Source organism: Pannonibacter sp. Q-1 (assembly GCF_054073275.1).
The window spans coordinates 453,177-508,715 of record NZ_JBSXNB010000001.1; the positions used below are offsets into that span (position 1 = coordinate 453,177).

General features: G+C 63.2%; 54 protein-coding genes (2 of these 54 running past the window's edge). 34 read left to right on the plus strand and 20 right to left on the minus strand.

What is annotated here, in order from left to right; translation table 11 throughout:
• From purD to ACVNHC_RS02085, 5 genes are all read left to right on the plus strand, one after another.
• Positions 1–438: the 3' end of a phosphoribosylamine--glycine ligase gene (gene purD, locus ACVNHC_RS02065; RefSeq protein WP_457166309.1), read on the plus strand. The gene continues 825 nt to the left of window position 1, outside the view; 438 of the gene's 1,263 nt are visible here — the last part of the coding sequence; its start codon lies off the left edge, out of view; it ends in the stop codon at positions 436–438.
• A gap of 139 nt (positions 439–577) precedes the next feature.
• Positions 578–1,483 carry an alpha/beta fold hydrolase gene (locus tag ACVNHC_RS02070; RefSeq protein ID WP_457166310.1) on the plus strand — a complete coding sequence of 302 codons (906 nt, stop codon included), beginning with the start codon at positions 578–580 and terminating at the stop codon, positions 1,481–1,483.
• 105 nt (positions 1,484–1,588) lie between these two features.
• Positions 1,589–2,422, plus strand: coding sequence for a patatin-like phospholipase family protein (locus ACVNHC_RS02075; protein WP_050472244.1), 834 nt, complete (start codon positions 1,589–1,591; stop codon positions 2,420–2,422).
• Between the two features lie 141 nt (positions 2,423–2,563).
• Positions 2,564–2,917 (plus strand): hypothetical protein, encoded by a 354-nt coding sequence (locus ACVNHC_RS02080; RefSeq protein WP_050471993.1) that lies wholly within the window; start codon positions 2,564–2,566, stop codon positions 2,915–2,917.
• Positions 2,918–3,091: 174 nt separating this feature from the next.
• Positions 3,092–4,036 (plus strand): MBL fold metallo-hydrolase, encoded by a 945-nt coding sequence (locus tag ACVNHC_RS02085; RefSeq protein WP_208982602.1) that lies wholly within the window; start codon positions 3,092–3,094, stop codon positions 4,034–4,036.
• Between the two features lie 4 nt (positions 4,037–4,040).
• Here the strand turns inward: ACVNHC_RS02085 and ACVNHC_RS02090 are convergent, their stop codons facing one another.
• Entirely contained in the window at positions 4,041–4,508 is a 468-nt protein-coding gene (locus ACVNHC_RS02090; RefSeq protein WP_457166311.1) for a nucleoside deaminase, read from the minus strand.
• A 180-nt stretch (positions 4,509–4,688) separates the two neighbouring features.
• Here ACVNHC_RS02090 and ACVNHC_RS02095 point away from each other — a divergent pair, with 180 nt between their 5' ends.
• The 3 genes from ACVNHC_RS02095 (at position 4,689) to ACVNHC_RS02105 (ending at position 9,216) form a co-directional block, all read left to right on the plus strand.
• Positions 4,689–6,743 (plus strand): pseudouridine synthase, encoded by a 2,055-nt coding sequence (locus ACVNHC_RS02095; RefSeq protein ID WP_457166312.1) that lies wholly within the window; start codon positions 4,689–4,691, stop codon positions 6,741–6,743.
• Between the two features lie 11 nt (positions 6,744–6,754).
• Positions 6,755–7,315 carry a 16S rRNA (guanine(966)-N(2))-methyltransferase RsmD gene (rsmD, locus tag ACVNHC_RS02100; RefSeq protein WP_122519406.1) on the plus strand — a complete coding sequence of 187 codons (561 nt, stop codon included), beginning with the start codon at positions 6,755–6,757 and terminating at the stop codon, positions 7,313–7,315.
• Between the two features lie 758 nt (positions 7,316–8,073).
• Complete coding sequence (locus ACVNHC_RS02105; protein ID WP_457166313.1) at positions 8,074–9,216, plus strand: porin; 1,143 nt, start codon at positions 8,074–8,076, stop codon at positions 9,214–9,216.
• 133 nt (positions 9,217–9,349) lie between these two features.
• Here the strand turns inward: ACVNHC_RS02105 and mutL are convergent, their stop codons facing one another.
• Positions 9,350–11,257 carry a DNA mismatch repair endonuclease MutL gene (gene mutL, locus ACVNHC_RS02110; RefSeq protein ID WP_457166314.1) on the minus strand — a complete coding sequence of 636 codons (1,908 nt, stop codon included), beginning with the start codon at positions 11,255–11,257 and terminating at the stop codon, positions 9,350–9,352.
• Positions 11,258–11,413: 156 nt separating this feature from the next.
• On the opposite strand from mutL, the gene ACVNHC_RS02115 reads away from it, so the two are divergent.
• Positions 11,414–12,286: a TIGR01459 family HAD-type hydrolase gene (locus ACVNHC_RS02115; protein WP_122519404.1), complete on the plus strand. Its 873-nt coding sequence runs from the start codon at positions 11,414–11,416 to the stop codon at positions 12,284–12,286.
• A 67-nt stretch (positions 12,287–12,353) separates the two neighbouring features.
• Here the strand turns inward: ACVNHC_RS02115 and ACVNHC_RS02120 are convergent, their stop codons facing one another.
• Positions 12,354–13,034, minus strand: coding sequence for a protein phosphatase CheZ (locus ACVNHC_RS02120; protein ID WP_186393168.1), 681 nt, complete (start codon positions 13,032–13,034; stop codon positions 12,354–12,356).
• Between the two features lie 190 nt (positions 13,035–13,224).
• On the minus strand, positions 13,225–13,608 hold the full coding sequence (locus tag ACVNHC_RS02125; protein WP_019963146.1) for a response regulator: 384 nt from the start codon (positions 13,606–13,608) through the stop codon (positions 13,225–13,227).
• A 252-nt stretch (positions 13,609–13,860) separates the two neighbouring features.
• Here ACVNHC_RS02125 and ACVNHC_RS02130 point away from each other — a divergent pair, with 252 nt between their 5' ends.
• From ACVNHC_RS02130 to ACVNHC_RS02175, 10 genes are all read left to right on the plus strand, one after another.
• Entirely contained in the window at positions 13,861–14,319 is a 459-nt protein-coding gene (locus ACVNHC_RS02130) for a MaoC family dehydratase (protein WP_019963147.1), read from the plus strand.
• A gap of 163 nt (positions 14,320–14,482) precedes the next feature.
• Positions 14,483–15,475 carry a bifunctional riboflavin kinase/FAD synthetase gene (locus ACVNHC_RS02135; RefSeq protein WP_457166315.1) on the plus strand — a complete coding sequence of 331 codons (993 nt, stop codon included), beginning with the start codon at positions 14,483–14,485 and terminating at the stop codon, positions 15,473–15,475.
• On the plus strand, positions 15,472–16,410 hold the full coding sequence (locus ACVNHC_RS02140; protein WP_186393166.1) for a DMT family transporter: 939 nt from the start codon (positions 15,472–15,474) through the stop codon (positions 16,408–16,410). Before ACVNHC_RS02135 ends, ACVNHC_RS02140 begins: the two co-directional genes overlap by 4 nt.
• Before the next feature lie 160 nt (positions 16,411–16,570).
• A complete protein-coding gene (locus ACVNHC_RS02145) occupies positions 16,571–16,834 on the plus strand; it encodes a hypothetical protein (RefSeq protein ID WP_058897844.1) in 264 nt (87 codons plus the stop codon).
• Between the two features lie 3 nt (positions 16,835–16,837).
• Positions 16,838–17,170 carry a hypothetical protein gene (locus ACVNHC_RS02150; RefSeq protein ID WP_457166316.1) on the plus strand — a complete coding sequence of 111 codons (333 nt, stop codon included), beginning with the start codon at positions 16,838–16,840 and terminating at the stop codon, positions 17,168–17,170.
• Between the two features lie 320 nt (positions 17,171–17,490).
• Complete coding sequence (ileS, locus tag ACVNHC_RS02155) at positions 17,491–20,508, plus strand: isoleucine--tRNA ligase (protein WP_457166317.1); 3,018 nt, start codon at positions 17,491–17,493, stop codon at positions 20,506–20,508.
• A gap of 98 nt (positions 20,509–20,606) precedes the next feature.
• Entirely contained in the window at positions 20,607–21,101 is a 495-nt protein-coding gene (gene lspA, locus ACVNHC_RS02160) for a signal peptidase II (RefSeq protein ID WP_082205841.1), read from the plus strand.
• A 77-nt stretch (positions 21,102–21,178) separates the two neighbouring features.
• Positions 21,179–21,913, plus strand: a complete 735-nt coding sequence (locus ACVNHC_RS02165; RefSeq protein ID WP_457166318.1) for a hypothetical protein — start codon at positions 21,179–21,181, stop codon at positions 21,911–21,913.
• 180 nt (positions 21,914–22,093) lie between these two features.
• A complete protein-coding gene (locus tag ACVNHC_RS02170; RefSeq protein ID WP_174235450.1) occupies positions 22,094–23,506 on the plus strand; it encodes a M16 family metallopeptidase in 1,413 nt (470 codons plus the stop codon).
• A gap of 29 nt (positions 23,507–23,535) precedes the next feature.
• Positions 23,536–24,873 (plus strand): M16 family metallopeptidase, encoded by a 1,338-nt coding sequence (locus ACVNHC_RS02175; protein WP_457166319.1) that lies wholly within the window; start codon positions 23,536–23,538, stop codon positions 24,871–24,873.
• Positions 24,874–25,297: 424 nt separating this feature from the next.
• Here ACVNHC_RS02175 and ACVNHC_RS02180 read toward each other — a convergent pair whose 3' ends face one another.
• Entirely contained in the window at positions 25,298–25,588 is a 291-nt protein-coding gene (locus ACVNHC_RS02180; protein ID WP_019963157.1) for a GIY-YIG nuclease family protein, read from the minus strand.
• Between the two features lie 164 nt (positions 25,589–25,752).
• Here ACVNHC_RS02180 and ACVNHC_RS02185 point away from each other — a divergent pair, with 164 nt between their 5' ends.
• Positions 25,753–25,995: a type II toxin-antitoxin system Phd/YefM family antitoxin gene (locus ACVNHC_RS02185; RefSeq protein ID WP_123193634.1), complete on the plus strand. Its 243-nt coding sequence runs from the start codon at positions 25,753–25,755 to the stop codon at positions 25,993–25,995.
• Complete coding sequence (locus ACVNHC_RS02190; protein WP_058897850.1) at positions 25,988–26,419, plus strand: hypothetical protein; 432 nt, start codon at positions 25,988–25,990, stop codon at positions 26,417–26,419. Before ACVNHC_RS02185 ends, ACVNHC_RS02190 begins: the two co-directional genes overlap by 8 nt.
• Before the next feature lie 68 nt (positions 26,420–26,487).
• Here ACVNHC_RS02190 and ACVNHC_RS02195 read toward each other — a convergent pair whose 3' ends face one another.
• On the minus strand, positions 26,488–27,699 hold the full coding sequence (locus ACVNHC_RS02195) for an aminotransferase-like domain-containing protein (RefSeq protein ID WP_457166320.1): 1,212 nt from the start codon (positions 27,697–27,699) through the stop codon (positions 26,488–26,490).
• A 230-nt stretch (positions 27,700–27,929) separates the two neighbouring features.
• Here ACVNHC_RS02195 and moaB point away from each other — a divergent pair, with 230 nt between their 5' ends.
• A complete protein-coding gene (moaB, locus tag ACVNHC_RS02200) occupies positions 27,930–28,487 on the plus strand; it encodes a molybdenum cofactor biosynthesis protein B (protein ID WP_457166321.1) in 558 nt (185 codons plus the stop codon).
• A 7-nt stretch (positions 28,488–28,494) separates the two neighbouring features.
• Here the strand turns inward: moaB and ACVNHC_RS02205 are convergent, their stop codons facing one another.
• Positions 28,495–29,970 carry a flavin-containing monooxygenase gene (locus ACVNHC_RS02205; protein ID WP_457166322.1) on the minus strand — a complete coding sequence of 492 codons (1,476 nt, stop codon included), beginning with the start codon at positions 29,968–29,970 and terminating at the stop codon, positions 28,495–28,497.
• An 83-nt stretch (positions 29,971–30,053) separates the two neighbouring features.
• A complete protein-coding gene (locus ACVNHC_RS02210; protein ID WP_082205842.1) occupies positions 30,054–30,554 on the minus strand; it encodes a cupin domain-containing protein in 501 nt (166 codons plus the stop codon).
• Positions 30,555–30,789: 235 nt separating this feature from the next.
• Between ACVNHC_RS02210 and ACVNHC_RS02215 the strand changes: the two genes are divergently transcribed.
• Positions 30,790–31,860 (plus strand): AraC family transcriptional regulator, encoded by a 1,071-nt coding sequence (locus ACVNHC_RS02215; RefSeq protein ID WP_050472009.1) that lies wholly within the window; start codon positions 30,790–30,792, stop codon positions 31,858–31,860.
• Positions 31,861–31,905: 45 nt separating this feature from the next.
• On the opposite strand, the gene ACVNHC_RS02220 is transcribed toward ACVNHC_RS02215, so the two are convergent.
• Together ACVNHC_RS02220 and ACVNHC_RS02225 are read right to left on the minus strand one after the other, a co-directional pair.
• A complete protein-coding gene (locus tag ACVNHC_RS02220; protein WP_457166323.1) occupies positions 31,906–32,679 on the minus strand; it encodes a DUF4344 domain-containing metallopeptidase in 774 nt (257 codons plus the stop codon).
• A gap of 121 nt (positions 32,680–32,800) precedes the next feature.
• Positions 32,801–33,487, minus strand: coding sequence for a glycosyltransferase (locus ACVNHC_RS02225; RefSeq protein ID WP_050472012.1), 687 nt, complete (start codon positions 33,485–33,487; stop codon positions 32,801–32,803).
• 106 nt (positions 33,488–33,593) lie between these two features.
• Between ACVNHC_RS02225 and ACVNHC_RS02230 the strand changes: the two genes are divergently transcribed.
• Both ACVNHC_RS02230 and ACVNHC_RS02235 read left to right on the plus strand, forming a co-directional pair.
• Positions 33,594–34,718, plus strand: coding sequence for a PA0069 family radical SAM protein (locus tag ACVNHC_RS02230; RefSeq protein ID WP_186415261.1), 1,125 nt, complete (start codon positions 33,594–33,596; stop codon positions 34,716–34,718).
• 60 nt (positions 34,719–34,778) lie between these two features.
• Positions 34,779–35,429 (plus strand): ribonuclease HII, encoded by a 651-nt coding sequence (locus ACVNHC_RS02235; protein ID WP_457166324.1) that lies wholly within the window; start codon positions 34,779–34,781, stop codon positions 35,427–35,429.
• Positions 35,430–35,498: 69 nt separating this feature from the next.
• On the opposite strand, the gene ACVNHC_RS02240 is transcribed toward ACVNHC_RS02235, so the two are convergent.
• The 8 genes from ACVNHC_RS02240 to ACVNHC_RS02275 all read right to left on the minus strand — a co-directional run bounded on the left by ACVNHC_RS02240 (position 35,499) and on the right by ACVNHC_RS02275 (position 43,811).
• Positions 35,499–35,978, minus strand: a complete 480-nt coding sequence (locus tag ACVNHC_RS02240; protein WP_457166325.1) for a F0F1 ATP synthase subunit B family protein — start codon at positions 35,976–35,978, stop codon at positions 35,499–35,501.
• 11 nt (positions 35,979–35,989) lie between these two features.
• On the minus strand, positions 35,990–36,547 hold the full coding sequence (locus ACVNHC_RS02245) for a F0F1 ATP synthase subunit B (RefSeq protein ID WP_019963170.1): 558 nt from the start codon (positions 36,545–36,547) through the stop codon (positions 35,990–35,992).
• A gap of 79 nt (positions 36,548–36,626) precedes the next feature.
• Entirely contained in the window at positions 36,627–36,854 is a 228-nt protein-coding gene (locus tag ACVNHC_RS02250; protein ID WP_019963171.1) for a F0F1 ATP synthase subunit C, read from the minus strand.
• Positions 36,855–36,923: 69 nt separating this feature from the next.
• Positions 36,924–37,673, minus strand: a complete 750-nt coding sequence (locus ACVNHC_RS02255; RefSeq protein ID WP_050472015.1) for a F0F1 ATP synthase subunit A — start codon at positions 37,671–37,673, stop codon at positions 36,924–36,926.
• Between the two features lie 76 nt (positions 37,674–37,749).
• Positions 37,750–38,178, minus strand: coding sequence for an AtpZ/AtpI family protein (locus ACVNHC_RS02260; protein WP_122519391.1), 429 nt, complete (start codon positions 38,176–38,178; stop codon positions 37,750–37,752).
• A 206-nt stretch (positions 38,179–38,384) separates the two neighbouring features.
• Complete coding sequence (gene smc, locus ACVNHC_RS02265) at positions 38,385–41,849, minus strand: chromosome segregation protein SMC (RefSeq protein ID WP_457166326.1); 3,465 nt, start codon at positions 41,847–41,849, stop codon at positions 38,385–38,387.
• A gap of 619 nt (positions 41,850–42,468) precedes the next feature.
• Entirely contained in the window at positions 42,469–43,110 is a 642-nt protein-coding gene (locus ACVNHC_RS02270) for a DsbA family protein (RefSeq protein ID WP_058897860.1), read from the minus strand.
• 176 nt (positions 43,111–43,286) lie between these two features.
• Complete coding sequence (locus ACVNHC_RS02275) at positions 43,287–43,811, minus strand: DUF721 domain-containing protein (RefSeq protein WP_457166327.1); 525 nt, start codon at positions 43,809–43,811, stop codon at positions 43,287–43,289.
• 192 nt (positions 43,812–44,003) lie between these two features.
• On the opposite strand from ACVNHC_RS02275, the gene mutY reads away from it, so the two are divergent.
• The 3 genes from mutY (at position 44,004) to bfr (ending at position 46,377) form a co-directional block, all read left to right on the plus strand.
• Positions 44,004–45,101 (plus strand): A/G-specific adenine glycosylase, encoded by a 1,098-nt coding sequence (gene mutY / locus ACVNHC_RS02280; RefSeq protein WP_457166328.1) that lies wholly within the window; start codon positions 44,004–44,006, stop codon positions 45,099–45,101.
• 119 nt (positions 45,102–45,220) lie between these two features.
• Positions 45,221–45,766: a 2OG-Fe(II) oxygenase gene (locus ACVNHC_RS02285; protein ID WP_457166329.1), complete on the plus strand. Its 546-nt coding sequence runs from the start codon at positions 45,221–45,223 to the stop codon at positions 45,764–45,766.
• A gap of 122 nt (positions 45,767–45,888) precedes the next feature.
• Positions 45,889–46,377, plus strand: coding sequence for a bacterioferritin (gene bfr, locus ACVNHC_RS02290; protein WP_019963179.1), 489 nt, complete (start codon positions 45,889–45,891; stop codon positions 46,375–46,377).
• A 416-nt stretch (positions 46,378–46,793) separates the two neighbouring features.
• On the opposite strand, the gene ACVNHC_RS02295 is transcribed toward bfr, so the two are convergent.
• Entirely contained in the window at positions 46,794–48,371 is a 1,578-nt protein-coding gene (locus ACVNHC_RS02295) for an EAL domain-containing protein (protein WP_457166330.1), read from the minus strand.
• A 280-nt stretch (positions 48,372–48,651) separates the two neighbouring features.
• Between ACVNHC_RS02295 and ACVNHC_RS02300 the strand changes: the two genes are divergently transcribed.
• The 4 genes from ACVNHC_RS02300 to groL all read left to right on the plus strand — a co-directional run bounded on the left by ACVNHC_RS02300 (position 48,652) and on the right by groL (position 53,207).
• Positions 48,652–49,299, plus strand: coding sequence for a hypothetical protein (locus ACVNHC_RS02300; protein ID WP_457166331.1), 648 nt, complete (start codon positions 48,652–48,654; stop codon positions 49,297–49,299).
• Between the two features lie 242 nt (positions 49,300–49,541).
• Positions 49,542–50,972: a sigma-54-dependent transcriptional regulator gene (locus tag ACVNHC_RS02305; protein ID WP_457166332.1), complete on the plus strand. Its 1,431-nt coding sequence runs from the start codon at positions 49,542–49,544 to the stop codon at positions 50,970–50,972.
• Positions 50,973–51,222: 250 nt separating this feature from the next.
• Positions 51,223–51,510 (plus strand): co-chaperone GroES, encoded by a 288-nt coding sequence (gene groES / locus ACVNHC_RS02310; RefSeq protein ID WP_019963183.1) that lies wholly within the window; start codon positions 51,223–51,225, stop codon positions 51,508–51,510.
• Between the two features lie 56 nt (positions 51,511–51,566).
• The gene (gene groL / locus ACVNHC_RS02315) at positions 51,567–53,207 is read left to right on the plus strand and encodes a chaperonin GroEL (protein ID WP_050472022.1); all 1,641 of its coding nucleotides are present in this window, start codon (positions 51,567–51,569) and stop codon (positions 53,205–53,207) included.
• 200 nt (positions 53,208–53,407) lie between these two features.
• Here the strand turns inward: groL and ACVNHC_RS02320 are convergent, their stop codons facing one another.
• On the minus strand, positions 53,408–54,310 hold the full coding sequence (locus tag ACVNHC_RS02320; protein WP_457166333.1) for a cobaltochelatase CobT-related protein: 903 nt from the start codon (positions 54,308–54,310) through the stop codon (positions 53,408–53,410).
• A 165-nt stretch (positions 54,311–54,475) separates the two neighbouring features.
• On the opposite strand from ACVNHC_RS02320, the gene ACVNHC_RS02325 reads away from it, so the two are divergent.
• Complete coding sequence (locus ACVNHC_RS02325; protein ID WP_457166334.1) at positions 54,476–55,039, plus strand: hypothetical protein; 564 nt, start codon at positions 54,476–54,478, stop codon at positions 55,037–55,039.
• Between the two features lie 69 nt (positions 55,040–55,108).
• Positions 55,109–55,539, plus strand: the 5' portion of a protein-coding gene (locus ACVNHC_RS02330) for a hypothetical protein (protein WP_050472024.1). It continues 118 nt past the right edge of the window; the window shows 431 of its 549 coding nt (coding positions 1–431); it begins with the start codon at positions 55,109–55,111; the stop codon falls past the right edge of the window.

The window sequence follows — 55,539 nt, forward strand, 5'->3', positions numbered from 1 at the left end:
AACGGCCCGAAGCTGATCGAATACAACACCCGCTTCGGCGACCCTGAATGCCAGGTCATCACCTTGCGCCTCAAGGAGGATCTGCTGCCGCTGCTGATCGCCACCGCAGACGGCACGCTGGACCAGCACACAGCCACCTGGAGCGATGACGTGGCCCTCACCGTCGTCATGGCCGCCAAGGGCTATCCGGGCGCTTACGAGAAGAACACGGAGATCCGCGGTCTTGAAGCTGCGGGCAAGGTCGAAGGCGTCAAAGTCTTCCACGCCGGCACCAAGGCCGACGGCGGGCGCATTCTGGCAACGGGCGGGCGCGTGCTCAACGTCACCGCCACCGGCAGGACCGTCGCCGAAGCCCGCGAGCGGGCGTACAAGGCCGTGGACCTGATCGACTGGCCCGAAGGCTTCTGCCGCCGCGACATCGCCTGGCGCGCGCTCTGAGGACAGATGGCTCAGCACCGGACTGCAGAAGCCCGGCACGGCATCCGCCGTGCCGGGCTTCTTGTTTTCGTGAATAGGCATCTCCCTTGCGCCTGCCCCGCCCTCCGGCCATCCTGTCTTCAGCACAGGAAGGAGCCGGATGATGACAGCACCCGAGGCAGATCTTTTTCCCGGATTTGACGCCAGAATGATTGAGGCTGGCGATGTCCGCCTGTTCTGCCGTATCGGCGGATCAGGGCCAGCCCTGCTGCTGCTTCACGGGTTTCCGCAAAGCCATGTGATGTGGCACCGCATCGCGCCGGAGCTTGCACGGCACTTCACACTGGTGATCCCGGACCTGCGCGGCTATGGCGCCAGCGACGCGCCCGAGGTGGATGCAAGCCTTTATTCCAAGCGGCAGATGGCACAGGACGTGGCTCAATTGATGCGCGGCCTTGGCCATGACCGCTTCATGGTCTGCGGCCATGACCGGGGCGCCCGTGTCACCTACCGGCTGGCGCTGGATCATCCGGAAGCCGTCAGCCGCGCGGCCGTGCTGGATATTCTGCCCACCCATGACTACTGGGCCCGCATGGACCGGCAGTTCGCACTCAAGGTCTATCACTGGGCCTTCCTCGCCCAGCCTGCGCCCCTGCCCGAGACGCTGATCGGCGGCAGCCCGGACTATTACATCGACCACACCATGGCGAGTTGGACGGCGGAGCGAAGCCTTGCGGCCTTCAGCCCTGCCGCCGTGAAGGCCTACCGGGACGCCTTCCGCCAGCCAGCCCGCATCCACGCCATGTGTCAGGACTACCGGGCAGGCGCCACAACGGATCTGGAGCATGACGGCGCCGACATCGCCGCAGGACGCCAGATCGCCTGCCCGCTGCTCGCCCTGTGGGGCACGTCAGGCATTGCGCCGGGCGCAGGCACGCCGCTCGATGTGTGGCGCCGCTGGGCACCTCAGGCGGAAGGTCAGGGCGTGACCGGCGGGCATTTTCTCGCCGAGGAGAACCCGGATGGAACGCTGGCGGCCCTTCTGCCGTTTCTGCAGGGAGGATAAGCGGCGGGCGGTCCTGTCATCTTCCTGCCGGATAAATCACGCAAGACAGGCACAACCCTGATACAGGAATATCTCCCCGCGCAGATGCAGGAAGCGAGTTTCAAGATGACCTACCCCCGGATCGGCCTTGCCCTTGGCGGCGGCGGAGCGCGCGGCATGTCCCATATTCCGGTGTTTCAGGCCTTTGACGATCTGGGCCTGAAGCCCTGCCATATCACCGGTTCATCCATCGGCGCCCTGCTGGGGGCGGGCTATGCGGCGGGCTTGTCCGGCCAGGAGCTTTATGACTATGCGCTTGAAACCTTCCGCCACCGCAATGCGTTGATTGCGCGCCTGTGGCAGCTGCGGCCCAAGCGCTTTACCGACATGTTCGCCGGCGGCATCGCCCAGTTTGACCCGCTGAAGGTGGTCAATCTGTTTGCCGCAGATCTGATCCCCGATCATTTCGCGGACCTGAAGATCCCGCTCACGGTGCTGGCCACCGACTTTTACGGCTGCTGCGAGATTGACATTACCACGGGCCCGCTGCGCCCCGCCATCGCCGCCTCCATCGCCATTCCGGCCGTGTTCCGGGCGGTCGAGATGGGCGGCAGGGTGCTGGTGGATGGCGGCATCGCCAATCCCCTGCCCTTCGACATTCTCCCGGCCGATTGCGGGCTGACAGTTGCGGTGGACGTGGTGGGCGTGCCCGTGCCGCGGCGCACCCACAAGAATGCACCGGCCACACTGGACTCCCTGTTCGGATCCTCACAGATCCTCATGCGTACAATTACTGCAGAAAAGCTCAAGCAAAAACGGCCGGATATACTTGTGCGGCCAGCCGTCGACGACATCCGCGTTCTCGACTTCATGAAGACCCGGACGGTGCTTGAATCCGCAGCTCCGCTGCGTGAGCTTGTGAAGAAACAGCTCTCCGAACTGCTCGAAAAAGCGGCGTAACCCGCCAGAATTCGCGGATCCCGTGTATTCGCAGAGTGTTTTGATATCTTTTCCTGCCATTATTTGACGCGGAATGCCAAATTAACCATTGTTTAATACGCAAGATTGAGAATTTCTCCTGTATCCAGAAGGAGAAACCGCATGACCCGCGTTGCACCCCGGTCCTTGGATGAGGACACCTGCCCGGTCTCGGAAGAGACCTTCCAGCACCTGATGCACCTGAATGCAGCCTCGGCCGCAAGCGCCGCGGGAGACCTGCCGGAAGAGCAGAAAGCCCGGCTTGCCGTGTTCTGCTACCGCAAGGCGCATCTGCGGCCCATCGGGCTGATGATCGCAGCAGGCTGCAGCCTGCGCGCGCTGCTCGACGAGGCCGGTCATGCCGGTGAAATTCTTTACCGCCAGTCCCGCGAGATGCAGGCCAGCCTGCCCTGCGACAAGTTCCAGCCTCAGCGCGGCACAAGGCCGCCGGTAACTCTCTGTGTAATCAAGGGGTAAGGTCTTTCCTCCCGCCTGCCCCCGCCTCGCGCCGCTCCGTCTTCCCCCCAGCCAGACATCCGGAGCGGCGCTTTTTCTTTGCTTTCCCGCCCGGCTCTGACGCAATTGTGAGCTTGTCTGCGAGAGAAACTGGCCTAGGCTTTCCTGTGTCAACGCATCAGGACGGGGTGCGCCATGGTCCGGAAAACCTCCACAAGCCGCAGCAGGTCAGCCCGTTTTGAAGGGCTCCGCGGCAAGAACGAAGCCACCTGGCGCAAGCCGATTGCCCATGTCTGGTCTGCCGCGCTGCTTCTGGCGGGCCTGAGCCTTGCCACTCCGGCTGCCGCAAGCTGCCAGTTGATCGCTTCCGGCCCGCAGGCGCCTCAGACCAGCGGCTGGGTGCTGCCCTCCGGCATCAAGGTCGCCAGCGCGTCGCCGGATCTCGTCCTGCAGTTGGCGCAGGCGCCCTCTCTGGCGCTGGACGAGGTGGGTCTGCGCTACATCGGACACGCGACTTTCGAAATCACCAGCCCCAAGGGCGTGCGCATCGCAACGGATTACAACGACTACGAAAAGCCGGCTGTGCCGCCGCGCGTTGCGACCATGAACAACGCCCATTCCACCCACTTCACCCTCAACCCGGATCCGTCCATCGAGCATGTGCTGACGGGCTGGAACCCGGAGGGTGGCCCCATCCATCACGACATCCGCGTCGAAGACGTGCGCATCCGCAACCTGCCGACCAACGCCCGCGGCTGGGATGGGGAAACACGCGCCTTCGGCAATTCCATCTTCATCTTCGAACTGGCGGACCTATGTATCGCCCATCTCGGCCACCTGCATCACCAGCTGACGCCGGATGATCTGGCCACGCTCGGCCGGATCGACGTGGTGCTGGCGCCGGTGGACAATGCCGCCACCCTGCGCCTCGACAGCCTGATGGCGGTGCTGGACGGCATCAAGCCCAGCGTCGTGGTGCCGATGCATTTCCACTTCGCCGGTGCGCTGGAGCGCTTTCTCGTCCGTGCGGCAAGCGAGGGCTGGGCCGTGACGCCCTATCCCACCTCTGCCGCCGTCCTCTCCCGCAAGGTGCTGCCTGGCGAGCGCACGGTCATGGTGATGATGCCGGGGGGCGGGTAACCCCCTAGTCCTCCCGCCTGCTGCGGAAGAAGTCCTTCAGCAGCTGCGAGGCCTCGGCTTCGGCAAAGCCCGAATAGACCTCAGGTGCGTGATGGCAGGTGGGGCTGGCGTAGAAGCGCACGCCATGATCCACGGCGCCGCCTTTTTCATCCCCCGCCCCATAGTAGAGCCGGCGGATGCGGGCGAAGGAAATGGCGCCTGCACACATCGGGCAAGGCTCCAGCGTGACATAGAGATCGCACTCGGGCAGGCGCTGGGAGGCGAGCGCCTCACAGGCCATGCGGATGACCAGCACCTCGGCATGGGCCGTGGGATCATTGAGTTCCAGCGTGCGGTTGCCCGCCCTTGCCAGAACCTCCCCCTGGCGCACCAGCACGGCCCCCACCGGCACCTCACCGCGTGAAGCGGCCAGACGCGCCTCTTCCAGTGCCATGTCCATGAAGGACGGCACGGGGGCCTTCTGCTCTGCCATCCTGGGCGGTTTCATGTCCGGTAGCGCCGCTATCTCACTGTCTCTCCGCTGCTTTTAGACCAAACTGTGCGGAACGTCAGCCTGTCTCGCGGCGGCAATATTTGCCATGAGCTGCGAATTTTGTGCGGCAGCCGCATTTGCTTGATTCCTAAACCGCGCAAGCTCTGCTATGAGGCGGCCATGACCGGCAATAAAACTCCTTCCCGGCCCCGCGGCAATCGCCCCGGCGGCCCGTCGCGCCGTAACGATGGCGCAGGCTCTTCCTCTTCCGGACGCGGCGACAACCGCGCGCCCGGCAAAGGCTTTTCTGGCCCCCGCTCTTCCGGCCCCCGCTTCGGTGGCAAGAGTGGCCCCCAAGGCGACCGTCAGGGTGACCGCCAAGGTAACCGTCAAGATAACCGTCAGGGCCGCGAAGGCGGCTTCGGCGAGCGCGGCTATGGCCAGCGCGGCGACCGCAATGACGGCGCCCCGCGCGGTGAACGTCCGCAGCGTGAGGGCTGGGCTCCCCGTGGTGGCGACCGTCCGCAGCAGCGTGATGGCTGGGCTCCCCGTGGCGGCGACCGTCCGCAGCAGCGTGAGGGCTGGGCCCCGCGTGGCGGCGACCGTCCGCAGCAGCGTGAGGGCTGGGCCCCGCGTGGCGGCGACCGCCCCTATCGTGACGACCGCCCGATGCGCAACGACCGGCCCAAGCGCGCAGACAGCAAGCCTGCGCCCAAGCGCCAGGCGGCGCCCAAGCCGCAGGCCGTGCGCGTTGCGCCCGAAGTGTCGTCCCATGACGGCGAGCGTATCGCCAAGGTGATGGCCCGCGCCGGGCTGTGCTCGCGCCGCGATGCGGAAGTGTGGATCACGAACGGCCGCGTCAGCGTCAACGGCACCGTGCTGACCACTCCGGCCATCACCGTGACGGAAGACGATATCATTCTGGTGGATGGCGAGCCGCTGCCACAGAAGGAGCGCACCCGCCTGTGGCTCTATCACAAGCCGCGTGGCCTGGTGACGACCAACTTCGACCCGGAAGGCCGTCCGACCGTCTTCGAGAAACTGCCCGAGGACCTGCCGCGCGTGGTGTCCGTCGGCCGCCTCGACATCAACACCGAAGGCCTGCTGCTGCTGACCAATGACGGCGGCCTTGCCCGTGTGCTGGAACTGCCCGCCACCGGCTGGCTGCGCCGCTACCGCGTGCGTGCCTTTGGCGAGATCACGCAGGACCAGCTGAACGCGCTGGCCGATGGCGTTGCCATTGACGGCGTGCTTTACGGCGGCATCGAAGCTGTGCTCGACAAGACGCAGGGCGACAACGTCTGGCTGACGCTGGGCCTGCGCGAGGGCAAGAACCGCGAAGTCAAGCGCGTGCTGGAGCATCTGGGCCTGTCGGTCAACCGGCTGATCCGCCTGTCCTTCGGTCCGTTCCAGCTTCTCGACCTGCCCGAGGGCGAGGCCCGCGAAATCAAGGGCCGCGTGCTGCGCGACCAGCTGGGCGACAAGCTGGCGGAAGCCGCAGGGGCTGACTTCGAGGCTCCGGTGCTGACCCAGGCCGCTCCGAAGGAAGAGCCGAAAAAGAAGAAGCCGCAGCAGCAGGGTCAGAAGACCCGCGGCGAGTGGATGACCGCCCGTGACGGTGCACAAGCCGTGAACCGCCCCAAGGGCCCGCGCAAGCCGCGCCCTGAAGGCGGCGAGCGCAGCTTTGGTGCCAGAGACGGCGGACGTGATGGCAACCGGGAGGGCGGCAAGCGTGAAGGTGGCGAGAGCCAGCGTCCGCAGAAGATCTCCCCGCGCAGCCGCTTCCGCCTGACGCGTGAGCCTTCCGTCCGCAAGGCTGAAGACGAGCGTCCGCAGCGCACCGCCCGCCCCCGCCGCATCTGGGGGGCAGAGGGCCTCGTTGAGGACAAGCAGCAGGAACAGCGCACCGGCCGTGACCGCAAGCCCGCCTTCCGTGACCCGGATGACCGGCCGATCCGTCCCCGCGAGCGTTCCGAGCGCCCTGACCGTCCGGAGCGGCGCGAGCGCCCCGAAGGCGGCAGCCGTTTCGAACGCCCTGCAGGCGGTAGCCGCTTCGAGCGCAATGACCGGCCTGAGCGCGGCCCGCGTGAGGATCGCGGTCCCCGTCCGGACCGCGGCAACCGGCCTGACCGTGGAAACCGTCCCGTTCGCAGCGGCCCTGCACGCAGCGGCCCCGGCGGGCCGAAGCGCGGCGGTGGCGGCGGCGGTGGCTTCAAGCCCCGTTCGCGCGGCTGAGAGGACCGGTGATGCGCATCGTTGCCGGACGGTTCAAGGGCGCAAGCCTTGCCACGCCGAAGTCGGACGCCACGCGCCCGACTTCCGACCGGCTGCGCGAAACCATCTTCAACATCCTGCTGCATGGCGTTGGCGCGGATCTTGAGGGCGCACGGGTGCTGGATCTGTTTGCCGGCACAGGCGCCCTCGGCTTCGAAGCCATCAGCCGCGGCGCAAAACACGCCACCTTCGTTGAGGAAGGCGCGGATGCGCGCGGCGTGATCCGCCGCAACATGGAAGCCTTCGGCCTCAACGGCGCCGCCAAGATCCTGCGCCGGGATGCCACGAAACTGGGGGCTGCCGGAACAATCGAGCCGTTTGACCTGCTCTTCGCCGACCCGCCTTATGACAAGGGCCTCGGCGAACTGGCCCTGGCCTCTGCCCGCGAGGGCGGCTGGCTGGCCGGTGGCGCCATCTGCGTTCTGGAAGAGCGGGCTGGCAACACGGTTACGCTTCCCGCTGGCTTCGAGCTTCTCGATCAGCGCACAAGCGGCGACAGTCAGGTGCTCTTCGCGCGCTGCATGCCGTCATAGGGGCGCCTTCCCGCCGTCAGGGCCGTCTGGCGGCACAGGAAGTTTCTGCCGCGGCCGGGTGCGCCGCAGGATCCGGCCCAGCCGCACCGGGGCCCTGTCTTCCAATGTGTGAAACAGGCCATTCAGCCGCAGAAAGCGCCGCCGCAGCCGCCGCAAAAGGCGCACAGCCCAGGGGCTGGCGGCAAGGATCATCACCAGGCCGAGGACCAGCAAGGGCAATCCGGTTGGCAAGGGCAAGGGTAGAGTGAGCCCTCCTGCAAGCAGGAGCGGAAGCGCGGCCAGCCAGACAATGCTTTTCATTTGAACCTGAAGTCTCCCAGCCGGGTGGCGTCAGCCGCCTGCGGACAATGCCGCACCGCCTGCCGTGCCGCACGGCCTCCTTGCGGCGCTTCCATGCCACGCATGCAAGACAGGCAGATGACGGAAAATTCCTCCCGCCGGAATCCACCACGGCCAGCCGCGCCCATCTCTTCATCATACGGCTAAAACAGAGGCACGCAGCACCTTACTTGGCTGCCAGCGCTTTCGGCTTGCTGCATCTTTTATAGCCGAAACAACCCCGGAAAAGCTGTTTCGTGTCTTTTTTGCATCTACGCGGCCAAATAAGTAAACGGCCTGTTTTGCCCGATTTTCTTTTTCAGGAGCCGGCGTATCATCTTCCTATTGAATGTCGACTCACGCGTCCCAGCGGCCCCGGCACGGACAGCTGGCTCATTGGGAAGGATCTCTGAATGCGCAGTGTACGCCTGATTTCTGCAATGACACTCTTGGCAGCCTCGTCTGCAGGCACTCTTGCTGCCGATCTTCCGGCCGCTCCCGAGCCGGTTGATTACGTCCGTGTCTGTGATGCCTATGGAACCGGTTTCTTCTACATCCCGGGCACCGAGACCTGCCTGCGCGTGGAAGGCCGTGTCCGCGCCGAATACCGTTTCGACAATTTCGGTAACCGCGACAACTCCTGGGACGACCGCGCGGACTTCGGCACCTACACCCGCGCCCGCGGCACCATCCGCCTGGATGCGCGTACGAACAGCGAATACGGGCTCGTCCGCGCCTACATCGACACCTACTTCGAGAACAATTCGAACGACGGGACCGGTACCGGCACCACGCTGGAACATGCCTTTGTGCAGTTCGGCAACTTCACCTTCGGCCGCACCGCGTCCATGTATGACTTCTGGACCGGCTATTCCTACGGCAACTTCCAGACCCAGTATACGGATGTGCGCAACTGGGTTGCCGCCTATACGGCCGACCTCGGCAACGGTCTGACCACCACGGTTTCGATCGAAGACGGCACCACCCGCCGCTGGAACCTTGAGGGCGGTTCCGCCACCTATGCCGGCCACCGCCTGCCGGATCTGGTTGCCAACCTGCGCATCGATCAGGCCTGGGGTTCCGCCCAGATCATGGGCGCCCTGCATGAAACCCGCTTTGAAGACACCGACGCGAAGACCAAGGTTGGTTATGCCATTGGCGCGGGTGTGCAGATCAATGTGCCCTTCCTGGGGGCAGGCGATGCCGTCGCTCTGCAGGCCATGTATGGCAATGGCGCATCCGGCTACGTTCTCGACAGCTGGGATGACGCCATCACCGATGCGACGCTGGATGGCACCAAGACCAAGACCACCAAGGCCTGGGGCATTGGTGCGGGCTACCTGCATAACTTCAATGAGCAGTGGGACGCCAACATTGAAGGCGGTTACTACTCGGCCGATGCGGCTGGCTCTGCCAACGACTTCAAGCAGTGGGGCGCCAACTTCAACGTCAACTGGAAGCCGATTTCCGACTTTTCCATCGGCACCGAGTTCGCCTACCGCAGCTTCGACTACAACCGCAACTCGGCCCGCCGTGACCGCGACGAGTTCTACACCACGATCCGCGTCGAGCGCGTGTTCTGATGATGAAACGGGGTGGCATGGTGCGCCTGCGCCATGCCCCGTCCTGACACAGTCTCTCCCAGGACGAGACCAGAGGGCCGCCACCGTGCGGCCCTCTTCTTTTTGGAGCAGGTCCTGCCCCCGAACCGGATCGCTACTTCCGGCCGAACAGCTTTTCGATATCGGAGAGTTTCAGCTCGATCCATGTCGGCCGGCCGTGGTTGCACTGGCCGGAAAGCGGCGTTGCCTCCATCTCGCGCAGCAGCGCATCCATCTCTTCCGGACGCATGCGGCGGCCGGCGCGGATGGAGCCGTGGCAGGCCATCGTCGCGGCCACGTGGTCGAGCTTTTCCTTGAGGCCTGAGGCGGTTTCCCACTCGGTCAATTCGTCGGCCAGATCCTGCACCAGCGCCCGGATGTTGAGCGATTTCAGCATGGCAGGTGTTTCCCGCACGGCAATGGCACCGGGGCCGAAGGGCTCCAGCACCAGCCCGGCAGCCTCCAGTTCATCCGCATGTTCGGCCAGCCGGTGCACGTCCTCCTCCGGCAGCTCGACGATTTCCGGGATCAGCAGCATCTGCCGTGGCACGTCACGGGCGGCCAGCATTTCCTTCAGCCGCTCATAGACCAGCCGCTCATGCGCGGCATGCTGGTCAACGATGACAACCCCGTCCATGGTCTGGGAGATGATGTAGGTCTCGTGCACCTGCGCGCGCGCTGCTCCCAGTGGGCGGCTCATGTTTTCCTGGCCTGCCGGCTCGCTATGCGCCCGCGCATCCGCCGAGGGCAGTACGATATCCGCCAGGGCGGCCTGAGCAGCTTCGGCAAAGCCCTGTGCTCCGGCCGGAGCCGCATCGTCCTCCGAGGGCCGGTAGGCGGAACTGCGCCAGTCCCAGCCCCCCTGCGGCTGGGCAGGCCTTGAGGCGGGACGCCAGCCCCCTCCACCATAACTGCCCTGATAGGCGGCGGAGCGCTGCGGGCCGCTTCCTGGCGCCTCACCCATACCCGGCGCCATGCCGGTCCGCAGAGCCTCCATGGCAGCCGCGGCATTGGAGGTGGACGACCGGTGGCCTGCCATCACCAGAAACTGCTTGATCGACCCGACGAGCAGTCCGCGCACCAGCTGCCCGTCACGGAAGCGCACATCGGCCTTGGCCGGATGCACATTCACATCCACCAGAGCCGGGTCCAGATCGATATAGAGCACCACGACCGGATGCCGGTCACGGGCCAGCACATCCGCATAGGCGCCGCGCAGGCCAGACAGCAGCAGCTTGTCGCGCACCGGGCGCCCGTTGACATAGAAGAACTGCTGCTGTGCCGTGCCCTTGTTATAGGTGGGAAGGCCGGCAAAACCGGTCAGGCGCACGCCCTCCCGCTCTGCCGTGATCTCCATGGCATTGTCGAGAAACTCCTTGCCCAGCACCTGAGCCAGCCGCGCCATGCGCGGATCCTCGCCGCGCGCTGCTGGCCAGCTTTGCGCGGTCCGGTCCGAGCCGGACAACTGGAATCCAACCTCCGGATAGGCCAGCGCGATGCGGCGGACCACATCCGTTACGGCGGCGGCTTCCGCCTTGTCGGTCTTGAGGAATTTCAGGCGGGCGGGCGTGGCAAAGAAGAGATCGCGCACTTCCACCTGCGTACCCTTGTGCCGGGCAGCCGGATGCACATCGCTCTCCGTTCCGCCCTCCACCTCGATGCGCCAGGCATGAGGCTCCTGCGCATGGCGGGTGGTGATGCCCAGCCTTGCGATGGAGCCGATGGAGGGCAAAGCTTCGCCCCGGAATCCGAGGGTGCGGATGTCGAAGAGGTCTTCCTCATGCAGCTTGGACGTACAATGGCGGTGCACGGCCAGCGCCAGATCGGCGGCCGTCATGCCAAAGCCATCGTCGGAGACGCGCATCAAGGTCTTGCCGCCTGCGGCGGTTACGATGTCGATGCTGGAGGCGCCCGCATCGACCGCATTCTCCACCAGTTCCTTGATCACGCTGGCGGGCCGTTCGATCACCTCGCCTGCCGCGATACGGTTGATCACCGCCTCGCCCAGTTGTCTGACTGCCATCTGCCCGTCCTGTGGCGCCTGCCTGCTGATGCCTGATTGGAGCGCCTGTTATGCCCGGTTTCTCCCGCGCGCGGCTTCGTATATTGTCCGCCAGCCTGCGCGGGACAACCTCCCGATTCCCGCCAATGTTACCAGATCAGCCCGGAAGAGGCCCCCATGAACGCAACAGCCCCCCTGCTCATCCCCGGCCTCGGTGCCATTGCGCCTGATTACAGGGGCATTCTCAGCGATGTCTGGGGCGTGCTGCACAATGGTGTCGCCGCCTTTCCGGCCGCGCATGAGGCGCTGACCCGCTTCCGCCAGGAGCAGCGCGGCACGGTGGTGCTCATCACCAACGCTCCCCGGCCGGCCGAGCCGATCCACGAGCAGTTGGCCATGCTTGGCGTGCCGCGTCATGCCTATGATGATATCGTCACATCCGGCGACGTCACCCGCCACCTGCTGATCAGCAGCACGGAGCGCAAGTGCTTCCACATCGGCCCGGAGCGTGACCTCAGCCTCTATGACGGCACAGGGCTTGAGATTGTGAGCGAGGCAGATGCCGATCTGATCAGCTGCACCGGCCTCTTTGATGACGAGACCGAGACCCCGGACGACTACCGGGATCAGCTGGAGGCTCTTGCTGCACGCGGTCTGCTGATGGTCTGTGCCAATCCGGATATCGTGGTGGAGCGCGGCGACAAGCTGATCTGGTGCGCCGGTGCCCTTGCCCGTCTCTATGAGGATCTGGGCGGCCGCGTCACCCTGCCGGGCAAGCCGCACAAGCCGATCTATGATGCGGCACTTGCCCGCCTGCAGCAGATCCAGGGCGCGGACTTCGACCGTTCCAAGGTGCTGGCCATCGGTGACGGCCTGCCGACGGACATTCGCGGCGCAGACGCCCAGAACCTGGACGTGCTGTTCATCACCGGCGGCATCCATGCCTCGGATTTCGGCCCGGTCGATACGCCGGATGAGGCGCTGATCCGCCGGCGCCTCGCGGAAGAGGGCTTCTCCGCCCGCGCCGCCCTGCCGCGCCTCAGCTGGTAACCGATCCAAAGCAAAGGGCCGTAGCGTCACCGCTACGGCCCTTTTTGATTCGAAAGTCAGTCAGACGTCAGCCGAACAGCTTGTCGATGTCGTCCTGAGAACCGCCACCGCTCATCATGGCGTCAATATCGTCCTGCGACACGCCTTCACCGGCCATCTGCGGTCCATGCAGGATCAGCTCGCGCTTGCGGCGATCGGCTTCGGTTTCCTCGGCCGCCGGTTCCATCGTTTCCACGATGCGCAGCTTTTCAACGAAGGCGGAGACGCGCTGGTCGATGTAGTTGAGGGTGCCCACGACCTTGGAAATGCGCTGCCCGGTGATGTCCTGGAAGGCGCAGGCCTCGAAGATCTCGATCATCTTGTTGTTGACGAGTTCCTGATAGGCCAAGCCATCCGACGTGTCGGCGCCCATGATTTCCTCGGCAGCCGTCATGATCGTGTGCGTTGCCGATTCGGTCGCCTCGACGATGGCATCGAGTTCGCGCCCGGCATCGGGAATCTTCTGCTGCTTCATGTCATTGGCACGCAGCGCGGTGATTTCTTCCTTCATCCGCGTGATTTCGCCAGCGATTGCCTTCAGCTCGCCAGTCACTGCCGGCTGCACCGCCAGCAGAAAATCATGCATGGAGCCGCTCATGACTTCGGCAAGCTGCATGACGTCATTCAGGCCAACTTCCCCGTCACGGCTTTTGTTTTTTTCCAAAAACTCGATGACGCGGACCACGTTCTCTTTTGTCATTGTGGCCATTGTTCTGCCCTCCAGTTGGGTAGCCAGCACCGTTGGCCCGTTCTGCTGCCTGGAACGGGACCTCCCTCTGCACCATTTTCCGGAGTGCCATCCGGGCAATGACAGACGTGAGAAAATCGGTCTGACCCGTCACTCAGGCGGACGTGGCTGCGAGAGGAGCAGCGCAGTCCGCCGGGGTGAGCGAAATCTGTCAGTCTGCGAAGACCGCTTCGATCTTGCCCTTCAGCGTCTGCGCGTTGAACGGCTTCACGATATAGTTGTTCACGCCGGCCTTCTTGGCGGCGATCACGTTTTCGGTCTTGGACTCGGCAGTCACCATGATGAACGGCGTCTTGGAGAGACTTGCGTCAGCGCGAACCTGCTTGAGCAGCTCGTAACCGGTCATCGGTTCCATGTTCCAGTCGGAGATGACCAGGCCATACTTGCGCTGCTTCATCTTCTCCAAGGCTTCCGTACCATCGGCTGCATCGTCGATATCTTCAAAACCAAGCTGCTTCAGCAGGTTCCGGATAATCCGGATCATGGTCTTGTAATCATCGACCACCAGGACCGGCATCGAAAGGTCAAGGGCCATTGTCTACTCCATACTGTCAATTACAGGGCCCACCCTCTGGGCCGGAAATGACGAGATCTGACGTTTCAGGAGGAAGACACGATGATCGTGTTCCCACCTCCCCATACTTGGGCAATCTAAGCGGTTCCCCTGAAAAGACCGTTAATAGCGCAAGGCATTTTCTTCCCCCAAAGGCGTATTGTGTCCGAGCACTCTGCCCCATAGCGTGCGTACCGGTATTTAAGGGCACGTTTCTGGTATTGGGAGGCAAAAATGCTTGAGCTGCGTCAGCTTTGCTACGAGGACCTGAGCGAGGGCATGAGCGAGACTCTGACGAAGCACGTGAGCGCATCTGATATTGTCGGCTTTGCCGAGGTGTCCGGTGACCGCAATCCTATTCACTTGTCTGAGCATTTTGCCGCACGCACGCCCTTCCGGACGCGCATCGCCCATGGGCTTTATACTGCGAGCCTTATCTCAGCCTTGCTTGGCACGCGCCTTCCCGGCCCCGGCGCGATTTATCTTTCCCAGACCCTGAATTTCAAGGCACCGGTGCGGATCGGTGATGACGTGACGGTGGAGGTGAAGGTCGCGGAGCTTCTGCCCAAGGGCAACCGGGCCCGGCTTTCCTGCATCTGCCGGGTTGGGGAGACGGTGGTTCTGGAAGGCGAAGCCATGGTCAAGGTCCCCGCCCGGGGGACCGAGCGGGACTTTCCCGGGCACCAGAGCTGAGGGTGCAGACAGCACGGACGGCGGCCAAAGTGCGCTTGACGAAAGGCCGTGAAAACGGCAGGGTCCGGCAAATCCTGACGCAGGCATTTTCCACGCGTCAGGCCGCATGTTTCATGTCTGCTGCAGATCAGCCTGCAGTCCAGCCCGCAGGTTCTCATCTCTGATGACCGTTACGCCTTTCTCAGTTGTCGAGGATCTGGCCTCGTTACCGGCGCACCTCAAGAGCAGCGCCGTTGCCATTGGCAACTTTGATGGTGTGCACCGGGGCCACAGGGCCGTACTGCAGGCGGCGATTGATGAAGCACACGGCCACGGACGGCCTGTCATTGCCATGACGTTCGAGCCGCATCCCCGTTCGGTCTTTGCCCCGCATGTGCCGCTCTTCCGTCTGACGCCCGCCCATGTGAAGGCGGAGGTGATGGAAGCGCTTGGCCTCGACGGGCTGATCGTGCTGCCCTTCACCCGCGATTTCGCCAGCCTTGAGGCAGAGCGTTTCGTCGAGGAAATCCTGATCGGCGCCCTCGGCATCCGCCACGCGGTCACCGGCTATGATTTCCACTTCGGCAAGGGCCGGGCCGGCACGCCGGACTTCCTGCGTGCCTCCGGCGAAAAGCACGGCTTTGGCGTCACCATCGTTACGGCGGAAAATGACGAGAGCGGCGAAGTCATTTCCTCTTCCCGCATCCGTGCAGCCCTTGCAGAAGGGGATCTGGCACTGGCCAACGGCCTGCTTGGCTACCGCTGGTTTGCCGAGGCCGAGGTGCGCCATGGCGAAAAGCGCGGCCGCGATCTCGGCTATCCCACCGCCAACCTGCGCCTTGCCGATGATTGCACGCTGAAGCACGGCATCTATGCGGTGCGGGTCGAAGTGGACGGCCAGCGCCATGACGGCGTTGCCAGTTTCGGCCGCCGCCCGACCTTCGACAATGGGGCGCCACTGCTGGAAGTGTTCCTGTTCGATTTTTCCGGCGATCTCTATGGCAAGACGCTGCGGGTGCGATTCGTCTCCTACCTGCGGGCCGAGGAGCGCTTTGACAGCAGCGCGGCACTGATTGCGCAGATGGACCGGGACAGCGCCGAAGCCCGCGCGGCCCTTGCCAGCATACAACCCCTGTCGGCCCTCGATCTGGCGCTTGGCGCCGTGCCCCTGTCATGACGGGCGCACCCTCGCCTGCCAGCCGGATTTCAAGCAAGGCCGATATTCTGCAGGGCATCCTGCTGATGACTCTGGCGATGATCATCGTGCCAGGCATGGACACGGTGGCGAAATACCTGTCTGCCACGGTCGCGCCGCTGCTCATCGGCTTCGGGCGTTTCTTCTTCCAGGCTGTCTTTACCCTGCTCGGCGCATTGATGATGACCGGCGGCTTGCGCACCCTGATGCCGAAGCGCTGGGGCATCAACATGCTGCGCGGCATTTTTCTGGCCGGCGCCACCTTCGCCTTCTTTACTGCCTTGAAGGTGATGCCGGTTGCCGATGCGATTGCCATCTTCTTCATCCAGCCGATGGTACTGACCGCTCTTTCCGCCATTTTCCTGAAGGAGCAAGTCGGCCCGCGCCGCTGGGCGGCCGTGGTGGTGGGGCTGATCGGGGCGATCATGATCATCCGCCCGGGCTTTGATGCCTTTGGCGCGGCCGCACTGCTGCCGATGGTCACCGCCTGCCTGTTTGCGCTTTACCTGCTGACGACCCGCATTCTGGCGGGTGAGGACAGCATGCTGTCCATGCAGTTCACGACTTCGCTGGGGGGCGGCCTGACGCTGGCCATCGTCATTGCGGTGATTGCCGCTTTTGGCGTGGAGACGACGGGCATTATCGTGGCCATGCCCAACAGCATCGAAATGTCGCTGCTCTTTGCCATCGGAGCCATTTCCTTTGTGTCGCACGGGTTGATCGTGAAGGCTCTGGCCCTGGCGCCAGCGTCGGTCATTGCTCCGTTCAACTATCTGGAAATCGTCAGCGCCACCCTGTTCGGCTTTCTGGTCTTCGGCGACTTTCCTGATCTGATGACCTGGGCCGGCATCGCGCTGATCGTTGCCAGCGGCATCTACATTGCCCACCGGGAACGGCGCAGGGCGGCACAGGGCTGAGACCTCCGCCCTGAAGCGGCATTTTCAAACATCTCAACCGGGAATTGTTCTGGTAATTTGATCCAGATCAATTCACTTTTGTGAAATTTTCCCATCAATAGCTTCCGCAGGGTTACTTTTAAAAAAACGAAGAACCTGCAAGCAAACATGGGAGATAAACATGAGCAATATCAGCAAGGCAACTGGTGAGGCTGCAAAAGGACTTGTCGGCGGCGCGATGGAAGGCGCTCTCCAGGCAGGCGAGAAGATCGGTGAAAAGATCAATGAAGCCGTGGAGGCCTACCACGGGATGCGGGAGGCTCAGGCACAACAGGCCAACGCCGAACGTGAAGCTGAACTCCAGCAGCGCGTGGTTGAGGAAAAGCGCCGCAATCCAGACCGTAGCGTCCAGGAGATCCGGGAGGAGGTGGAACGGGGAGGCTGAGCCATGGGCCGTAACGACCCGCGCCATCCTGACACCAGGCATCAGGGCCCAGGACATGAATGTCCGGAATGCCATGGGACGGGTATCGTGATGGTCTTTCCGCACAGATCCGGCGCGCATCCGCTCAAGGACTTCTATGAGCGGAGCAAAATGCAGGAGATGGCCATGCCATACTCGGAACGCTGTGGATTTTGCGGTGGAGACGGCTGGATCAGTCCGCGGGAGGAGCTGGTTGCCGGCGCATCCGATCCGCGAGACTGGATCAATGACAAGCGGGAACTGGCCCGCATCATTCGGGGAAGCCAGCTTGACAAGCCGCCGCGTCCAGACCGCTGATCCTTACGACCGGAGCAGGCCCGTCATCCGATGGGCCTGCTTGCCTATTGTTCGAGTGAATTTGACCCGGCTGTGATTCCAGCATTTGCCGCTTTATTCAGAGGCTTTTGACTGGTACTAGAGCGGCCATGACAGTCATTCTTCCTGCCGGATGCCTTTCCGGCCCCGCGATTTCACGAATTAGCTGCCCGGCCTTCGGCTGACGCGATGGCGCGCCGAGGGACCGGGATCCCTTCGTGGCGGGACGCGGCATGGCCGCCTCCCCTGACAGTTGGCAAGGCGCCCGCCTTGCCCTTCCTGATTTTTGCGGATTGCATGCAATGACCGAAACGACTGCCCGTGACTATTCCACAACGCTGAACCTGCCCGAGACCGATTTCCCGATGCGCGCCGGCCTGCCGCAGAAGGAGCCGGAAATCATCGCGCGCTGGAAGGCGATGGACCTTTACAAGCGCCTGCGCACCGCCTCTGCCGGCCGCCGCAAGTTCCTGCTGCATGATGGCCCTCCCTATGCCAACGGCAACATCCACATCGGCCACGCGCTGAACAAGACGCTGAAGGACATCGTCACCCGCTCCATGCAGATGATGGGCTTCGACAGCAACTATGTTCCGGGCTGGGACTGCCACGGCCTGCCGATCGAGTGGAAGATCGAGGAGGAAAACTACCGCTCCAAGGGCAAGCAGAAGCCGGACCTGAAGAATTCCGCCGCGATGATCGCCTTCCGCCAGGAATGCCGCAGCTATGCGGAGCATTGGGTCGGCATCCAGCGCGAGGAATTCCGCCGCCTCGGCCTCGAGGGCGACTGGGAGAACCCGTATCTGACCATGAATTTCGAAGCCGAAGCGGTGATCGCTTCCGAGCTGATGAAATTCGCCACCTCGGGCCAGCTCTACCGCGGCTCCAAGCCGGTGATGTGGTCCGTGGTGGAAAACACCGCGCTGGCCGAAGCCGAGATCGAGTATCACGACTATCAGTCCGACATGATCTGGGTGAAGTTCCCGGTGATCGAGGCTGGCAGCCTGGACGAGGCAGCCGCCGAGGACCTGCTGGACGCCGCCGTTGTCATCTGGACAACCACCCCCTGGACCATCCCCGGCAACCGCGCCATCTCCTATTCTTCGGCCATCTCCTACGGCCTTTATGAGGTGACGCAGGACGGCCTTGCGGATGACAACTGGGTGCAGAAGGGCGACAAGCTGATCCTTGCGGACAAGCTGGCCGCCGATGTCTTCAAGAACGCCCGCATCACCGACTTCACGCTTGTCCGGCCGGTTACTGCCGACGAACTGGCAGCCATGACCTGCGCCCATCCCTACCGGGATCTGGAGCTTGGCGGCTATCAGTTCGATGTGCCGCTGCTCGATGGTGATCACGTCACCGATGACGCCGGTACGGGCTTTGTCCACACCGCGCCCAGTCACGGCGCCGATGACTTCGAGATCTGGATGACTTATGCCCAGAAGGATATCGCAGCTGCGGAGGCCGTGGGCGGCAAAGAACTCATTGAGGAAACCCGCCAGAAGTGGGCCATCCCCTTCACCGTCGCCGATGACGGCTTCTATACCAAGGATGCACCGGGCTTTGAGGGCCATCAGGTCATCACCCACAAGGGTGAGAAGGGCACGGCCAACAAGGCCAATATCGAGAAGCTGAAGGAAGCGGGCGCGCTGATCGGCCTTGGCCGCCTCAAGCACCAGTATCCGCATTCCTGGCGCTCGAAGAAGCCGGTGATCTTCCGCAACACGCCGCAGTGGTTCGTCTACATGGACCGTGCACTGGACGGCCCGGGCGACACGCTGCGCAGCCGCGCGCTGAAGGCCATCGACGAAACCCGCTTCGTGCCCGCCTCCGGCCAGAACCGCCTGCGCTCCATGATTGCGGGCCGCCCGGACTGGGTGCTCTCGCGCCAGCGTGCCTGGGGCGTGCCGATCACCGTGTTCATCCACAAGGACACGGCGGAAGTGCTGAAGGACGAAGCCGTCAATGCCCGCATCTTCGAGGCCTTCAAGGCGGAAGGCGCGGATGTGTGGTTCGCCGAAGGGGCCAAGGAGCGGTTCCTGGGTGCGGACTACAAGGCCGATGAGTGGGTCAAGGTCGACGACATCCTGGATGTCTGGTTCGACAGCGGCTCCACCCATGCCTTCTGCCTGGAGAAGCGCCCCGATCTCAGCCCGAAGCGCAAGGTTGATGGCGGCGAAGACTACGTGCTCTATCTCGAGGGCTCGGACCAGCATCGCGGCTGGTTCCATTCCTCGCTGCTGGAAAGCTGCGGCACCCGTGGCCACGCGCCTTATGACGCGGTGCTGACCCACGGCTTCACCATGGCCGAGGACGGGCGCAAGATGTCCAAGTCCCTGGGCAATCAGGTGTTCCCGCAGGACGTGATCAAGCAGTATGGCGCCGACATCCTGCGCCTGTGGGTGGCCTCCGGCGACTATGCCGAAGACCAGCGCATCGGGCCGGAGATCCTCAAGACCTCGGTGGACAGCTACCGCAAGCTGCGCAACACCCTGCGCTGGATGCTGGGCACCCTGGCCCATGCCACCGGCGAGGAAATCGCGCTCAAGGACATGCCGGAGCTGGAGCAGCTGATGCTGCACCGCCTCGCCGAGCTGGATGCCCTCGTGCGCAAGGGCTACGAGGACTTCGACTACAAGAAGGTCTTCCACCACCTCTTCACCTTCATGACGGTGGAGCTGTCGGCCTTCTATTTCGACGTGCGCAAGGACACGCTCTACTGCGACCCGGCCTCTTCGGTACGCCGCAAGGCCGCCCTGCAGGTGGTGGAGCAGCTGTTCACCTGCCTTGTCACCTGGATGGCGCCGATGCTGCCCTTCACCATGGAGGAAAGCTGGCTGGCCCGTCATCCGGGCGAGGACAGCTCGGTGCATCTGCAGCAGTTCCCCGCCGTTCCGGCAAACTGGCGCAATGAAGCGCTGGCGGCAAAGTGGGAGAAGATCCGCGAAGTCCGCCGCGTCATCACCGGCGCTCTTGAAATCGAGCGCCGCGAGAAGCGCATCGGCTCGTCGCTGGAAGCCCATCCGGTGGTGCATGTCACCGACGCAGAGCTGATGGCGGCCCTTGCCGGTACGGACATGGCGGATGTCTGCATCACCAGCCAGCTCACGCTCACCGGTGAGGCAGCACCGGAAGGCGCCTTCACGCTGGATGACGTGAAGGGCGTGGCCGTGGTGCCGGGCCTTGCACAGGGCACGAAATGTGCCCGCTCGTGGAAGATCCTTCCGGAGGTGGGGTCTGATCCGGACTATCCGGACGTGACCCTGCGCGATGCCGCGGCCCTGCGTGAATGGGACGCAGCCCACACGGCAGCCTGACGGTTGCTTCAGTTGGAAACGGTGAAGGACGAAGCATGAGCAAGGTGGCTCCCCCGTCAGGTTTTACCCGCAGATGGCTGTGGGGGCCGCTCAGCCGGATGGTGGCGGTGATTGCCGCCATCATCTTTGCTGCCGATCAGGTGAGCAAGCTGTGGCTGCTGTTCGTCTATGACCTGCCCCGGCAGGGCAACATGGATCTGCTGCCGTTCCTGGAGCTCGTCACCGTCTGGAACCGGGGCATTTCCTACGGGCTTTTGCAGCAGGAAACGGATCTGGGCCGCTGGGCCCTCGCCATCTTCACCGTTCTGGCAGCCATTGCGCTGTGGGTCTGGGCGGTGCGCAGCACCAGCAAGTTTGCCGGAGTGAGCCTGGCGCTGATCATCGGCGGCGCGCTTGGCAATGGGGTTGACCGTTTCGCCTATGGCGCGGTTTACGACTTTCTCCACATCCACTTCGGCAGCTTCTCGTGGTATGTCTTCAACATTGCGGATGCTGCAATCGTTGCCGGAGTGGCTGCTCTCCTGTATGACGGTTGGCGAGGAAGCCCCAATAAAGCCTCAAAGGGCGGTTCTAAAGGCCGCAAAGCGGGATAATTGGGACAGCGAGTGCGAGCGGGCAGGCCTGAAGCCGCCTTTGCAGCCTTGCGCTCACAGGAAACGGGATAGGTTACGTGCGGTTCAAGTTTTCTCTGGCAAGTTCCCGGACCGTAAGCCTCGGCGGGCTGCGTGGTGTCGTATCTGCTGTCATGCTGGGCGCTCTGGCGGCTGGCTGCGTGACAAACTCCTATGGCGAGCAGGAAGCCGTCGACAAGGTCGCCGTCCGCAAGATCATGGAAGGCATTGGCGCGGTCGATCCGCAGGCCAAGCCGATCGAATACAAGCCGCGTGCGCCGCTGGCCATGCCGGCCAAGCTGGACCAGTTGCCTCAGCCTGAAAAGCCGGTGACCGAGACAGCGGCCAACTGGCCGACGAAGGAAGACAAGTCACTGCAGGAAGTGCGCGCTGTCTATGCACAGCCCGGCCGCGGCAGCGATGGCGAGTTGCTGACCCCCGAACAGATGCGCGGCGTGCAGATTACCGGCGCACAGCGTCAGGCCAAGACCGCTGCCGATGTGCGCGATGGCGAGATCATGGACGGCGCCCGCATGACGCCGGCCGAAATGAAGAAGCAGAGCCAGGGGCCGCTGACGCGTGTCGACACGTCGGATCTGTTTGGTCCCGATGGCAAGCCTGTCCGCCGCTACCTGGTGGAGCCGCCGATCGCCTATTCGACGCCTGCCGGCAATGCACCGCTGGCGATGCCGAACGACCGCCAGCAGATCCAGGACCGCAAGCAGGCGGAAATGGACGGCGCGCGCATCAAGCCGAACTGCACCCCTACGCCGAAAGAAAGCTGCCTCTTCTGAGGCTGGCAGAACCGGCAGAGATCTGACGGCGGCCATTGGCCGCCGTTTCTGTTTGGCCCGCTCCCTACATGACGAAAATTTAAGGCGCCGGGGCCACGCCAGCGCCTATATTGCAGGCGACGCATTCCTCTGCCGGCGCGACCGGATTCGCGCCCTGTTCCATTCCGGGAGATCCCCAAGATGACACTTCCCGCTGCGAGACGGCGCGGCCTTCTCTTCGCCACGGTGCTGTCCTGCCTTGTTTTGGGCTCCGGCCTGTCGCTTGCCCAGACTGCGGCCGAAGCGCCGCCGGTCATTGCGCCGAACCTGTCCAGCTTCACGCTGGACAACGGTCTTGAGGTGGTGGTGATCCCCGATCACCGCGCCCCGGTGGTCACCCATATGATCTGGTACAAGACGGGCGCCGCCGATGAGCCGGCCGGCCAGTCCGGTGTTGCCCACTTCCTTGAGCACCTGATGTTCAAGGGAACAAAGGACAATCCGGACGGCATCTTTTCCAAGATCGTCTCCGATATCGGCGGCCAGGAAAATGCCTTCACCAGCAACGACTACACCGCCTATTTCCAGCGCGTGGCCAAGGAGCACCTGCCGCGCATGATGGAACTGGAAGCGGACCGGATGCAGAATCTCGTCCTCACCGACGAAGTGATCAAGCCGGAACAGCAGGTGGTGCTGGAAGAGCGGCGCATGCGCGTCGATGCCGATCCCTCCTCACGTCTGCAGGAGACGCTTTCCGCCATCACCTATGTGAACCATCCTTACGGATCGCCGGTGATCGGCTGGCAGAGCGAGATCGAGGCGCTGAACCACGACGCCATCATCTCCTTCTATGACCGATTCTACACGCCCAACAATGCCGTTCTGGTGGTGGCCGGCGATGTGGAAGCGGCCGATGTGCGCAAGCTTGCCGAGGAAACCTATGGCAAGCTGCCGCGCCGGGCCGAGCCGGGTCCGCGTATCCGCCCTGCAGAGCCGCCGCTCAGCGGCAAGCGCAGCGTGCATCTGGAGGATGAGCGCGTCCGCCAGCCGTCCGTTTCCGAAAGCTGGCTGGTACCGAGCCAGGCGACCGGCAAGGACCGCGAGCCGGAAGCCCTTGAACTGCTGGCCCAGATCCTCGCCGGCGGCCCGACCAGCCGCCTGCACAAGGAAGCGGTGCTGGAGCAGCAGGTCGCGATCGGCGTCGGCGCCTATTACCTCGACACCTCGCTCGATACGACCCGTTTCATCGTCTATGGCTCGCCGCGCGGCGATGGCACGCTGACAGGGCTGCAGGACATCTTCGAGCGCACGATCCGGGACATTGCCGAAAATGGCGTGACGGATGAAGAACTGGCCCGCGCCAAGCACTCCCTCATGTCCTCCGCCATTTATGCGCAGGACAGTCAGGTCACCCTCGCCCGCCTGTTCGGCGCCGCACTGACCAGCGGCCAGACCATCGAGGATGTCCAGACCTGGCCCGCCCAGATCGAAGCGGTCACCCCGGCTGATATCCAGAAGGTGGCGCAGGATTATCTGCTGCAGGATCCGGTCACCGGCTATCTCACCGCCCCCGGCCAGTCGCCGGACGGCTCTGTCCGCGACCAGAAGTCCTGAACCGGCTTGTTTGACAAGGACATATGCGCATGACGCAGTTTTTTGCTCCTGCCCGTTTTGCACGGGCCCATTTCACCCGGGCTGTTGCGGGCATCGGTCTTCTTGTGCTGGGTGCCCTGCCTGCGGGCGCAACCACCATCGAAAGGGTTGTCAGCCCCGGCGGCATCGAAGCCTGGCTGGTGCAGGATGAAACCTTGCCGATGATCTCGATGAATTTTGCCTTCGACGGGGGGGCTGCCCAGGACCCGGATGGCAAGGAAGGCCTCACCAATCTTCTGGCCAGCACCATGGACGAAGGCGCCGGCGATCTGGACAGCGAAGCCTTTCAGGGCAAGCTGGAGGAACTGGCCGTTTCCATCCGCTTCAACAGCGGCAAGGATCAGCTGTTCGGCACCCTGCGCACCCTCACAGGCACCCGGGATGAAGCCTTCGATCTGCTGCGCCTTGCCATCAACGAGCCGCGCTTTGACGAAAAGCCGGTGGAGCGGGTGAAGTCGCAGATCCTTGCCGGGCTGCGCCAGCAGCAGGAAGATCCCGACGCCATCGCCTCGGAGGCTTTCCGTGATGCTGCCTTCGGCGGCCACCCCTATGGCAAACCGGGGGACGGCACGGTGGAGACGGTGGAAAAGCTCTCCCCGGCAGACCTCAAGGACCTGCACGGACGCCTGCTCTCCCGCCACAAGCTCGCCATTGGCGTCGTCGGCGCCATTGATGCAAAGACGCTGGCCCCGCTGCTGGACGAGGTGTTCGGCAAGCTGCCGGAAAAGAACCAGTTGCCGGAAGTCGCGGATGTGGAGCCGAAAACAGGTGAGCGCATCTCCCGCACTCTGGACGTGCCGCAGACCACCATCCTCATCGGTCTGCCGGGCCTGAAGCGGGATGATCCGGACTATCAGGCAGCCTTCGTGATGAACCACATTCTGGGTGGCGGCACCTTCACCTCCTGGCTGTTCGAGGAAGTACGTGAAAAGCGCGGCCTGTCCTATGGTGTCGGCTCCAGCCTGGCTCCGGACGACCATTCCGCCCTGCTTGTTGCCTCGGCCGCAACCCGTGCCGACCGGGCGGACGAGACCATCAGCATCATTGAGGAACAGTTCAAACGCATGGCGGAACAGGGGCCCACACAGGAAGAGCTGGACAAGGCCAAGAGCTTCCTGACCGGCTCCTACGCCCTGCGCTTCGACACATCGGGCAAGATCGCAGCCCAGCTGGTGGCCCTGAAACTGGCGGACCTCGGCATCGACTATTTCGACCGCCGCAATGCGGAGATCGAGGCGGTCACCCTCGAAGACGTCCAGCGCATCGCCAAACGCCTTCTGGAAGGCAAGACGCCGCTGATCGTCACCGTCGGCCCGCAGGCCGGCTGACTTTCAGCGATGGATGAGTGAATGCCCAAGGGGCGGCCATCTGGCTGCCCTTTGATGTTTTTTGGGGTGGGCATCAGAAACCTTCAGCAAGCCCCACTTGCTCAAGTCTCCAAGCCTTCGTCATGCCGTGCCTCGTGCATACGGGCAGACCTTCAACTCGCAAGCCAAAACCGCTGAGCACAAGCGGAAAGGCAAGGGAGTGGATGCCATGATCAAGTCATGGCATGACGGAGTGAATATAACACTTCTGGAATTATTATTTCATAATAATCGAAAATAATAAAAACCCTGCAAGCAATCAACTCGCTCAAAACTCAAAATATTCGTCATGCCATGACTTGATCATGGCATCCACGCCGTGCCCAATCCACGCGATTTGCCCCTCAAGTCAACGGTACAGTCCCCGTCGAATAAACTCGCAGCCTCATGCATTCAGGAACCGGCCAAGATCGTACCATTCGGGATTTGTGGCTTCGATCAGCTCGACTTTCCAGGCTCGCGGCCAGCTCTTGATCGCCTTTTCGCGGGCAATCGCTTCCTCCGCCGTTCCATGCGGCTCATACCAGACGAGACGCTGAACCGAGTACCGGGCCGTGAAGCGGGAACCGGTTCCACTCTGGTGCTCATGCAGTCTCCGGATCAGATCGTTGGTCACGCCGGTATAAACCGTCCCATTCTTGCGGCCGGCGAGGATGTAGACCCAGAAGCAGCGCATGATCTCCGGAACACTCCCAATGCGCAATTGCAATCAAAAAGAGCATGTCACCCAGACCGCACCAATTCAAACAGAAGATCATGACCGCCTCCCCCAACCAGATATATTGAAAATACCCATTTTAGCTAATATGGTGATTTTCATATCCAGCATGGAGATCGATCATGCGCACCTTCAGCGCCACGGAACTCGCCAACAAGACGGGAGACGTTCTTGCTGCAGCAGCGCAGGAGCCTGTTGCCATTCAGCGGCATGGCAAACCGCGTTTCGTGATGCTGTCAGCGGAAGAATACGAACGCCTGACGTCGCCGCACGGCACGCGCCGGGCCGTTCACGTGTCTTCGCTGACAGACAGCGAAGCCAGCGATTTGCTCACAGCCCTTGCGGACAGCATGAAGGATGACTGAGCGCCCTGCTCCTCCGCTGCCCGAGCCCGGAGATCTTTGGGACTACCCCTATCTCTGGGCATGGCAGGCAGAACGGGGCGAGGAAGAGGGACGGAAGAACCGCCCTTGCGCCGTTGCGCTGGCAGTGCGCAAGCACCAGGGCCAGACGGAAGTGATCCTGCTGCCGGTCACTTCGCAGCAGCCACCGGCGGAACGCTCATGTGTCGAGGTTCCCGAAATTGAGCGCAAGCGCGCTGGACTGGACGAGCTGATCCGGCTTTGGGTGATCTGCGATGAATTTAACGCCGATCTGCCCGAGCAGTCCTACTACTTCGAACCACACGGCCGCCTAGGAGCCTTCAGCCGCAGCTTCACCAAAATCCTGCAAAGCGCGCTGGCGAAGGCAATCCGGAGCAGGCGGGCAATAACCATCAACCGCCGCTAATCTCCGCTCCTGCAATAAAAAAGGCGGCCCGCAGACCGCCCTTTCTTCCATTACAATAGCCTGAGCCCTCAAGCTTCCGGGATCAGCTTGCCGAGGCGGGAGATGCCTTCCTCGATCATCGTCTCGTTGGCGCAGGAGAAGCTGAGGCGCAGGGTGTTGGCGCCGGAGCCATCGGCGAAGAAGGCCTTGCCGGGCACGAAGGCGACCTTGACCGTTTCCAGCGAACGGGCGAGCAGCGCCGCGCCGTCCAGCCCCTCGGGCAAGGTGACCCAGACGAACATGCCGCCATCCGGGCGTGACCAGCTGCAGCCCTGCGGCATGTGGCGGCCAAGCGCATCCAGCATGCAGTCACGGCGGGCCTGATAGGCCTTGCGGATCGTGGCCACCTGCGTGTCGAAATAGCGTTCGGCCACATCCGCCAGAACCATCTGATTGATGGTGGACGTGTTGAGGTCTGCCGCCTGCTTCATCAGCACCAGGCGGCTGATGACGGGGGCCGCAGCGCAGATCCAGCCCACGCGCAGGCCGGGCGAAAGCGTCTTGGAGAAGCTGCCGCAATAGATCGTGCGCGCTGCATCGATGTGCCCGCAGCGGGCAATGTCCAGCGCCAGCATCGGCGGCACCGGCTCGCCGTCATAGCGCAGCGACTGGTAGGCGGCATCCTCGATCACAGGAATGTCCAGCTCACCGGCCAGATCCAGGATGCGTTCGCGCGTCTGCCGGTCCAGCGTCTCGCCCGTGGGGTTGGCGAAATCGGCGGAAGCATAAGCGAATTTCACCGCGCCGCCCCGCTCCTGCGCCGCCTTGACGAAGTCCTCCGCCGGGCGGTTGCCGAGCGGGATCAGGCGGTCATAATGCGGTTCATAGGCGTTGAAAGCCTGCAGCGCACCCAGATAGGTCGGCCAGTTGACCAGTGCCGTGTCACCCGGCGAAAGCAGCAGCTTGCCGAGATAATCCAGCCCCTGCTGGGAGCCGGAGGTGATGATGATGTTTTCCACCTGGCAGGCAATGCCGAGGCTGGCCATGTAGCCAACCAGCCACTTGCGCAGGGCCAGATTGCCCTCGCTGACCGAATATTGCAGCGCGGTGCCCGCACCTTCGCTGGTCAGCACGCGGGCATAGCTTTCAGCAAATACATCCTTGGGGAAGAGAGCCGGATCGGGAATGCCGCCTGCGAAGGAAATGATGTCGGGGCGGTCAAGCAGTTTCAAAAGTTCACGGATTTCCGAAGCGCGCATCCGTTTCGAGCGCGTCGCGAACACATGTTCCCAGTCCAGCATGGGGGTCTCTTCCCGGCGTTCTGCGGGCCTTGGAATCCGGCCCGTCTGATCGGCTGACAGAACCACAGGTGTTCAAAAACGTCAATATTGCTTACCTATAAGCAGCAAAAATTCTTCTCATGCCCTGCTGACGCAATTTTGTTGATGGCAAGCCCACCCATGACCCGTCTGGCGCAGATGCCCCGGACGCCCTATCTGTCGCAGCAGATCAAGATCGCAAGGACCAAGCCATGAACCGCATCGACGACAGCCGCCCCTTCATCCCCCTGCGCATTGCGGTGCTGACCGTTTCGGACACGCGGCAGCTGGAGGATGACCGCTCGGGCACGGTGCTGGTGGAGCGGATTGCGGGCGCTGGCCACACGCTAGCGGACCGGCGCATCGTGCCGGATGACATCGATGCCATCCGGGAGGCCGTGCGCGGCTGGATTTCGGACAGCACCGTGGATGTGGTGATCACCACCGGCGGCACAGGTTTCACCGGGCGCGATGTGACACCGGAGGCCCTTGAGCCGCTGTTCGAGAAGCGGATGGAAGGCTTCTCCTATGTCTTCCACCGCATTTCCTATGAGAAGATCGGCACCTCGACCGTGCAGTCACGGGCGACAGCGGGCGTTGCGGGCGCGACCTATATCTTCGTGCTGCCGGGCTCGCCGGGCGCCTGCAAGGATGCCTGGGACGGCATTCTCAAGTGGCAGCTCGACTACCGCCACATGCCCTGCAACTTCGTCGAAATCATGCCGCGCCTCGATGAGCATCTGAAGCGCGGCAAGCTGCAGCAGGCCTGACGCCACTTCAGGTTTCCAGACTGTAGGCAGGGACGGTGGAGAGATAACTGCGGTAGGCATCCGCATCCGGCGGCAGAAAGACTTCCGCCAGCGGGTTGGCGCGCCTGCGCTGCACCGCCCCCATGTCCGCCAGCAGATCATCGAGATGGCGGAAGTGATAAGGCGCAGAGCACAGCCCGCCATAGCCCTTGGCCGCAGGGCGCACCGTCCTGCGCCATTCCAGATGCCGGTCAATCCAGCTGTTCATCTCACGGCCTGAGGGCTGATGAGCCAGCTTGCCATCGGCATAGCGCACCAGCCAGCGGGCCGCCATGTCGCTGGTCAGCACCGTGGCGAAGGAGGAGTTGAAGCCGACAAAGCCCAGATCGGGCACATCCGGATTCACCGCCAGCCGGTACAGCCTGTACTGCCCGTCCGGCTCCACCAGCTTCTGGCGCACCTCTTGCGGCAGGAAGGGCACGCCCATCTTCCAGCCGACGGCCAGAAGGGCAACATCCGCCGGCAGCCGGTCTCCGGCCGACAGGATCACCGTTCCCGGCTCGTATCCCGCAATCGTACCCTGAATGGCCTTGATTCGCCCGTCCTTCAGCATCGGGTAGAAGCCTTCCGTTGCCAGAGACAGGCCGCAGGCAATGCCGTTCTCGATCGGCTGCTTTGGCCGCATGCCAAGCTTCTTCAGCCCGAACTGCATGGTCAGCAGGCTTTCCAGCGCCCGCCAGTTGGCCCAGACCAGCGGTTTGGTCAGCGCATGGCGCAGCTTTTCGCCCCAGGACATTTCCCAGCCGGGGAACATGCCCTCCGAGGCGCGGCAATAAAGGATGCGCTTGAAGTTGATCAGCCCGGCGAAGTGATAGGGCACCCGCCAGACCGGCTCCAGATAGACGATGGTGACGGAGGCTGCCCCTTGCTGCACCGCATTGACCGCCACATCGGTGGCCGACTTGGAGAAGCCGAGGATCACCACCTTGCGGCCTCTCACCAAGGCGGGGTCGGTGTATTCGCTGGAATGCAGGATCTGCCCGCCGCCTGCCCTGAATTCATCCATGCCCGGATGCACCAGCTCGTTGCGGTCGCTGAAGACGCCGCTGGCGATGGTGACGAAATCATAGCCGGTGCGGCCCTCGCCCGTTTCCACCCACCAGCCGCCGCCGTCCCGCCGGGACAGACCGGTGACGCTGGTGTTGAACCGGATCAGCGGCAGCAGCGCCTTCTCTCTGGCATAGCTTTCCAGATAGGCATGGACCTGCGCCCCGGACGGCCACTCCGGATACCCCTCCGGCATGGCGGCATCGGTGTAGCGGTAAAGATCCTTCGGGCTCTGGGTGCGGATGCCTGGATAGGAGCGGTGCGGCGCCCAGACGCCGCCAAGCTCGTGGCTGCGCTCCAGCACGGTCACCACATGCCCCTGCTCCTGAAAGGCATGCGCGGCGGCAAGCCCGCTCACGCCCGCGCCGATGACGCAGACCTGTTTGCGTTTGGTCATGATCGAAATCTCCTGTCCCGCACGGCGGGCCGGACTGCTCCGGCCGCACCGGACGCCTGATTTTTCCCGTTGGCCGGGGGCCGTCAGATCTTCAGGGTCAGAGGATCGAAGGTCATTTCATCCGGGCGCAGGAAGTGAACCTCTCTCAGGGCTGAGCGGCGCACCACTTCAGCCGGATCACCCACATTGTGCAGATTGTCGAAGAGCTCGCGCAGGCGCCGGGCAGGCGACACCCAGAAGATGGCGCGGGTGGGCTTGTCGGTGAGATTGTAATAGCCGTGCGGAATGCCCATCGGCATGCGCACCACATCGCCCGCATTGGCAACATGGTGCTCGCCGCCCAGATAAAGATCGAAACGGCCTTCCAGCACATAGATGAATTCATCCTGCGTCGGATGGACATGCGGCGGCACGAAGGTGCCGGGCGGGTCCAGCGTTTCAAAGGAGAAACAGGCCTCGCCCTCGGATTTCATCCAGTAGGTATGGCCGAGAATGCTCCACTCCACGTCGTCAAGGCCGGTTCCGGCGCGGGTGATGCCGGGTTCCGTGTTCACCTGAACCATGTTCGCAATGGCGGTCTTCATGCTGGTTCTCTCCGTCCTGGCCCGTTGCGGGCGCGCTGTTCTCCTCAGGGCCGGGCGGCACTTGTAACGGGGTCCTGCCCCATGCCTGTCTCCGGCCTGCCCCTACGAGACGCGCTTCTGACCCCTCCCGTCTATCCGCTGGGCGAAAGGCTCCATGCGCTGCGCGAAAAACCGCCGGTTACCGCTTCCCTTCGCCGGCTGTCCGGTGTTAGCATTTGTACTGACTGGTCCAGGAATGAGCGAAAAAGCCGAGGGGACGGGCCAGAAAACGCTGGTGCAAGCCATGCAGATGCAAGCGATCCAGATGCCACTTTCCGGCCACGCCCGGGTGGCGACGCAGGACGTGGATCAGGCGGCGGAGGAGGTCGGGCGGATTTTCTGCTCCCATCGCCTGCGTCCGCGCGATCATGGCCGTGACTTCTTCGCCTGCCACAACAGCCGCGCCTTTTCCGGCGGCTCCATCAACTATGTTGCCTATGGCGGCGAGGTGGAGATTGATCCGGGCTTTCTGGAGCGGTTCTTTCTGGTGCAGATCCCGCTGACCAGTGGTGCGGAAGTGCGCATCGGCAGCCAGATGGTCACAACCGGGGCCGCACGCGCGGCCTCCGTTCTCTCTCCCACCCGGCCCAGTCTGATGCGCTGGAAGGCCAGCTGCGGGCAGGTGATCCTCAAGCTGGAGCGGCAGGCGGTGGAGGACATGTTCGCCGCGCTGACGGGGAGCGAGGCGCAGGAAATCGTCTTTGATCCGCAGCTGCGGCTCGACAGCGAGCCGGGGCGGACGCTGGGGGCGCAAATCCTTGCGCTGGCCCGGCTGGCTGACCAGATCCCGCGCGGCGATCTGGCCGGAGCAGAGGCGCTGAACCGGCTGGGCTGGTCCACCACCCATGCGCTGCTGTGGACCCATGCAGGCACGGCGCGGGACAGGCTTTGCGCCACGTCTCAGGACATCGCGGGCGCCGGGCACAAAGTGTCACGGGCGCTCGACTACATCGATGCCCATCTGGCAGATCCCATTGACTTCGCTGAGCTGGCCAGCGCCTGCGGCTACAGCCTGCGCGCCTTGCAGCTCGCCTTTCAGGCCGAGCGGGACCAGACGATATCGCAGGCGCTTCAGGAGCGGCGGCTCAGCATGCTGCGCCAGCACCTGATGGCCGCGCGCGGCCGCAGGGATGGAACGGCCAATATCACCACGCTGATGCAGGCCTGCGGGCTGCAGCATGCCGGTCGGGCCGCCGGTGCCTACCGGGACCTCTTCGGCGAGACACCCGCTGAAACCCTGCGGGCACTGCGCAAAAGCACCAGCTGAAAAGCTGCGCCAGCAGCGAGAGACGCGTGCCAGGGAGCGCCGCCGTCACTCCCCGGTGCCGGCTGTTTCGTCCTGTGTCTCATCAGGGGCTTCGTCCCACATGCGGCCCAGATCCTCGGCATATTCGGTGCAGACGACAATCGCCTTGTCGCCCGGGTAGTAGAAGGCATTGGCCTCACCGCACTCCTCGATCCGCACCTGCACCGTCACCGGCAAGCTGAAAAGCGCGTTGAGATCCTTGATTTCCGCCGCAACCAGCGAGCGGGCCGGCTCGCCGCCCTTTCCCGGCACGAGCACCAGCTTGCCTTTGTTCCCGGATTTCTTCTCGATGGCATCAAGCGCCTTGCCCCAGGAGGAAGCCATCAGCTCCCATTCATCGGGACAGTCCTCCATCCGCTCCTCGGGCAGTTCCAGCTCCCGTGCCACTTCGGCGCGCTCATCCGGATTGGCGCCGTAGAAATGGCAGATAAGCATGTAGTAGCGCTGAAGGTCCGTTCCGTGCTGGCCGTGATAGACCGGGCCATCGCCTTCCCGCTCCGCCTCGTCATGGGCCAGACTGTAGGCATAGGCCGTATCATAGACGATCGTAACCGCCGCATCCTCTTCCCACAGCTGATGGATCAGCAGCGTGGCCAGAGCGTCAGCCGCATCTTCCTCCCGCCCCAGAACCGGCAGCTTCAGCACATCCACAAGGGCATGGCCGAATTCGTGGTAAAGCGTTGAAATGATGTTGGACTGGATGAAGCTATCGCGCGCCTCATCTCCGCGTGCCGCAGCCAAGCCGAGAGCAAAGGCGAGCGCAAGTGCAATGAGCCTCATTCGAGCATAGAACTCCGGCGTTGAGCTGGTGCCACATTCCCGTCAATCACATATCCGCTTCCCGGCAGGGCCGCTGCTGCCTGACGGCACCGGGCACCTGGGAGGCGCAGAAACATCCCGGTCAGCCGTGCAGCCGCGCCGCAAGGGTTGGCGGCACGCGCAGCGCGGCAACGGCCATGCGGGCAGCGGCGCGGCGAAGTCCCGTCCGCGCCTCCCCGCCCGGCATCCCGGCAATGGCGCTGCTGCGCAGCAGGCGGATGCGGCTGCGGCCAATGCGGCGGACCAGATCGAAATCCGCCATCCCGGCCAGATCCCGGTGGCCGCCCAGTTCCTCGTAGAACCTGCGTGAAATCAGCAGCCCCTGATCCGCGTTTGGCATCGCCAGCATCCGGCTGCGGAGCATCGCGCCAAACTCGGACAGACGCGCCCCGAAGCCGAAGGCATCCAGCTTCAGCCGGAAAGCGGCTGCGCAGCGGTTCGCCTGACCGGAGCGCTCCACCCGCTCGATGAATGTCTGCACGTCCTGATGCCAGCCGTGTTCCAGCACGGTGGAGGCATTGAGAAACAGCAGCCAGGGGGACTTGCGCGCCAGCGCCGCTCCGTGCGCGAAACGTGCACCCTCCCCCTTCGCCAGCACCTCGAACTCGCAACCGGCCGCATCCGCGACCTTGTGCGTGGCGTCGGACGAGCCGCCATCCACAACCAGAACCTCGCGCACGAGGCCATCCGCCGCGCCCGGCACAAGGGCCGTCAGCGCATGCGCCAGCTGGGCTTCATTGTCATGTGTGGCAAGGACAACACTGATCATGAAACGGGTTGTAGCGCCTTTTCGGGGGTCTGGCGAGAGAGGCCTTGCCCGGCTTGCATTTTCAGCTAATGTTCCGCTTATGTTCTCATTGGAGAGTCGTTGAAGCATGGCGCGGATTGATCAGACGGAACAGGACACCCGTGAAGCTGCCATGGCCGCATTGCGCCTCGATGAGGATCTGCGGCGCGGCCGCGGGGCCGCGCTCAACATGCCCGGCCGCTTCGAGCGCCAGCAGCGCGAAGGCTTTGACGATGGCTGGGAGACGCCGGACGATCTACCGCCGCTGAAGACCACGGTGCAGGAAGAAAAGGCCCGCACCATCATCACGCGCAATTCCTCGCCCGACATTTCCTTCGACCGCTCGATCAACCCATACCGGGGCTGCGAGCATGGCTGCATCTACTGCTTTGCCCGGCCCAGTCATGCCTTCATGGGCCTCTCCCCCGGCCTCGACTTCGAGACACGGCTCTTTGCCAAGCCCAATTCAGCCGAACTGCTGGAGCGGGAACTGGCACGGCCCGGTTATCAGGTGCGCACCATCGCCATCGGCACCAACACGGACCCCTACCAGCCCATCGAGCGGCGCTACAAGCTGATGCGGGAGATCCTGACGGTGCTGGAGACCTACAATCACCCGGTCGCCATCGTCACCAAATCGGCGCTGGTGCTGCGCGATGCGGACATCCTGTCGCGCATGGCGGAGAAGGGTCTGGCCAAGGTGGCGCTGTCCATCACCTCGCTCGACAAGGACCTGGTGCGCACGCTGGAGCCCCGCGCCAGCGCCCCGCACCGGCGTCTTGGCGCGCTGAAGGGGCTGTCGGAAGCGGGCATCCCGGCTTCCGTGATGATGGCGCCGGTGATCCCGGCCCTTACGGACAGCGAGATCGAGGCACTGCTGGAAGCCGCCGCAGAGCATGGCGCCACCGAGGCCGGTTACATTCTGCTGCGCCTGCCGCTGGAGGTGTCCGAACTCTTCCGCGACTGGCTGCTGCGCAACCGGCCCGACCGTTACCGCCATGTGATGAACATCCTGCGCTCCATGCGCGGCGGCAAGGACTATGACGCCGAATGGGGCCAGCGGATGCGCGGGCTCGGCCCCTATGCCCAGCAGATCGGCCAGCGCTTCAGCCTCGCCTGCAAGCGGCTGGGGCTGAATCAGCGGCGCAAGAAGCTGAACACGGAGCTTTTCACCCCGCCGCAGGTGGGCGGCGTGCAGCTCTCCCTGTTCTGATCTGCTACGGGACAGGTCCTTGCTCTTGCATTGCCGCCGGGAATCATCACGATCCGCTCCATGAGCAAGGCCCCCTCCCTTTTTGATCTGCGATTCGGCGACACACTGGATGCCGCGCTTGAAGCCGGACATGCCGCAGGCCTCGGCGGCGCGCTTTGCGGCGTGGACGAAGCCGGGCGCGGACCGTGGGCCGGACCGGTCGTCACCGCTGCCGTGATCCTCGACTACTCAAACCTGCCAGTGGGCCTGAACGATTCCAAGAAACTCACCGAGAGCCGGCGCAATGCCCTCTATGACGAGATCTGTGCCACGGCTTTCGTCAGCGTTGCCAGCAGTTCGGCCGCCACAATCGACCGGATGAACATCCGTGCCGCAACGCTGGACGCGATGCGCCGGGCCGTGGCGGGTCTCTCCCGGAAAGCTGGCTATGTCCTGGTGGATGGCCGCGATGTGCCGCCGGGGCTAGGGGTAGACGGGCAGGCGCTGATCAAGGGGGACGGGCGGTGCCTTGCCGTTGCTGCGGCATCCATCGTTGCCAAGGTCACCCGTGACCGGATGATGGAACGGGCAGACAGCCTTTTTCCCGGCTATGGCTTTGCCGTTCACAAGGGCTATGGCGTGCCCGCCCATGCCGCCGCCCTGACGGCGCTCGGCCCCTGCCCCCTGCACCGCATGTCATTCCGGCCCGTGGCCGCTGCCGTGCGGGACTGAGCTTCACCTTACCCAACAAAAAAGCGGCCCGCAGGGGCCGCTTTCATGAGATCAGTGATCCGGCAGGCTTCAGTTGAGGCCAGCCTTGACCTGCTCGATGCTCTTGGCCGTCAGGTCCTCGGCAACGGAACCCGTCACCTTGGACACCAGCATGCTTTCAGCAGCGGCGATCGCCAGATCAGCAGCCTTTGCCTTCACTTCCGCGATGGCATGGGCTTCGGCCTGGGCAATCTTGTCTTCGGCAGACTTGGTGCGCCGGGCAATCAGCTCTTCCAGAGACCGGGTGGTCTCCAGCGTCAGCTGCTCTGCCTCTGCACGGGCCTCAGCCACGATTGCTTCAGCTTCCGCTTCCGCCTCATGACGGCGGCGCTGATAGTCAGCCAGAAGCGCCTGAGCTTCTTCACGAAGCTTGCGGGCTTCTTCCAGATCCGTGCGGATCTTGGTTGCGCGGCTGTCAAGCGCTGCCGTGATCTTGGCCGGAACACCGAGCCAGGCGATCAGGACAAAGAACAGGATCAGGCCGACCAGTGCCCAGAATGATGCATCCATGACCGGTCTCCTTACTTCGCCGCAGACTGAACGGCAGCGTCTGCTTCAGCCTTGGCCGGAGCCACACCGATCAGAGCTTCCACCAGGGCGGAAGATGTCTCGCTGGCGATTTCACCAACCTGGGCCAGAGCCTTGTCCTTGATGGACGAGATATGCGCATCGGCCTCTGCCAGCTTGGCCGCAAGGCCCTGCTCGGCGGTGGCGCGGCGTGCATCCGTTTCAGCCTTGAGCTTTTCACGGGTGTCCTGTGCAATGCCGCGTGCACGGGCACGGGCTTCGGACAGGGCCTGCTCGTAAGCGGCAATGGCTTCGTCGGTCTCCCGCTTCAGGCGCTCGGCTTCCGACAGGTCGCCCGCGATGCGGTCGTGACGGTCCTCGAGAATGCCAGCGATACGCGGCAGAGCCACGTTCTTCATGATCCAGTAGAAGACCAGGAAGGTGACGAACAGCCAGAACAGCTGCGAGACAAAATGGGTCGGGTCGAACGGCGGGAAACCTGCCCCGTGTTCTGATGCCGGAACGTCCAGGATAACCTGCCCGTCCACAGTAGTATGGGTTTCGCCTGCCATTATCGCCTCCGGATACCGGGAAGGCGGCGCAGGTGCGCCGCCCCCGGTCTCATTCGTTCCAATACGCCGTTAGGGACGATTAGACGGCGAACAGGAGCAGAAGGGCGATCAGCAGCGAGAAGATGCCCAGAGCTTCGGTCACGGCGAAGCCGAACACCAGACGGCCGAACTGGCCATCAGCAGCGGACGGGTTGCGCAGGGCGCCCGACAGGAAGTTGGAGAAGATGTTACCCAGAGCCAGGGCGACGAGGCCCATGCCGAGAGCGGCGATACCAGCGCCAATGAACTTTGCTGCTTCTGCTTCCATGACACGTGCTCCTAATTGACGTTTGTCAGCGTTGTCAGGCGGCCTTTGCGGCCACATGAGTTGGTGAGTTTAGTGAGACGGATGAAGGGCGTCGTTGAGGTACATGCAGGTCAGCAGCGTGAACACATACGCCTGCAGGAACGCAACGAGGAACTCCAGTGCCGTCAGCGCCACCGTCATCCCGAGCGGGAGGACGGCCCCGAACATGCCAGCTGCACCCATGGCGCTCATGCTGACAACGAACCCGGCGAACACCTTGAGGGTGATATGGCCCGCCAGCATGTTCGCGAAAAGACGAACCGAGAGGCTGATCGGGCGGGAAAGGAACGAGATCACTTCGATCGGCGCAACAAGCGGCACCAGAGCGCCCGGCACACCGGCCGGAACGAAGAGGTGCAGGAAGTGCAGGCCGTGACGGGCGAAGCCGTAGATCGTGACCGTCAGGATCACGAGCATCGCCAGGGCGAAGGTCACGATGATCTGGCTGGTGATCGTGTAGAAATACGGGAACATGCCGAGCAGGTTCGCGACCAGCACGAACATGAACAGCGAGAACACCAGCGGGAAGAAGCGCATGCCTTCCGTTCCGGCGCCGTTGCGCAGCATCCCGGCCACGAACTCGTAGCTGAGTTCAGCCATGGACTGCCAGCGGGACGGGATCAGGCCGCGGCTGGAAGACGAGAAAATCAGGAACGCCGCAGCGGTAATGACCGTCACCACCATGAACAGGGCGGAATTGGTGAAGGACAGATCGATACCGCCGACCTCGATCGGGACGAGCGTCTTGATATGAAACTGATGGATCGGATCGTTCGCCACCGGTCAACCTTCGTTCTATCGTTCACAAAGCGCTGTTTGCGCGGGCTCTTAGTCGTCGCACCGCCGTCACGTCAAGTCACTTTCGGGGAGAATCCTGCGAAGACTCGTCAGAATCTTCATCTTTCCCACCCGGTGTGACCGGCTTGCGCCAGGCCTCCCCCTGCTCAGGCACCACTCCGGCCGACCTGAGCACATTGAGAATCCCCGCACCGAACCCCAGCAGAATGAAAACGACAAGCCCGAGGGGCATCGTTCCCAGCCACTGATCCAGGAGCCAGCCAATCATGCCGCCCGCCACGATCCCGGCAATGAACTCCGAAGAGAGCTTCATTGCCTGTGCCATGCCGGCCGTCGAACTGCGGCTCGCCTTTGCCTCTGCGCGTATTTCGCTTTGGCGGCGCTCTTCCAGCAGCTGATTGAGCTTCTCCCGTCGAGACGACAGGTCAGCTTCGGAAATTTCAGAGGATCCTTCTTTGGCATCCCCTTGTTGCGGCGAACGGTCCATAGGCCCCTCACATTCAACAAAGGAAACGCCGGTCCTCCGTCGCCCCCTTAAGCCGGGCGCACAATAGTCGGCACCACCTGCCCTGTCAAGAACATGGGTTAGGAATTCAACTTATTGAAACGATTGATTTTTCTGCTTCCGTGAACAAGTTCCGGCGCGACTTTTCCGCCCCGTTTGCCCTTGCCTTGCCACAGTTCGGTGCTGCGTCATACCGCGTCGCGGAATCGCTCTGCCGTTTCAAGGTCCACGGACACCAGCTGCGACACCCCACGCTCGGCCATGGTGACGCCGAACAGCCGGTTCATCCGTGCCATGGTGATCGGGTTGTGGGTGATCACCACGAAGCGTGTTTCCGTGCGCCTCGCCATTTCTTCCAGGAGGTCGCAGTAGCGCTCCACGTTGGCATCGTCCAGCGGCGCGTCCACTTCGTCGAGCACGCAAATCGGCGCCGGATTGGTGAGAAACACGGCAAAGATCAGCGCCATGGCCGTCAGCGCCTGCTCCCCGCCGGACAGCAGCGTCATGGTCTGCGGCTTCTTGCCCGGCGGGCGGGCGACGATTTCAAGGCCGGCATCCAGCGGGTCATCGCTGTCCACCAGCTGCAGTTCCGCCGTGCCGCCACCGAACAGATGGGTGAACAGCCGCTGGAAATGGCCGTTGACGATCTCGAAGGAGGCGAGCAGGCGCTCGCGCGCTTCGCGGTTGAGGTTGGAGATGCCGGTGCGCAGGCGCTTGATGGCCTCGATCAGATCATCACGCTCGCGCGCAAGTGTCTCGCGCTGGGTGTCGATCTCCGCCAGTTCGTCATCGGCGCGCAGGTTCACCCCGCCCAGCCGCTCGCGCTCGGCCTTCAGCCGTTCCAGCTTGCGCTCCATGCTTTCCGGGTCCGGCAGCGGTGCGCCTTCGGTGAAGCCTGCCAGTTCGGGCAGCTGGATCAGCGGCACATCCAGCGCCTCGGAGATGCGGCCGATGACCGTCTCCACACGCTCGCGGGCAGCAGCCACACGCTCTTCGGCGCGCACATGGCCTTCGCGGGCGCGGAACAGCACTTCCTGCGCCTCCCGCGCCATGCGGTCCACGTCCGACAGGGAGGCCTCGGCCTTCACAAGTGTGTCATCCGCCTCCTGCTTGGCAGCTTCCGCCTTGGCAATCGCGCTGAAAAGGTCGCGGCGGCGGATTTCGATGTCCTCCGGCGCCTCGATCAGCTCCTGCCGCTCGTCCTCCGCCTCGCCCATGCGGGCGCGCAGGGTTTCGATCTGGGAGGCGGCATTGGCGGCGCGGCTGCGCCAGCTTTCATGCTCGCGGGCAATCGCCTCCAGCCGCCGGTCGCGCATCTGCTTTTCACGGGCAATGCCATCGGCCATCACGCGGGCTTCGGAGAGGGCGCTGCGGGCTGCGGCCAGCTGGGTGTGAAGCTGATGGATTTCCTCCGTCAGTCCGCCCGAATCGGGCAGCTCCTCCAGCCGTTCAGCCGCTTCCTCGACTCGTTCGGCGGCTTCTTCGGCCTCGGCAGACAGGCGCCGGGCCAGATCCTCTGCCCCTTGCAGGCGCAGCGCCAGCTGGGAGAGCACCCGCTCTGCCGCCATCAAGGCCTCACGAGCCTCGCTCAGGGCTTTCTGATGATCGCGCAGCTGCTGGCGCGCCGCCTGTTCCCGGTCTGCGGCCTGCTGCACGCGGGAAGAAGCCGCCTCCAGCGCCTCGCGGGCGGTCTCCACCCGCTCGCCGGCAATGCCGATTTCACCGGCCAGCGCCGCCAGACGGTTGCGCTGCGCCAGCCGCTGGGCAGCGGGTGTCGGGGCGTCAGCGGCAACGGTGAAGCCATCCCAGCGCCACAGGTGCCCCTCGCGGGAGACAAGCCTCTGGCCGGGCTTCAGCAGCGCCTGAAGACGCGGACCATCTTCAGCCGGAACCACACCGATCTGCGCCAGACGGCGGCGCAACTCGGCGGGAGCCTCCACGTCTGACGCCAGCGGGCTTGCGCCGGACGGCAGGGGAGAATCACCAGCCGCCGCACTTTCCAAGGTTCCGGACCAGCGCACGGGCGCGCCCTCGTCCAGCGAGGCTTCCAGATCATCACCCAGCGCCGCACCCAGCGCCGTTTCCAGGCCGGGCTTCACGGTCATGCGGTCCACCACGGGCGCATGCGCCCCGGCGGCCACCATGTTGAGCACGCTTTCCAGCGTGCGCGCTTCGGTTTCCAGCCGCTGCAACACGCGCTCGGCCTCGGCCAGCGGCGCACGGGCGCCCTGCTCTGCCTCGCGGGCGTTGCGGGTGTCCTGCTCCGCCGTCTCCAGCCGCTCCTCGGCCTCCAGAGCGGCGGCTTCGCACAGCTCCACCTCTTCGGCGCGCCCGGCAACGCCGTCGGCGGCATCCATCTCGGCCCGCAGCGCCTCATACATGCGCGAAGCGTCCGCGGACTGGGAGCGCAAGCGCTCGGCCTTGCCCCGCGCTTCATCCAGCGTGCGCTGCATCTGCTGGCGCTGCGCTGTCACCCGCGCTTCGGCGGCGGTCTTCTCGTTCAGAACCTCTTCGAGATCGCGCACCTTGCTGCCCGCGTCCTCGACGCGCTCTGCAGCCAGTTCGGCGCGTTCGGCGGCGGTTTCGCCCTCTTCCAGCAGTTCGGCCCGTTCTTCGGTCAGCCGTTCCAGAACCTCGCTGTTTTCCTCGATCATCCGCTCTTCGCGGGCAAGGTCCTCTGCCAGCTGAACAAGGCGGCGGTTGAGGTCCACCAGCTTTTCGCGCACGCGCCGGTCTTCGGCATCCAGCTCGTTGCGGGCAATGACGAGCCGCTGCAGGGCAGCCCCGGCGCGCGCCGCAGCATCGCGGATCTCCGGCAGGCGGTGGGAGGCAATGGCCTGCGTCTTGGCGGCCTCTGTCTGTGCTTCCGCAGCAGCCACCACCCCGGCACGCGAGGCGGTGAACATGCGGTCGGCCTCTTCCAGGCCTTCACGGGCCTCATTCAGGCGCAAGTAAAGGATCGCAGCTTCCGCTGAGCGGATCTCGGCAGACAGATTGCGGTAGCGCGAGGCCTGCCGGGACTGGCGGCGCAGGCTGTCGAGCTGGCCGTCGATCTGCACCAGCACGTCTTCCAGACGTTCGAGATTCTGCTCCGCTGCCCGCAGGCGGATCTCCGCCTCGTTGCGGCGGCTGTGCAGACCCGAGATGCCGGCCGCCTCTTCCAGGATCTGGCGGCGGGAGGTTGGCTTGGCGGAGATCAGCTCGCCGATCTGTCCCTGCCGCACCATGGCGGGCGAGCGGGCGCCGGTGGAGGCATCGGCAAACAGCAGCTGCACGTCACGGGCGCGCACATCGCGCGAGTTGATGCGGTAGACGGACCCTGCCTCACGCTCGATGCGGCGGCTCACTTCCAGCATGTCGCTGTCGTTGAAGCCGGTAGGCGCCTTGCGGTCGGCATTATCAAGAAAGAGCGTCACTTCCGCCGTGTTGCGGGCCGGGCGGTTGAGGCTTCCGGAGAAGATCACATCGTCCATGCCGGAGGCGCGCATGTTCTTGTAGGAGTTTTCCCCCATCACCCAGCGCAGCGCCTCGACAAGATTGGACTTGCCGCAGCCATTGGGGCCGACAACGCCGGTCAGCCCGTCGCCGATGACGAATTCCATCGGCTCGACAAAGGACTTGAACCCGGCCACGCGCAGCTTGTTGAACTTCACGCCGCGCCTCCAACGGTGAGGAGGAGGGAACGATTGTTCTCATGGCAAGGCAGCTCCGCCCCCCTCCCCCAACGTGGGGAGGGGTAAGGGGTGGGGGGCTGTGAGCCTGCTTGTGGCCGGGAGGCACCGCGATTTCTCAAGCGAACTGTCAGGCCGCTGTTTTCCAAAACAGAAAAGCAGCGGAGCATCGAAATGCCGAGCCCCCCACCCCCAGCCCCTCCCCACAAGGGGGAGGGGGGCGGAGAGACAGCCGCAAAGCCGTGGTCACGCAACATCACCGCCCCAGCCAGGGCACGGCTCTCCCGCACCGGCCAAACGGCCGGGCAGGCAGAAGCCACTACCCTGTCGAGCATTTCTGTCACGCGCATGCGCCCCCGGAAAGATGCCGCCCGCCCCAGGAGGCCGGATGGCTGCAGGACACGGCTCCCCAGCCATGCCCTTTGGCGCAGACTCCGGCTGACGAGAGGGGCTCTTGTCAAGGAAAAGCCACTTCTGACCGCCCGGATCAAACCGCCAATTGCGGGAATAGCGGGGAAAACGGCAATAAAACACCCCGCCGCAGGCTGGCTGCGGCGGGGCGGAAGCTCAACTGGAGCCTTGCTCAACTGGCCCCTTGGGCTCAGAGGTGCTTTTCGATGACCTTGGCAAACTCGTCGAAGGAGGACGCGCCGACAATACGCTCGCCGTTGACGAAGAAGGTCGGGGTCGAATTGACACCGAATTCCTTGGAGGCCCGCTCCTGCACGGCGGTGATGCCATCGAGAAGCTGCTGGTTGCCGAGGCATGCCTCGAAGCTTTCCTGCGTGAAGCCGAGCTGCTTGGAGAAGTTCAGCATCGCGTTATAGGGGTCCTGCGTGAAGGCCCAGCTGCGCTGATCGGCGAACATGGCCGACAGGACGTCGAAATACTTGTCCTGCGGCGCGCAGCGGGCCAGCATGAAGCCGCCGGAAGCGACGGGATCCAGCGGGAACTCGCGCATGATCATCTTGGCCTTGCCCGTGTCGATATACTGCTTCTTCAGCTCGGGCAGGGTGTTCTTGTGGAAGTTGGCGCAATGGCCACAGGTCAGGGACGCGTATTCGATGATGGTCACCGGCGCATCTTCGTTGCCGATCACCATGTCACCGAGGGGGCCCGGCTCCATCAGCTTCGCAACATCTGCCGATTGGGCAAAGGCCGGGACGGAGGTTGCCAGGGCGGCGGCAAAGGTGGTTGCGGCGGCGCTGGCCAGAAGCTGTCTGCGGGTAAGGTTCACGATCATATCCTGCCTGATACTGTTTGGCGGTCGCAGTCATGTGCCCGCTTGCAAGGGACACGTCAACCGGACAGTGCAATTGTGGCAGCAGTGGGAAACACACGTGTCCGTGATATCGAAAGCCTGCCGCAGCGGCAGAAAACCGCATGGCAAGCGGTGTTTTGTCCTGTTGAAGGCTCTGCTCAGCTGCCGGAGGAGCGGGCGATGACCTGCTTGCCAAGGGTCTCCAGCGCCTGGCGCAGGCCCTTGTGCTCCAGCCCGTCAAGCTTGGCATCCAGCTTCTTCTGTTCGTCATCCGTCAGGGCGCGCAGGGCGGGCCGCTGCTTCTTCACCGGCACGGTCACCGGCTTCTGGACGATACGGATGCGGCCGATTGCAGCCCAGCCGAAATAGGCGTTGATGCGCTCCAGCACGATGGGCATGTCATGGGTCAGCATCAGGGCCGTTGCACCATCGGTGTTGACCACGAGCGTTGCGGGCTCCGGCACGCCAGAGCCATCCCGGTCCGGTGTGCGCGGCCAGATCAGCCGTTCGGGCCGCACCCTTTCGCCGTAACGCTCGCCCACGATGTCCGGCCAGCTGGCCACCAGATCAGCCGAGGCAAAGCCGCGCTTGCGGAAGACGGGCTCCATCGCCTTGCCGATCAGATCGGCAAGCGGGCGCGACTGCACCCGTCCCTGTCTGCCTGATCCGCCCAAGCTGCTCATCGGTCTGCCCAATTCCTTCTGCGGCCGGCGCATTGCGCCCGCATCTACTTGTCAAACTCCTCCTTGCAGTTTGCGCCGAAATCAAGACCAGCCTCTTAACGCCAGAATGGCGGGGCATTTTCACCCGCTTTTCCCCAGCTCCCGCACTGGGGCAGCCTTGATTTACCGCCGCTCCCGGCCAAGCTTTGCGCCATGGACGCATCATCTCCGCCCCTTCTGCAGGATCAGGCCGCCGCTCAGCGCGCGCAAGAGCTTCTGGCCTGGTACGACCGCAACGCCCGTGCCCTGCCCTGGCGCGTGCCCCCGCATGAGCGGGCGGTGGGTATTGTCCCGGATCCCTACAGGGTGTGGCTGTCGGAAATCATGCTGCAGCAGACCACCGTTGCAGCCGTGAAGGACTATTTCCTCGCCTTCACCGCCAAGTGGCCGAAGGTCACGGATCTGGCAAACGCCGAGACCGATGACGTGATGAAGGCATGGGCCGGGCTCGGCTATTATTCCCGCGCCCGCAACCTCAAGGCATGCGCCGAAAAGGTGGCATTTGAGCTTGGCGGCCGTTTTCCCGAAACGGAAGAAGGCCTGAAGGCCCTGCCCGGCATCGGCCCCTACACGGCGGCGGCCATCGCCGCCATTGCCTTTGACCAGCGCGCTGCCGTGGTGGACGGCAATGTGGAGCGGGTGTTGTCGCGGCTGCATCTGATCGAAGAGCCGCTGCCGGGCGCAAAGCCCGCCATCCGTGCGGCGATGGATGCGCTGACCCCTGAAGAAAGACCGGGCGACTTTGCGCAGGCCGTGATGGATCTGGGGGCCACCATCTGCACCCCGCGCCGCCCCGCCTGTGCCCTGTGCCCCTGGAGCGCGCCTTGCGAGGGCCGCCGTCAGGGCATCGCAGACACCTTGCCCCGCAAGGCGGCCAAGGCGGAAAAGCCGACGCGGCGGGGCGCGGCCTTTGTCATGCTGCGGGATGGCGATGGCGCGCTGGCCCTGCGCAAGCGTCCGCCCAAGGGGCTTCTGGGTGGCATGGCCGAAGTGCCCGGCACGGTCTGGAGCACGGATTTTGCCGAAGAGACGGCGCTTTCGTCCGCCCCGCTCAAGGCCCGCTGGCACCAGCATCTGGGCGTTGCCACCCACACCTTCACCCACTTCCATCTGGAGGTGACCGTCTACAGCGCCACATTGCCCGCCGGCACGCCCCTGCCCGAAGGCTGCTGGTGGTCAGAACCGGGCGATGTGGAGGGCGAAGCCCTGCCGACCGTGATGCGTAAGATCATCTCGCACGCCCGCCGGTGAGCCCCTGCGAACGCGGCTATTTTCCCTTATCGATCAAGGCTTTGCGATTCCTCTTGCTTTTTCCATGCCGTCAGGATTGATCGCGCACCATTTCGCGTCGATCAGAAAGTCATCGGCACATGTTCAAGCATACTGTGAAGGACGTTTTCACCCCTGCCGAATGCGCAGAGATCATAGCCCTCGCCGAGAATGCGGAGATGACGGACGGGGGCTTGGTCGGCGGTGTGCAGCACACCATCCGCCGCGCACGGATCTCCTGGCTCGATGATCAAGGCAGCGCCGCCTTTGTCATGGACCGTATCCTTGCAACGGTCGCGGCCGCCAACCGCGAGGCCTTTCAGTTCGACATAACCGATTTCAAGGAGCGGCTGCAGGTCGCCGCTTACGACGAGACGGATGAAGGCCATTACGACTGGCATTCCGACATCGGCGACGGCGCCATCGCCCGCCAGCGCAAGCTCACCATCGTTGTTCAGCTGACACCGCCTGCGCTCTATGACGGCGGCAGCCTCGATCTTGATCTGGGCAGCACCAAATGGTCAGCACCGAGAGAACAGGGCTCTGCGACGCTTTTTGCCAGCTTCATGCTGCACCGGGTTACCCCGGTCTCAAGCGGGCGGCGCTACTCGCTGACATGCTGGTGCCATGGGCCATCCTTCTGTTGACACCCACTGTGAAGATACCAACGGGAAAAATGAGGAACCTCAACCGGAGGGGCTGGACAGCCACTGTAGAATTATTCTAATGTAGATCCAGTTCAACCCCGCTGAATGAAGTGAGTCTCATCATGAAGGGCAATCCCAAGGTCATCGACTGCCTCAACGAGGCCCTGTTCCTCGAACTGGGCGCCATCAACCAGTATTGGCTGCATTACCGCCTGCTGGATGACTGGGGCTATACGCGCCTCGCCAAGAAGGAGCGCGCCGAGTCGATCGAAGAGATGCAGCATGCGGACAAGATCACGTCGCGCATCATCTTCCTGGAAGGCCATCCCAACATGCAGAAGCTGGCTCCCCTGCGGATTGGCCAGACCATCAAGGAAGTGCTCGAGTGTGACCTCGCCGGCGAATACGACGCCCGCACCTCCTACGCCAAGTCCCGCGAGATCTGCCGCGAGGAAGGCGACATCGTTTCCATGCAGCTGTTCGAAGAGCTGCTGAAGGACGAGGAAGGCCACATCGACTTCCTCGAAACCCAGCTTGAACTGCTCGGCCGCATCGGCGAAGAGCGCTACGGCATGCTGCAGGCAGAACCGGCCAACGAAGTCGGCGAATAAGTATCAGGCCCCAAAGATCATTCAGAGATCCCAAGAAGCGCGCTGGCCCCGGCCGGCGCGCTTTTTTGTTTGGTGCCATTCTGTTTCCGCAAAGCCAGCCGCCCCCGCCGCGCCGTCCCGGACGCAGCGAAGCGAAGATCCGGGACCCGTCATACCAAGGCGCTGAGATGCTGACGCATCACGCCTTGAAAATGCTCAAGTGCCGCAAGGGCTTAACCAGCTCTCGATGAGTCGAGCTCATCGAGAGCTGGTATCAGGCGGTCACGGCCTCGGAACCCTGACAGGTCCCGGCACAAGGCCGGGACGGCGCGGGTGGATGCTCAGAGGAAACAACTCGAGCCGCTTACGCGGCGTCATCATCAGCTTGCGCGCTTACGCGGCGTCATCATCAGCTTGCGCGCTTGCGCGGCAGCATCTCAGCTTGCGCGCTTACGCGGCGCGGGTGCAGGCATGCCCTGGAGAACTTCGGCGCGGACGGGGCGCGGCGGGGAGAAGAGATGCCCCTGCGCCATGGAGACATCAAAGTCCAGAAGCTCCAGCACCTGCGATTCCGTCTCCACATGCGAGGCAATCAGCGTCATGCCGTAGCGGTGCAGCAGATTGCCGAAATCGCCCGGATGGATATGCCCGTGGTCGGAGCTGCGGCGGCCAATGAGATAATCCGCATGCAGCTTGGCATAGCGGAACCCGCGCTCGGCCAGTGACTTGAAGTCCATCTTCAGGTCATGGATCTGGTCGACGGAGAAATGGAAGCCGATCTCGGCAAGCGCGCCGAGGCTTTCCATCTCCACAACGCCCATCTGCGCCACATCATCCTGCGTGAACTCGAGGATCAGCAGGTCGCTGAAACTCTTGTTGTTGCGCACGAACTCCAGGAAGCCGGGGAAGAACGTCTCGTCCGCCAGCGAAATGGAGGAGACATTGCAGAACAGGGCCGCATCGCGGTTGCGCGTCGTCAGGCGTCGGATCACCTGCACGGAGCGGAACAGCAGCAGATTGTCGATTCGCGGGATGAGGCCCGAACGGATCGCCTCCGGCAGGAAGACGGCCGGCTCCAGAACCTGATCGTTGCCGTCTCTCAGGCGCGTGAAGGCTTCATAATATTTCACCCGGCGCTGCGGCAGGGTGACGATCGGCTGCAGGAACAGATCCACCCGGTTGGCATTCAGCGCCGAGCGGATCATTTCGCGCATGGCCGGATCGGCCTTTTGCGAAGCGGGGGCCTGCGGCTGGAATGCCGGACGAGCCGGCTCCGGCTCGTTGCGGAAGCCGGGCTGTTCGAAACCGCCGAACACAGGCTCGATCCGCCCGCCGGGCATGTGCTCGGGCTGATGCTGATGCGGCTCCGGCTGGCGCTGCGGCTCGGGAGCATGATGCCCCTGATGCTGCGGCTGATAGGCCGGCTGCTGGGGCGCGGCATAGGCCTGCGGCTGCTGGGGCGCGTCCTGATAATAAGGCTGCTGGGCGTAGGCCGGCTGCTGATACTGAGGCTGCTGGGGCGCAGCGAGCTGCGGCTGCATGTGCTGCGGCGCCTGCTCATAAGGCTGGCCATGATAGGCAAGGCCCTGCACGGGAGCCGGGCCGCCAATGGCGCGCTGGTCCTCGATGCGGGTTTCCATGTCGGACATGGCTTCCGCCATCTGCTTGACCAGCGTGCCCAGCACCTCGATCTCGGCAAACAGCGGATCGATTTCCTCACGGGTGCGGCGCGGGATGGTGTGTTCGACGCCCGTCAGGCGGCCTTCGAGATTGTTGACGTCCTCATCCAGCTCCAGCAGCCGGTCTTCCAGACGTTCGACAACGTCGCTAACCTCGCCCCGGTCGCGGCCACGGCCCAGCACCACCTGCACCACGATCATGGTACACATCAGCGCAAGCGACAGCGACAGCGCTTCCCCCGGCGGACGGCCAAACTGATAAACGAGCACAGCGGCGGCCGACAGGGCAATCACGCCCATACAGATCAGAATGATGATGGTCGCTAAACGCCCCATGCCTTTGGCCGCACTACCCCGAATCAATACTCTGTTAACGATTTTGCCCGAAAGCCGCTGTAGTTCCGACTCCGCAAACCCGCCTTTACGGGGAAAACTTTGCCTAGTTCTCATTAAAGCGCATTAATAATGGTTAACAGTGCGGCGTTGCGGCCTTCCTGCAACGCAACAACGGCCAGCCGCAAAAACCCTTGCAATTCGCTGCGAGAGCCATAGCCTTATCCCCAGGGGCTGAAACGGGAGGCCCGCTATCTCTTGAACAAACGGGGAGATTGGCGGAGTGGAAGGACAGTCGGCCAGTGAACGGGAACCGGAAGCGCGCCTTGCCCGCGCAGGCGGTACCGTTCGGCCCGCGTCCGGCCCCGGCAACAGCCCGCAGCCAGCCGTCAACCGTGACCTCGTCCGCCTCGCCCTGCACAAGATCACCGGCAGTCCGGAGTTCTCGGCATCCCAGCAGCTGCGCCAGTTCCTGACCTTCGTGGTGGAGGCCTCCATCGCCGATCCGCCGGTCCCCCTGAAGGGCTACACCATCGCCACGCAGGCACTGGGGCGGGACGACAGTTTCAATCCTGCCACAGACCCGATCGTCCGGGTGGAGGCGGCAAGACTGCGCAAACGCCTTGAGGATTATTATGCGGGCACCGGACACAGCGATCCGGTGCGCATCATCATCCCCAGGGGCAGTTACCAGCCCGGCTTTCACCTCATGCCCGTGCCGGAATCCGGAACTGCCCCCGAAACGAAGCCGAAGGCAGGGTCAGAACCACCCCTCCCCGCCGATCCAGCGCTTACGCCTCCCACCTCTTCCGCAAAGTTGCTGGAAACACCGCAAGCACGCAGCTTTCCGGCCGTTCTGCTGCGCCCGGTGGTGTTCTTTCCGCTGATGGCGATCGCCTTCGCCGCAGGTTACGCCGCCGCACACCTTTAGCCGGTTCCAGTCATGGAAAGCGCCATCATATGGTGTGGCTCTGGCCGGGGCCGCACGGCGCCGGAGAAAATCCCGCAGAGAAATCAACCATGAAACCCTGAGCCCCCGGCCGATTGGATGGCCTTGCCGTCACTATTTACGAGGCTGACAACGCTTTGTTTACCACGTTTGCACAACACTCAGCCGACAGTTCAGACAAGACCTGCCTGAAGACATCTGACAAGAGCGGGAGTAACCCGGGGATGGGGAGCCTTCCGGACCTCACAAGGTCCATTCATGTGCGCGTTCTTGACGCAAGCCCGGCGGATGCAACCCGTGCAGCCACGGTCTGTGCGCGGCTGAGCGGTGCTGTTGCCGAGCCGCTGATCTATTCGGACCCGCGCCAGTGCCTCGATGCGCTGAGCGACGCTTCGGCCGATGTGTTGATCATCGACATCGAGACGGCCGGTGGAGACGAGGCGCTTGCCCGTTTTGCCGTGCGCAGCCCCGGTGCGATCATCATCGCCACCAGTTCCCACGGTTCCGTCACGCAGGCCATGAATGCCATGCGCGCCGGAGCACACGACTTCATCGCCAAGCCCTTCACGCTGGATGCCTTGATGAGCAAGGTGCAGGCCCAGCTCGACGGCCGCCGCCCGCAGCTTCAGCCCCAGTCCGCACGCCGGGATACCCCGGCCATGCGCCAGATGGATCCGGCCTCCCGCGCGCCCATCGGCCGCTTCACCGGCACATCACAGCTGATGACGGGCGTCTACAATCAGATCGGCCGCCTTGCGCCGTCTGATGCCCCGGTCTTCATCACGGGTGAATCCGGCACGGGCAAAAGCCTGTGTGCCGAAGCGATTCACGTTCTGTCCGGCCGGGCCGGCAACCGCTTTGTCTCTATCAACTGCGCCGGGCTTTCGGTGGAGCGGATCGACACGGAGCTGTTCGGTGATGGCAGCGAGGCCTATCCTGGCGCCACGGCACAGGCGGCCGGGGGCACGCTGTTCCTTGATGAGGTGAACGAGCTGGACCTGTCGCTTCAGGCCAAGCTTCTGCTGCTGCTTCAGGACAAGGGGCTGGCGAAGCCGGAGGACGGCGCGCCATCCAGCCTGCGCATCATGTGTTCTTCCAGCCGCGATCCTCTGGCGGAAGTCGCCACGGGCCGTCTGCGGGAAGACCTTTATTACCGGCTGAACGTGCTGCCCGTGCATCTGCCGCCCCTGCGCGAGCGGCGCGAGGACATCCTGCCGCTGGCACTGGAGTTTCTGACCCGCTTCGCCGGAGAGGACCGCAGATCCTTCCGCGGCTTTGATGCCGATGCGGAAGCTCGGCTTGAGGCTTATGCCTGGCCCGGCAACGTGCGCCAGCTGGAAAACACCATCCGGCAGATCGTGGTGATGAACAACGGCACGGCGGTCACCTATGACATGCTGCCGCATTTCATCCGGGAGGCCTCTGCCCGCGCCCGGCTGGGCAGTGATGAAGCCCGCGAGCGCCGCCGCCCCGCACGCGGCGCCCGGCCGCTGGCTGCCATAGAGCCCCTTTGGGCGCAGGAGCGGCGGATCATCGAGGATGCGCTGGATGCCTTTGACGGCAATATTGCGCTGGCTGCTGCAGCGCTCGAGATCAGCCCCTCGACCATCTACCGCAAGAAGCAGTCCTGGTCGGAGCGCTCTGCCGCCATGTGAACGCAGACCGAGCGGCGCAAGGCCCCCGAAAGTCCGAAAACCCGAATCCTCCGGCCAGACAGGCCGGAGGATTTTTCGTTTGGTCCGGCATTGACAAGGCCCGCAGGCGCTCCTAAATCGGGGGCTGTTAGCACTCGCTGTTGAGGAGTGCTAACAAGACGCGGGGCAACCCGCGATCTCTCGAGCCATCAACATTATGGATTGCGTGCTGCTTCATATGGGGGCACGCCGCATGAGAGGAAAGAGCCAAATGACGTTTCGTCCGCTGCACGACCGTGTCGTTGTTCGTCGCGTAACCTCCGAAGAGAAGACCGCCGGCGGCATCATCATTCCGGACACCGCCAAGGAAAAGCCGCAGGAAGGCGAAGTCGTCTCCGTCGGCGCTGGCGCCCGCAAGGACAACGGCGAACTGATCCCGGTTGACGTTAAGGCTGGTGACCGCGTGCTCTTCGGCAAGTGGTCCGGCACCGAAGTCAAGATCAACGGTGAAGACCTGCTGATCATGAAGGAATCCGACATCATGGGTGTGATCGCCTGATCAGGCGGACCTCCGGATTTCACTGACATCAACCCAAATTAGAGTGAGACGATAAAATGGCTGCCAAGGACGTAAAGTTCGGTGCTGATGCCCGCGAAAAAATGCTGCGCGGCGTCGATATCCTCGCAAACGCCGTCAAGGTGACCCTCGGCCCGAAGGGCCGCAACGTGGTCCTCGACAAGGCCTTCGGCGCTCCGCGCATCACCAAGGACGGTGTGTCGGTTGCCAAGGAAATCGAGCTGGAAGACAAGTTCGAGAACATGGGCGCCCAGATGGTGCGCGAAGTGGCCTCGAAGACCAACGACATCGCCGGTGACGGCACCACCACCGCCACCGTGCTGGCCCAGTCCATCGTCAAGGAAGGTGCCAAGGCTGTTGCCGCCGGCATGAACCCGATGGATCTGAAGCGCGGCATCGACCTCGCTGCTGCCGAAGCCGTGAAGTACCTGGTCTCGGTTTCCAAGAAGATCACCACCTCTGAAGAAGTCGCTCAGGTCGGCACCATTTCCGCCAACGGCGACGTGCAGGTCGGCAAGGACATTGCCGAAGCCATGCAGCGAGTCGGCAACGAGGGCGTGATCACCGTCGAGGAAGCCAAGTCTCTCGAGACCGAGCTGGAAGTCGTCGAGGGCATGCAGTTCGACCGCGGCTACCTGTCCCCGTACTTCGTCACCAACGCCGAGAAGATGCTCGCCGAGCTGGAGAAGCCCTACATTCTCCTGCACGAGAAGAAGCTCTCCAACCTGCAGGCCATGCTGCCGGTTCTCGAAGCTGTGGTGCAGTCGGGCAAGCCGCTCCTCATCATCGCTGAAGACGTCGAAGGCGAAGCTCTGGCGACCCTCGTCGTCAACAAGCTGCGCGGCGGCCTCAAGATCGCTGCCGTCAAGGCTCCGGGCTTCGGCGACCGCCGCAAGGCCATGCTGGAAGACATCGCCATCCTGACCGGCGGCACGGTGATCTCCGAAGACCTCGGCATCAAGCTGGAGAGCGTCACGCTCGACATGCTCGGCCGCGCCGAGAAGGTCTCCATCTCCAAGGAAAACACCACCATCGTTGATGGCGCTGGCTCCAAGGACGACATCGCTGGCCGCGTTGCACAGATCAAGGCGCAGATCGAGGAAACCACCTCGGACTACGACCGCGAGAAGCTGCAGGAGCGTCTGGCCAAGCTGGCTGGCGGCGTCGCCGTCATCCGCGTTGGCGGTGCAACCGAGATCGAAGTGAAGGAAAAGAAGGACCGCGTCGACGACGCCCTGAATGCGACCCGTGCGGCCGTTGAAGAAGGCATCGTCCCGGGCGGCGGCACCGCGCTCCTGCGCGCCAAGGCTGCTGTCGAGAAGCTGTCCTCCGACAACGCTGACATCCAGGCCGGCATCAAGATCGTCCTGCGCGCTCTTGAGTCCCCGATCCGTCAGATCGTCGAGAACGCCGGCGTGGAAGGCTCGATCGTCGTCGGCAAGATCCAGGAGAACAACGACGTCTCCTTCGGCTTCGACGCTCAGACCGAGACCTATGTCAACATGATCGAAGCCGGCATCATCGACCCGACCAAGGTCGTGCGCACTGCCCTGCAGGACGCCGCTTCCGTCGCCGGTCTGCTGATCACCACCGGCGCCATGGTTGCCGAGCTGCCCAAGAAGGACGCTCCGGCAATGCCGGGCGGCGGCATGGGCGGCATGGGCGGCATGGACTTCTAAGAAGTCCATCAGCCTCGAAATACGGAAAGGGCGGCCCTCGGGCCGCCCTTTTTGCATGGCCGCCCATTTTTTGTGATGCGCCTATACCGAGGTTTAAAAGCGCAGTTCAAATTCGCAAAGTATCTATTCTAGAGAGAAGTCCGTGTACGCAAAAGTAAATTTCAGAAATAAAAGAAAATAAATAATAAGAAATTCGTAAACTATACAACAATACCCTTGATTAAAAGGGGAAATAAATAGGATATATCTTCAACTGAGTTGATTCTAAAATTCTTCTCATAAAAATACTCGACGCACGATGCGTCCCCAATTCCAATACCGATAATATCTAAATTTTCAACCTCTCGTTTTTTAACTAAAACCTTGCGTAAATGACGGGTTAAGTACTCATCATCGTTATTGAAGAGAGTCGCATCATCGGCTGGAACCCCATCAGACAGGACTATTAAAGTTCTTCTTTGCGCTGGTATTGCCAGCAGCCGTCCCAGAGCCCATTCAATGGCTTCACCGTCAATATTCTCCTTCAGCAAGTCAGGTCGGAACATAGGCTTGAAAAGACTTCCACATACCGGAACAACTGATTCATCCGCCGCCTTGTAAACCAGATGTAACAAGTCGTTCAGACGCCCAGGCAGCATTCGTCTGCCGTTCCGCCGCCATAATGCACGGGCCTCGCCTCCTAGCCAGTTGACAGTTGTAAAGCCGAGGATCTCAGTTTTGACATTGAACTGCGCCAGAAGCTCATGTGAAATTTGGCAAGCAGCTGCTGCCAGCAATATGTTCTGTCCGCGCATTGACCCTGAATGATCAACGAGAATGGAGACGGCAGTGGTGTCAGACCGCGCCATGAAGTTCTTATCTTTGACGCGTCCAACCATTTCCATGACAGCACTCTGCGTGCTTTGGCGCAGCTCGGGTAGCTGCCGCGAAAATATGGCCCAAGCATCTTCGCATTCAATGCGTTGCGCTTCAGATAACTCTCCATGCAATAATTCAATATTACTTGCGCCTATCACAACATCAAAATCCTCAGTATAAGCATAATAACTTCGGAAGAATGATTTATTGAGAAAATTACTAAATAATTCTGATAATAATATCACCTATGATAGTTCCTTTTAAATTTTACTCACTTCACTTCATGCATCGTCCAAATATAAAATAAAATCACAAGGCACAACCTTTAAGCGAACGACGTCGCCGGATTATATTCACATCCTTCCCCCGCCAGCGTCCTTCAAGGCAGGGCAGCTGGGGCCGGGATGGTCATGAATATTCAGGAAATTCTCGCCGAGAGGTCGGTCTGGACCTCGGACTTCATGGACGCCACCGCCCATCTTGGGGCGCATGTGGCGGAGCCGTTTCTGACGACGGTCAATCTGGTGACGATCCATCAGATGACGCGGTCAGCCAAGATCGGATTGGTCACCGCCTGGCAGGAGGACCCCGGCCTTGCGGAGGATCTGGGGGCGAGCTGGGCGTGGAGCCTTGATGACCGGCACTATCTGGTGCGCGCCCTGCGGCTGGAGCGCGAGCGGCATCTGGGGCTGAACTATTTCCCCTTCGAGGTGGACGGCATCCGCAGCCTCATCGCGGCGGCAGAGGCCGCCTCCCACGGGCACCGGCACGTGCATCCGGTCTTCGTGCTCTACACCAGCTTTACCGGACCAGAGCACCGGATGAGCGAAGGCTGCCTGTTCATCGATGCGCGGCGGATGCAGGACTTTCTGTTCAACCGCAACCGCCTGACGCTTCGCCCGGCCATCGTGACCCTTGAGGAGGCCCGGCATGCGGGCGCCCGGCCCTGGTATGAAATGTTTCCGCTGAAGTGAGGCGGGATGCTCACGCGCCCTGCCCTGCCTGCGTCAAGGCAAGAGACAGACCAGCGCAGGGAGCAGTCCATGTCTCTTACCGACGTTCTCAAGACCCAGTCCACCTGGACCTACAACATCATGAAGGCTTCTTCCAATCTGGGCGAGGTGATCCGGGAAGACGCGATCACGAGTGTCAATCTCGCCGTGATCAATGATCAGTCGACCGGCCAGAATCTCGGCCTCGGCACGACAAGCCTGCAAGGCGCCAAGCTGGAGATCGAATTCGGCGGTGACTGGATCTGGAACTACAAGGGCTCCGTCCTGCTGGTGCAGGCGAAGAAACTCGATGTCGTGAACAGGTTCCCGTTCTACACGATCGACATCAATCAGATGAACACCCTGATTGCCACCACAAAGAACGGCTACTTCGGCGACAGCCCGGCCATCGGGCTCTACGTTTTCTACAACAGCTTTTCGGACGAAAACCCGGCCGATTTCGGCTGCACGATGATCAATGC

Bases quoted from the DNA above. Each gene is read 5' to 3' on its own strand.
- ACVNHC_RS02070 (WP_457166310.1), top strand. From the start codon at position 578: ATGATGACAGCACCCGAGGCAGATCTTTTTCCCGGATTTGACGCCAGA.
- ACVNHC_RS02075 (WP_050472244.1), top strand. From the start codon at position 1,589: ATGACCTACCCCCGGATCGGCCTTGCCCTTGGCGGCGGCGGAGCGCGC.
- ACVNHC_RS02080 (WP_050471993.1), top strand. From the start codon at position 2,564: ATGACCCGCGTTGCACCCCGGTCCTTGGATGAGGACACCTGCCCGGTC.
- ACVNHC_RS02085 (WP_208982602.1), top strand. From the start codon at position 3,092: ATGGTCCGGAAAACCTCCACAAGCCGCAGCAGGTCAGCCCGTTTTGAA.
- ACVNHC_RS02090 (WP_457166311.1), bottom strand. From the start codon at position 4,508: ATGGCAGAGCAGAAGGCCCCCGTGCCGTCCTTCATGGACATGGCACTG.
- ACVNHC_RS02095 (WP_457166312.1), top strand. From the start codon at position 4,689: ATGACCGGCAATAAAACTCCTTCCCGGCCCCGCGGCAATCGCCCCGGC.
- rsmD (WP_122519406.1), top strand. From the start codon at position 6,755: ATGCGCATCGTTGCCGGACGGTTCAAGGGCGCAAGCCTTGCCACGCCG.
- ACVNHC_RS02105 (WP_457166313.1), top strand. From the start codon at position 8,074: ATGACACTCTTGGCAGCCTCGTCTGCAGGCACTCTTGCTGCCGATCTT.
- mutL (WP_457166314.1), bottom strand. From the start codon at position 11,257: ATGGCAGTCAGACAACTGGGCGAGGCGGTGATCAACCGTATCGCGGCA.
- ACVNHC_RS02115 (WP_122519404.1), top strand. From the start codon at position 11,414: ATGAACGCAACAGCCCCCCTGCTCATCCCCGGCCTCGGTGCCATTGCG.
- ACVNHC_RS02120 (WP_186393168.1), bottom strand. From the start codon at position 13,034: ATGGCCACAATGACAAAAGAGAACGTGGTCCGCGTCATCGAGTTTTTG.
- ACVNHC_RS02125 (WP_019963146.1), bottom strand. From the start codon at position 13,608: ATGGCCCTTGACCTTTCGATGCCGGTCCTGGTGGTCGATGATTACAAG.
- ACVNHC_RS02130 (WP_019963147.1), top strand. From the start codon at position 13,861: ATGCTTGAGCTGCGTCAGCTTTGCTACGAGGACCTGAGCGAGGGCATG.
- ACVNHC_RS02135 (WP_457166315.1), top strand. From the start codon at position 14,483: ATGACCGTTACGCCTTTCTCAGTTGTCGAGGATCTGGCCTCGTTACCG.
- ACVNHC_RS02140 (WP_186393166.1), top strand. From the start codon at position 15,472: ATGACGGGCGCACCCTCGCCTGCCAGCCGGATTTCAAGCAAGGCCGAT.
- ACVNHC_RS02145 (WP_058897844.1), top strand. From the start codon at position 16,571: ATGAGCAATATCAGCAAGGCAACTGGTGAGGCTGCAAAAGGACTTGTC.
- ACVNHC_RS02150 (WP_457166316.1), top strand. From the start codon at position 16,838: ATGGGCCGTAACGACCCGCGCCATCCTGACACCAGGCATCAGGGCCCA.
- ileS (WP_457166317.1), top strand. From the start codon at position 17,491: ATGACCGAAACGACTGCCCGTGACTATTCCACAACGCTGAACCTGCCC.
- lspA (WP_082205841.1), top strand. From the start codon at position 20,607: ATGGTGGCGGTGATTGCCGCCATCATCTTTGCTGCCGATCAGGTGAGC.
- ACVNHC_RS02170 (WP_174235450.1), top strand. From the start codon at position 22,094: ATGACACTTCCCGCTGCGAGACGGCGCGGCCTTCTCTTCGCCACGGTG.
- ACVNHC_RS02175 (WP_457166319.1), top strand. From the start codon at position 23,536: ATGACGCAGTTTTTTGCTCCTGCCCGTTTTGCACGGGCCCATTTCACC.
- ACVNHC_RS02180 (WP_019963157.1), bottom strand. From the start codon at position 25,588: ATGCGCTGCTTCTGGGTCTACATCCTCGCCGGCCGCAAGAATGGGACG.
- ACVNHC_RS02185 (WP_123193634.1), top strand. From the start codon at position 25,753: ATGCGCACCTTCAGCGCCACGGAACTCGCCAACAAGACGGGAGACGTT.
- ACVNHC_RS02190 (WP_058897850.1), top strand. From the start codon at position 25,988: ATGACTGAGCGCCCTGCTCCTCCGCTGCCCGAGCCCGGAGATCTTTGG.
- ACVNHC_RS02195 (WP_457166320.1), bottom strand. From the start codon at position 27,699: ATGCTGGACTGGGAACATGTGTTCGCGACGCGCTCGAAACGGATGCGC.
- moaB (WP_457166321.1), top strand. From the start codon at position 27,930: ATGAACCGCATCGACGACAGCCGCCCCTTCATCCCCCTGCGCATTGCG.
- ACVNHC_RS02205 (WP_457166322.1), bottom strand. From the start codon at position 29,970: ATGACCAAACGCAAACAGGTCTGCGTCATCGGCGCGGGCGTGAGCGGG.
- ACVNHC_RS02210 (WP_082205842.1), bottom strand. From the start codon at position 30,554: ATGAAGACCGCCATTGCGAACATGGTTCAGGTGAACACGGAACCCGGC.
- ACVNHC_RS02215 (WP_050472009.1), top strand. From the start codon at position 30,790: ATGAGCGAAAAAGCCGAGGGGACGGGCCAGAAAACGCTGGTGCAAGCC.
- ACVNHC_RS02220 (WP_457166323.1), bottom strand. From the start codon at position 32,679: ATGAGGCTCATTGCACTTGCGCTCGCCTTTGCTCTCGGCTTGGCTGCG.
- ACVNHC_RS02225 (WP_050472012.1), bottom strand. From the start codon at position 33,487: ATGATCAGTGTTGTCCTTGCCACACATGACAATGAAGCCCAGCTGGCG.
- ACVNHC_RS02230 (WP_186415261.1), top strand. From the start codon at position 33,594: ATGGCGCGGATTGATCAGACGGAACAGGACACCCGTGAAGCTGCCATG.
- ACVNHC_RS02235 (WP_457166324.1), top strand. From the start codon at position 34,779: ATGAGCAAGGCCCCCTCCCTTTTTGATCTGCGATTCGGCGACACACTG.
- ACVNHC_RS02240 (WP_457166325.1), bottom strand. From the start codon at position 35,978: ATGGATGCATCATTCTGGGCACTGGTCGGCCTGATCCTGTTCTTTGTC.
- ACVNHC_RS02245 (WP_019963170.1), bottom strand. From the start codon at position 36,547: ATGGCAGGCGAAACCCATACTACTGTGGACGGGCAGGTTATCCTGGAC.
- ACVNHC_RS02250 (WP_019963171.1), bottom strand. From the start codon at position 36,854: ATGGAAGCAGAAGCAGCAAAGTTCATTGGCGCTGGTATCGCCGCTCTC.
- ACVNHC_RS02260 (WP_122519391.1), bottom strand. From the start codon at position 38,178: ATGGACCGTTCGCCGCAACAAGGGGATGCCAAAGAAGGATCCTCTGAA.
- ACVNHC_RS02270 (WP_058897860.1), bottom strand. From the start codon at position 43,110: ATGATCGTGAACCTTACCCGCAGACAGCTTCTGGCCAGCGCCGCCGCA.
- ACVNHC_RS02275 (WP_457166327.1), bottom strand. From the start codon at position 43,811: ATGAGCAGCTTGGGCGGATCAGGCAGACAGGGACGGGTGCAGTCGCGC.
- mutY (WP_457166328.1), top strand. From the start codon at position 44,004: ATGGACGCATCATCTCCGCCCCTTCTGCAGGATCAGGCCGCCGCTCAG.
- ACVNHC_RS02285 (WP_457166329.1), top strand. From the start codon at position 45,221: ATGTTCAAGCATACTGTGAAGGACGTTTTCACCCCTGCCGAATGCGCA.
- bfr (WP_019963179.1), top strand. From the start codon at position 45,889: ATGAAGGGCAATCCCAAGGTCATCGACTGCCTCAACGAGGCCCTGTTC.
- ACVNHC_RS02295 (WP_457166330.1), bottom strand. From the start codon at position 48,371: ATGGGGCGTTTAGCGACCATCATCATTCTGATCTGTATGGGCGTGATT.
- ACVNHC_RS02305 (WP_457166332.1), top strand. From the start codon at position 49,542: ATGGGGAGCCTTCCGGACCTCACAAGGTCCATTCATGTGCGCGTTCTT.
- groES (WP_019963183.1), top strand. From the start codon at position 51,223: ATGACGTTTCGTCCGCTGCACGACCGTGTCGTTGTTCGTCGCGTAACC.
- groL (WP_050472022.1), top strand. From the start codon at position 51,567: ATGGCTGCCAAGGACGTAAAGTTCGGTGCTGATGCCCGCGAAAAAATG.
- ACVNHC_RS02325 (WP_457166334.1), top strand. From the start codon at position 54,476: ATGAATATTCAGGAAATTCTCGCCGAGAGGTCGGTCTGGACCTCGGAC.